Origin of the sequence: Streptomyces sp. CA-142005, from assembly GCF_050942335.1 — a bacterium.
Lineage (GTDB): Bacteria > Actinomycetota > Actinomycetes > Streptomycetales > Streptomycetaceae > Streptomyces.
Window position 1 is genome coordinate 3496141 of sequence record NZ_CP192078.1, and the last position, 55480, is coordinate 3551620.

The 55480-nt window shown below is 71.0% G+C and carries 56 protein-coding genes and 1 tRNA gene (1 of these 57 cut by a window edge); 32 read left to right on the plus strand and 25 right to left on the minus strand.

Annotated elements, in window-relative coordinates; genetic code table 11:
- The 3 genes from ACQPXS_RS16550 to ACQPXS_RS16560 form a co-directional block, all read left to right on the plus strand.
- On the plus strand, window positions 1-470 hold the 3' portion of the coding sequence (locus ACQPXS_RS16550; RefSeq protein WP_433450043.1) for a ketopantoate reductase family protein. Its footprint begins 430 nt before the window's first position; 470 of the gene's 900 nt are visible here — the last part of the coding sequence; its start codon lies off the left edge, out of view; its stop codon occupies window positions 468-470.
- Between the two features lie 82 nt (window positions 471-552).
- Window positions 553-903 (plus strand): hypothetical protein, encoded by a 351-nt coding sequence (locus ACQPXS_RS16555; RefSeq protein ID WP_433450044.1) that lies wholly within the window; start codon window positions 553-555, stop codon window positions 901-903.
- Between the two features lie 181 nt (window positions 904-1084).
- A complete protein-coding gene (locus ACQPXS_RS16560) occupies window positions 1085-1429 on the plus strand; it encodes a hypothetical protein (RefSeq protein ID WP_365325437.1) in 345 nt (114 codons plus the stop codon).
- 37 nt (window positions 1430-1466) lie between these two features.
- Here the strand turns inward: ACQPXS_RS16560 and ACQPXS_RS16565 are convergent.
- Window positions 1467-1538, minus strand: a tRNA-Val gene (locus ACQPXS_RS16565).
- A 187-nt stretch (window positions 1539-1725) separates the two neighbouring features.
- On the opposite strand from ACQPXS_RS16565, the gene ACQPXS_RS16570 reads away from it, so the two are divergent.
- The 4 genes from ACQPXS_RS16570 to ACQPXS_RS16585 all read left to right on the plus strand — a co-directional run bounded on the left by ACQPXS_RS16570 (window position 1726) and on the right by ACQPXS_RS16585 (window position 4878).
- Window positions 1726-2499 (plus strand): DUF4097 family beta strand repeat-containing protein, encoded by a 774-nt coding sequence (locus ACQPXS_RS16570; protein WP_433450045.1) that lies wholly within the window; start codon window positions 1726-1728, stop codon window positions 2497-2499.
- Between the two features lie 95 nt (window positions 2500-2594).
- Complete coding sequence (locus ACQPXS_RS16575) at window positions 2595-3986, plus strand: hypothetical protein (RefSeq protein WP_433450047.1); 1392 nt, start codon at window positions 2595-2597, stop codon at window positions 3984-3986.
- Between the two features lie 109 nt (window positions 3987-4095).
- On the plus strand, window positions 4096-4653 hold the full coding sequence (locus tag ACQPXS_RS16580; RefSeq protein WP_433450049.1) for a DUF4383 domain-containing protein: 558 nt from the start codon (window positions 4096-4098) through the stop codon (window positions 4651-4653).
- A gap of 9 nt (window positions 4654-4662) precedes the next feature.
- Window positions 4663-4878, plus strand: a complete 216-nt coding sequence (locus tag ACQPXS_RS16585; protein WP_351798146.1) for an FmdB family zinc ribbon protein — start codon at window positions 4663-4665, stop codon at window positions 4876-4878.
- Between the two features lie 82 nt (window positions 4879-4960).
- Here the strand turns inward: ACQPXS_RS16585 and ACQPXS_RS16590 are convergent, their stop codons facing one another.
- The 3 genes from ACQPXS_RS16590 to ACQPXS_RS16600 are packed head-to-tail and all read right to left on the minus strand — an operon-like array spanning window position 4961 to window position 9425.
- Window positions 4961-5776, minus strand: coding sequence for an HAD family hydrolase (locus ACQPXS_RS16590; RefSeq protein WP_365325445.1), 816 nt, complete (start codon window positions 5774-5776; stop codon window positions 4961-4963).
- A complete protein-coding gene (locus ACQPXS_RS16595; protein WP_433450051.1) occupies window positions 5776-8214 on the minus strand; it encodes a phosphoribosyltransferase in 2439 nt (812 codons plus the stop codon). The genes ACQPXS_RS16590 and ACQPXS_RS16595 overlap by 1 nt, the downstream gene beginning before the upstream one ends.
- Before the next feature lie 44 nt (window positions 8215-8258).
- Window positions 8259-9425 (minus strand): HpcH/HpaI aldolase/citrate lyase family protein, encoded by a 1167-nt coding sequence (locus ACQPXS_RS16600; RefSeq protein WP_433450053.1) that lies wholly within the window; start codon window positions 9423-9425, stop codon window positions 8259-8261.
- A gap of 188 nt (window positions 9426-9613) precedes the next feature.
- On the opposite strand from ACQPXS_RS16600, the gene ACQPXS_RS16605 reads away from it, so the two are divergent.
- Window positions 9614-10372, plus strand: a complete 759-nt coding sequence (locus ACQPXS_RS16605; protein ID WP_351798138.1) for a TerD family protein — start codon at window positions 9614-9616, stop codon at window positions 10370-10372.
- Window positions 10373-10385: 13 nt separating this feature from the next.
- Here ACQPXS_RS16605 and ACQPXS_RS16610 read toward each other — a convergent pair whose 3' ends face one another.
- The 6 genes from ACQPXS_RS16610 to ACQPXS_RS16635 form a co-directional block, all read right to left on the minus strand.
- A complete protein-coding gene (locus ACQPXS_RS16610; RefSeq protein WP_365325451.1) occupies window positions 10386-11123 on the minus strand; it encodes a TerD family protein in 738 nt (245 codons plus the stop codon).
- 144 nt (window positions 11124-11267) lie between these two features.
- A complete protein-coding gene (locus ACQPXS_RS16615; protein ID WP_433450056.1) occupies window positions 11268-12407 on the minus strand; it encodes a DUF475 domain-containing protein in 1140 nt (379 codons plus the stop codon).
- Window positions 12408-12588: 181 nt separating this feature from the next.
- A complete protein-coding gene (locus ACQPXS_RS16620; RefSeq protein ID WP_351798132.1) occupies window positions 12589-13167 on the minus strand; it encodes a TerD family protein in 579 nt (192 codons plus the stop codon).
- 106 nt (window positions 13168-13273) lie between these two features.
- Complete coding sequence (locus ACQPXS_RS16625; RefSeq protein ID WP_351203376.1) at window positions 13274-13849, minus strand: calcium homeostasis/redox stress adaptation protein; 576 nt, start codon at window positions 13847-13849, stop codon at window positions 13274-13276.
- Between the two features lie 138 nt (window positions 13850-13987).
- Complete coding sequence (locus ACQPXS_RS16630) at window positions 13988-14446, minus strand: peroxiredoxin (RefSeq protein WP_351798131.1); 459 nt, start codon at window positions 14444-14446, stop codon at window positions 13988-13990.
- Window positions 14447-14577: 131 nt separating this feature from the next.
- Window positions 14578-15015 carry a DUF3052 domain-containing protein gene (locus tag ACQPXS_RS16635; RefSeq protein WP_351798129.1) on the minus strand — a complete coding sequence of 146 codons (438 nt, stop codon included), beginning with the start codon at window positions 15013-15015 and terminating at the stop codon, window positions 14578-14580.
- A gap of 414 nt (window positions 15016-15429) precedes the next feature.
- Between ACQPXS_RS16635 and aceE the strand changes: the two genes are divergently transcribed.
- Window positions 15430-18177 carry a pyruvate dehydrogenase (acetyl-transferring), homodimeric type gene (aceE, locus tag ACQPXS_RS16640; RefSeq protein ID WP_433450057.1) on the plus strand — a complete coding sequence of 916 codons (2748 nt, stop codon included), beginning with the start codon at window positions 15430-15432 and terminating at the stop codon, window positions 18175-18177.
- Between the two features lie 127 nt (window positions 18178-18304).
- Window positions 18305-19048, plus strand: a complete 744-nt coding sequence (locus tag ACQPXS_RS16645) for a potassium channel family protein (protein ID WP_433450059.1) — start codon at window positions 18305-18307, stop codon at window positions 19046-19048.
- 80 nt (window positions 19049-19128) lie between these two features.
- Here the strand turns inward: ACQPXS_RS16645 and ACQPXS_RS16650 are convergent, their stop codons facing one another.
- Together ACQPXS_RS16650 and ACQPXS_RS16655 are read right to left on the minus strand one after the other, a co-directional pair.
- Window positions 19129-19434: a small hydrophobic protein gene (locus tag ACQPXS_RS16650; RefSeq protein WP_228620127.1), complete on the minus strand. Its 306-nt coding sequence runs from the start codon at window positions 19432-19434 to the stop codon at window positions 19129-19131.
- A gap of 248 nt (window positions 19435-19682) precedes the next feature.
- Window positions 19683-21302 (minus strand): MFS transporter, encoded by a 1620-nt coding sequence (locus tag ACQPXS_RS16655; RefSeq protein WP_433450060.1) that lies wholly within the window; start codon window positions 21300-21302, stop codon window positions 19683-19685.
- Between the two features lie 66 nt (window positions 21303-21368).
- On the opposite strand from ACQPXS_RS16655, the gene ACQPXS_RS16660 reads away from it, so the two are divergent.
- The 3 genes from ACQPXS_RS16660 to ACQPXS_RS16670 all read left to right on the plus strand — a co-directional run bounded on the left by ACQPXS_RS16660 (window position 21369) and on the right by ACQPXS_RS16670 (window position 24217).
- Entirely contained in the window at window positions 21369-22004 is a 636-nt protein-coding gene (locus ACQPXS_RS16660; RefSeq protein WP_351798121.1) for a TetR family transcriptional regulator, read from the plus strand.
- A gap of 83 nt (window positions 22005-22087) precedes the next feature.
- The gene (locus tag ACQPXS_RS16665; RefSeq protein ID WP_433450061.1) at window positions 22088-23305 is read left to right on the plus strand and encodes an alpha/beta hydrolase; all 1218 of its coding nucleotides are present in this window, start codon (window positions 22088-22090) and stop codon (window positions 23303-23305) included.
- Window positions 23306-23371: 66 nt separating this feature from the next.
- Window positions 23372-24217 (plus strand): DUF4429 domain-containing protein, encoded by an 846-nt coding sequence (locus ACQPXS_RS16670; protein ID WP_433450063.1) that lies wholly within the window; start codon window positions 23372-23374, stop codon window positions 24215-24217.
- A 1-nt stretch (window position 24218) separates the two neighbouring features.
- On the opposite strand, the gene ACQPXS_RS16675 is transcribed toward ACQPXS_RS16670, so the two are convergent.
- Both ACQPXS_RS16675 and ACQPXS_RS16680 read right to left on the minus strand, forming a co-directional pair.
- On the minus strand, window positions 24219-25235 hold the full coding sequence (locus ACQPXS_RS16675) for an aldo/keto reductase (protein WP_433450064.1): 1017 nt from the start codon (window positions 25233-25235) through the stop codon (window positions 24219-24221).
- A complete protein-coding gene (locus ACQPXS_RS16680; RefSeq protein WP_433450066.1) occupies window positions 25232-25696 on the minus strand; it encodes a MerR family transcriptional regulator in 465 nt (154 codons plus the stop codon). Before ACQPXS_RS16680 ends, ACQPXS_RS16675 begins: the two co-directional genes overlap by 4 nt.
- Before the next feature lie 97 nt (window positions 25697-25793).
- Between ACQPXS_RS16680 and ACQPXS_RS16685 the strand changes: the two genes are divergently transcribed.
- Entirely contained in the window at window positions 25794-26270 is a 477-nt protein-coding gene (locus ACQPXS_RS16685) for a GNAT family N-acetyltransferase (RefSeq protein ID WP_433450068.1), read from the plus strand.
- A gap of 19 nt (window positions 26271-26289) precedes the next feature.
- On the plus strand, window positions 26290-27120 hold the full coding sequence (locus ACQPXS_RS16690; protein WP_433450069.1) for a serine hydrolase domain-containing protein: 831 nt from the start codon (window positions 26290-26292) through the stop codon (window positions 27118-27120).
- An 18-nt stretch (window positions 27121-27138) separates the two neighbouring features.
- Here ACQPXS_RS16690 and ACQPXS_RS16695 read toward each other — a convergent pair whose 3' ends face one another.
- Window positions 27139-27792, minus strand: coding sequence for a pirin family protein (locus ACQPXS_RS16695; protein WP_365325677.1), 654 nt, complete (start codon window positions 27790-27792; stop codon window positions 27139-27141).
- 85 nt (window positions 27793-27877) lie between these two features.
- Here ACQPXS_RS16695 and ACQPXS_RS16700 point away from each other — a divergent pair, with 85 nt between their 5' ends.
- The 5 genes from ACQPXS_RS16700 (at window position 27878) to fabF (ending at window position 32823) form a co-directional block, all read left to right on the plus strand.
- Window positions 27878-29095 (plus strand): PucR family transcriptional regulator, encoded by a 1218-nt coding sequence (locus ACQPXS_RS16700; protein WP_351798107.1) that lies wholly within the window; start codon window positions 27878-27880, stop codon window positions 29093-29095.
- An 89-nt stretch (window positions 29096-29184) separates the two neighbouring features.
- On the plus strand, window positions 29185-30102 hold the full coding sequence (locus tag ACQPXS_RS16705) for an ACP S-malonyltransferase (RefSeq protein WP_433450070.1): 918 nt from the start codon (window positions 29185-29187) through the stop codon (window positions 30100-30102).
- A gap of 11 nt (window positions 30103-30113) precedes the next feature.
- On the plus strand, window positions 30114-31145 hold the full coding sequence (locus ACQPXS_RS16710) for a ketoacyl-ACP synthase III (RefSeq protein ID WP_433450072.1): 1032 nt from the start codon (window positions 30114-30116) through the stop codon (window positions 31143-31145).
- Between the two features lie 81 nt (window positions 31146-31226).
- Entirely contained in the window at window positions 31227-31475 is a 249-nt protein-coding gene (locus ACQPXS_RS16715) for an acyl carrier protein (protein WP_018545314.1), read from the plus strand.
- An 85-nt stretch (window positions 31476-31560) separates the two neighbouring features.
- Window positions 31561-32823: a beta-ketoacyl-ACP synthase II gene (gene fabF, locus ACQPXS_RS16720; protein WP_351798102.1), complete on the plus strand. Its 1263-nt coding sequence runs from the start codon at window positions 31561-31563 to the stop codon at window positions 32821-32823.
- A 77-nt stretch (window positions 32824-32900) separates the two neighbouring features.
- On the opposite strand, the gene ACQPXS_RS16725 is transcribed toward fabF, so the two are convergent.
- A complete protein-coding gene (locus tag ACQPXS_RS16725) occupies window positions 32901-33395 on the minus strand; it encodes a DUF3145 domain-containing protein (protein WP_323374923.1) in 495 nt (164 codons plus the stop codon).
- 276 nt (window positions 33396-33671) lie between these two features.
- Between ACQPXS_RS16725 and ACQPXS_RS16730 the strand changes: the two genes are divergently transcribed.
- The gene (locus ACQPXS_RS16730; protein WP_433450073.1) at window positions 33672-34565 is read left to right on the plus strand and encodes an SGNH/GDSL hydrolase family protein; all 894 of its coding nucleotides are present in this window, start codon (window positions 33672-33674) and stop codon (window positions 34563-34565) included.
- Window positions 34566-34591: 26 nt separating this feature from the next.
- Entirely contained in the window at window positions 34592-35563 is a 972-nt protein-coding gene (locus ACQPXS_RS16735) for an aldose epimerase family protein (RefSeq protein WP_433450074.1), read from the plus strand.
- A gap of 21 nt (window positions 35564-35584) precedes the next feature.
- Here ACQPXS_RS16735 and ACQPXS_RS16740 read toward each other — a convergent pair whose 3' ends face one another.
- Entirely contained in the window at window positions 35585-36541 is a 957-nt protein-coding gene (locus tag ACQPXS_RS16740) for a hypothetical protein (RefSeq protein ID WP_433450076.1), read from the minus strand.
- Between the two features lie 139 nt (window positions 36542-36680).
- The gene (locus ACQPXS_RS16745; RefSeq protein ID WP_433450078.1) at window positions 36681-39122 is read right to left on the minus strand and encodes a beta-glucosidase family protein; all 2442 of its coding nucleotides are present in this window, start codon (window positions 39120-39122) and stop codon (window positions 36681-36683) included.
- 104 nt (window positions 39123-39226) lie between these two features.
- On the opposite strand from ACQPXS_RS16745, the gene ACQPXS_RS16750 reads away from it, so the two are divergent.
- Window positions 39227-39808 (plus strand): TetR/AcrR family transcriptional regulator, encoded by a 582-nt coding sequence (locus ACQPXS_RS16750; RefSeq protein ID WP_433450079.1) that lies wholly within the window; start codon window positions 39227-39229, stop codon window positions 39806-39808.
- Between the two features lie 12 nt (window positions 39809-39820).
- Here ACQPXS_RS16750 and ACQPXS_RS16755 read toward each other — a convergent pair whose 3' ends face one another.
- Window positions 39821-40207 (minus strand): RidA family protein, encoded by a 387-nt coding sequence (locus ACQPXS_RS16755; protein ID WP_433450080.1) that lies wholly within the window; start codon window positions 40205-40207, stop codon window positions 39821-39823.
- A 10-nt stretch (window positions 40208-40217) separates the two neighbouring features.
- A complete protein-coding gene (locus tag ACQPXS_RS16760) occupies window positions 40218-41030 on the minus strand; it encodes an NAD(P)-dependent oxidoreductase (protein ID WP_433450081.1) in 813 nt (270 codons plus the stop codon).
- Window positions 41031-41088: 58 nt separating this feature from the next.
- On the opposite strand from ACQPXS_RS16760, the gene ACQPXS_RS16765 reads away from it, so the two are divergent.
- Window positions 41089-42024: a LysR family transcriptional regulator gene (locus tag ACQPXS_RS16765; RefSeq protein ID WP_433450082.1), complete on the plus strand. Its 936-nt coding sequence runs from the start codon at window positions 41089-41091 to the stop codon at window positions 42022-42024.
- A 21-nt stretch (window positions 42025-42045) separates the two neighbouring features.
- On the opposite strand, the gene ACQPXS_RS16770 is transcribed toward ACQPXS_RS16765, so the two are convergent.
- Genes ACQPXS_RS16770 through ACQPXS_RS16780 form a run of 3 tightly spaced genes read right to left on the minus strand, consistent with a single transcriptional unit; the run spans window position 42046 to window position 43965 of the window.
- Window positions 42046-42660, minus strand: coding sequence for a LysE family translocator (locus tag ACQPXS_RS16770; protein WP_433450083.1), 615 nt, complete (start codon window positions 42658-42660; stop codon window positions 42046-42048).
- A complete protein-coding gene (locus tag ACQPXS_RS16775; RefSeq protein ID WP_433450085.1) occupies window positions 42657-43484 on the minus strand; it encodes an EI24 domain-containing protein in 828 nt (275 codons plus the stop codon). The genes ACQPXS_RS16770 and ACQPXS_RS16775 overlap by 4 nt, the downstream gene beginning before the upstream one ends.
- A 43-nt stretch (window positions 43485-43527) precedes the next feature.
- Window positions 43528-43965, minus strand: coding sequence for a MarR family winged helix-turn-helix transcriptional regulator (locus tag ACQPXS_RS16780; protein WP_356302900.1), 438 nt, complete (start codon window positions 43963-43965; stop codon window positions 43528-43530).
- Window positions 43966-44054: 89 nt separating this feature from the next.
- Between ACQPXS_RS16780 and ACQPXS_RS16785 the strand changes: the two genes are divergently transcribed.
- Window positions 44055-45053, plus strand: a complete 999-nt coding sequence (locus tag ACQPXS_RS16785) for an NADP-dependent oxidoreductase (protein WP_433450086.1) — start codon at window positions 44055-44057, stop codon at window positions 45051-45053.
- Between the two features lie 109 nt (window positions 45054-45162).
- Window positions 45163-45582 (plus strand): organic hydroperoxide resistance protein, encoded by a 420-nt coding sequence (locus ACQPXS_RS16790; RefSeq protein ID WP_351798079.1) that lies wholly within the window; start codon window positions 45163-45165, stop codon window positions 45580-45582.
- Between the two features lie 88 nt (window positions 45583-45670).
- Here the strand turns inward: ACQPXS_RS16790 and ACQPXS_RS16795 are convergent, their stop codons facing one another.
- Window positions 45671-46825 carry a serine hydrolase domain-containing protein gene (locus ACQPXS_RS16795; RefSeq protein WP_433450087.1) on the minus strand — a complete coding sequence of 385 codons (1155 nt, stop codon included), beginning with the start codon at window positions 46823-46825 and terminating at the stop codon, window positions 45671-45673.
- A 187-nt stretch (window positions 46826-47012) separates the two neighbouring features.
- Entirely contained in the window at window positions 47013-47981 is a 969-nt protein-coding gene (locus ACQPXS_RS16800) for an SCO2400 family protein (RefSeq protein WP_433450088.1), read from the minus strand.
- A gap of 200 nt (window positions 47982-48181) precedes the next feature.
- Between ACQPXS_RS16800 and ACQPXS_RS16805 the strand changes: the two genes are divergently transcribed.
- From ACQPXS_RS16805 to mmsB, 6 genes are all read left to right on the plus strand, one after another.
- Complete coding sequence (locus ACQPXS_RS16805; RefSeq protein ID WP_351798074.1) at window positions 48182-49339, plus strand: mandelate racemase/muconate lactonizing enzyme family protein; 1158 nt, start codon at window positions 48182-48184, stop codon at window positions 49337-49339.
- Window positions 49336-50340, plus strand: coding sequence for a zinc-dependent alcohol dehydrogenase (locus ACQPXS_RS16810; RefSeq protein ID WP_433450090.1), 1005 nt, complete (start codon window positions 49336-49338; stop codon window positions 50338-50340). Before ACQPXS_RS16805 ends, ACQPXS_RS16810 begins: the two co-directional genes overlap by 4 nt.
- Before the next feature lie 141 nt (window positions 50341-50481).
- Window positions 50482-51453, plus strand: a complete 972-nt coding sequence (locus ACQPXS_RS16815; protein WP_433450091.1) for a hypothetical protein — start codon at window positions 50482-50484, stop codon at window positions 51451-51453.
- A gap of 37 nt (window positions 51454-51490) precedes the next feature.
- Entirely contained in the window at window positions 51491-52600 is a 1110-nt protein-coding gene (gene chvE / locus ACQPXS_RS16820; RefSeq protein ID WP_433450092.1) for a multiple monosaccharide ABC transporter substrate-binding protein, read from the plus strand.
- A 46-nt stretch (window positions 52601-52646) separates the two neighbouring features.
- Window positions 52647-54197: a multiple monosaccharide ABC transporter ATP-binding protein gene (gene mmsA / locus ACQPXS_RS16825; protein WP_433450094.1), complete on the plus strand. Its 1551-nt coding sequence runs from the start codon at window positions 52647-52649 to the stop codon at window positions 54195-54197.
- A complete protein-coding gene (mmsB, locus tag ACQPXS_RS16830) occupies window positions 54194-55438 on the plus strand; it encodes a multiple monosaccharide ABC transporter permease (protein ID WP_351798066.1) in 1245 nt (414 codons plus the stop codon). The genes mmsA and mmsB overlap by 4 nt, the downstream gene beginning before the upstream one ends.
- The last annotated feature ends 42 nt before the right edge of the window (window positions 55439-55480 follow it).

Sequence of the window (55480 nt, forward strand, 5' to 3'; positions counted from 1 at the left end):
CGTTCACGGAGATCGACCTGGCCGGGGACGCCGTGCCCCGCGCCCGTCTCGACGGCCTCGCGGCCACCCTCGTCTCCGCCGGCGTGACGGCCCGGGTGGTCGAGGACGAGACGGCGGCCCTGTGGGCGAAGATGGCGTTCCTCGCTCCGTTCGCCCTCCTCACCACGCGGTACGGCCTCCCACTCGGCGAGGCGCGCACCCGGCACCGCGAGGAGCTGGAGTCCCTGGTCGCCGAGACCGCCGCGGTCAGTCGCGCCTGCGGCGCCCCCGCCGACCCGGCCCAGGCACTGGCCCGGTACGACGCCTTCCCGCCCGGCGCCAAGTCGTCCATGCAGCGCGACGCCGAGGCGGGCCGCCCGCTCGAACTCGACGCCATCGGCGGGGCGCTGCTGCGCGCCGCGGACCGGCACGGCGTGCCGGTGCCGGTGGCGGCCCGCCTGGTGGACGAACTGCGGGCCGCCGGCCACTGAGGCCGCCCGTCGGCTCAGTGGATGAGCAGCCACTGGGCCGACACCAGATGCACCACGGCGAGTGCCGCCCGCGGTGATGAGCATGCCGGTGTTGCGGCGGGCGGCGCCGATCGCGGCGCCGCCCGGCTGTGCCACCCGACGGCTGCCGCCGCCCCGAGACGAGCGCGCTGAGAAGGCCGATCACCTCGGCACACCGGGCGCGACGATCAGCGATCGCTTCGCCGAGCGCATCGAGCGCCACCGGCTCGAGCCCAAGCACGTCGGCCCGCTCACGGCCCTCGGCCGGGGCTCGTTCGCCTGGCGGCAGGACCTGGCGGGCCAACTCGGCGTGGCCACAGCCTGGTGGTGTCGCTCGCCGACCACTGGAAGTCCCTCGGCGCGGTGCAGCGGGTGCGCGACCCCCGGCACCGCCGCCGCCAGGCGCTCACCCTGACCGCCGGGGCCGCGAACTCCTGGCCGCCTGCACGGCCGAGGTCAGGACCTTGGACGCCGAACTCACCGCCCACCCGGGCGAGTCCGAACGGCAGGCACCGCACACGGCCCCGGCCCACCCGTTCGCGTGAACCTCACAACCGAACTCGCCCCCCAAAATCGAACAGGCGTAGCATTGGCGTGTGGCTACGACCTATGAATTCCCCAGTGACCTCCTCGCCGGTCAGGAGGAGCTGCATCAGGTCCGGGCCGAGCTGTCGGCCCTGCTCAAGCGCCTGCCCTGGTCGGTCGAGCCGATGGACGGCTTCAGCGACGACACCGGCTGGCGGAAGGTGGAGCGGCCCGCGTCCCCGGGCTGGACGGCGGACGAACAGGCCGAGGTGGAGAAGCTGCGCCGCCGCGAGCACGAACTCGCGGTCTTCGTCACCACGCACCGCTTCTGGGCCGAGGTCACGGCAGCGGACCGCATGGACGCCCGCACCAGGCTGAAGCACGTACACAAGCAGCAGCCGTCAGGAGAGGAATGACAAGAGCCCCCGGCCGTACGGCCGGGGGCTCCATCGGTGGGCGCGGACGGTTTCGAACCGCCGACATCCTGCTTGTAAGGCAGGCGCTCTACCCCTGAGCTACGCACCCGGACACCCCGGGCTGCGCGCCCAGGACGAGTTGACAGCCTACCTTGCCGGAACCCGTGCACGGCAAACCCGTATCGCACGGTGTACGGGGGTTATCCCCACCTCCGGTCCGGGAGCCGTCCTCATCGCCCCGCCCGCCCCGGCCCCCTTACGGTCCTCTCAGGCCGAATCCCAGGGGGAGTTCCCGCATGACCCGTTCCGTTCCAGTCCGCGCCGCCGCCACGGCCGCCGTCGCCGGGGTGCTCGTCGCGACCGTCAGTGCCTGCGGCGCCGCCTCCGCCGGGGAGGACACGCACCCGGACCACCGGTCCTTCGCCCTGCACGGCCGCACCCTCACGATCGACTCCGACGACTCCGCGCTGGAGGTCGTCGCCACCGACTCCGTGCAGGCCGGCACGATCGAGGTGACCCGGTGGTTCCGGGGATCCGTCGTCATCGGCCACGATCCGACGCTGCGGTGGTCCTTCCAGAACGACCGTCTGGTGCTGCGGGTGCACTGCTCGGGCTTCGTCGCCCACTGCTCGGCCCGGCACCGGATCGAGGTGCCGCGCGGGATCGGCGTGAAGGTCGGCAACGCGGACGGCGGCGTGCGGGCCCACGGGTTCCGGGATCCGCTCACTGTCGACACCGCCGACGGCTCGGTCCGCGTCACCGACTCCAGCGGGCCGCTCGACCTGACCTCGACCGACGGTTCGGTGCGCGCCGACGTCTCCTCGCGCCGGGTGAGCGCCCGCTCCACCGAGGGCTCCGTACAGGTCCTGCTGTCCGGGGTGCCCGACCTGGTGGACGCCTCCAGCACCGACGGCTCGGTCACGGTCGCCGTGCCCCAGGGCGCCTACCGGGTCTCGGCCGGTTCCGACGACGGCGCGGTGTCGGTGTCCGTGCCCCGCGACGACCGCAGCCCGCACCGGGTGTCGGCCCACTCCACGGACGGGAAGGTCACGGTCCGCACGGGAAAGTAAGAGTGCCGAGCGCGAACTGAACGGCCCGTGTGTTTCGTCTACAACGGGTGGGAGAATGACACCACCCACGGCGAACCACAGCACGGGAGAGGGATGTGACGGCGACACCGGGCACGCCAGCGACGCGGTCGTACCCGCCGTCGACCGTACGGGCCCGGTCCGGGTCCACGGCCCTGCGCGACACTCTCACCCTGCTCGGCCTGCCGCTGCTGGCCGCGCTCGCCCTGCCCGCCGCGTTCGCCGGCGGCGGCACCCGGCGCTGGTTCGGCGGCCGGGCCGAGAGCCAGCGGGCGGAGGCGCAGGCCGCGAAGGACGCCGCGGCGGCCGCGTTCTACGAACTCGACACCGCCCAGCGCGACCTGCGGATCTCCATCGAGACCATCACGGCCGTGGACGACTCCCCTGACGCCCGCCGTGCCGTCACCGACTTCGCGGCGCTCGGGCAGCGCATCGACGAGGCCAGTCAGCGCTATATCCAGGCCGTCGACGCCCATGACCTGGACCGGGACGACCTGGAGGCCGCCGCGGCCTCCCGGGCGCGCTCGGAGCTGACGTCCGCCAAGGACGAACTGGTCCGCGTCAAGCAGGAGCTGGACCGTTTCGGCAGCTCGCTCGGGCCGCTGCTCGGCAAGGCCGAGACCCAGCTGGCCCGGGTGGCGCCCGCCGTGGAGCGGGCCCGGCAGGCACTGCTCGGCGCGAGCAACGCCCTGGACGCCGTACGGGGACAGGGACTGCGGGCCGACGACCTCGCCGGGCGGCTCGCGGCCCTCTCCCCCGAGCTGACCAAGCTGAACCAGGGCGCCGGGCAGCACGGCGTGGCACAGACCGTGGAGCGGGCCGAGCGCGTGCAGCGGGAGGCCGGGGCGATCCGGGCCGAGGCCGAACGGCTGCCGGAGAAGGCCGCCGAGCTCGACCACCGGCTGGTCAGCCTGCGCACCCGGGCCCAGGCGCTCACCACCCGGGCCGGGCAGGTGGACCCGGTGCTGAGCGAGCTGCGGCGCCGGTTCGCGGCCGCGTGCTGGCAGGACCTGCAGCACGTGCCCGAGCAGGCCGCGGAGAACGTACGGCAGGCCGAGCTCAAGCTCCGCGAGGCCCAGGCGGCGCGCGACGACCAGCGCTGGCCGGACGCCACATCGCTCTTGTCGACGGTCCGGGCCCTGCTGAACACCACCGACGAGTCCGTGTCCGCCGCGGGTGACCGGCTGCGGCGGCTGAACGAGGTGCAGAAGGATCCGCAGGCGGAGATCGAGCGGACCCGGTTCGCCATCCGCGACGCCCAGCGGCTGGCCATGACCGGCCGTACGACCCCCGATCCCCGGCATGCCCGGCCGCTGGACGACGCGGTGGCGCGGCTGGAGCGGGCGATCGGTTCGCTGGAGACCGGCCGGCACCCCGACTACTGGCACTTCCTGACCGAGACGGAGGCCGTCCGGCAGACGGCGGCGCGGGTGGTGGCGCGGATCCGGGAAGAGCGCGGGGGGCACTGAGCGGGGTCCCGCCGCGGGAGTGCGGGCTGTGTGCCGGTTGCAGGGCGCCCTCGGGTCGGCGGATATTGGATGGACGGATGGCCTCCGCTAGCGCCCGAGGGAGGCGGATATGGCCACACACGCAGTGCACGCGAAGGAGCGACGGCGGATCCGGTTCGACGAGCACCTGCCCGTCGACCACCGGCTGAACACGGTCTACCGGATCGGCGCGGGCCTGATCGGCGCGTTCCTCGTCGCCTTCGGCATCCTGGGTCTGATCAACCACATCGGCTTCTTCGACACCGGCGGTGACACGGTCGCCGGGCTGAACACCAACGGAACGCTGAGCGTGCTGTCGATCGTCGTCGGGGCGATCCTGCTCGCCGGCATGGTGATCGGCGGAAACGTGGCGTCCACGCTGAACATGGTCTTCGGGGTGCTGTTCCTGCTGAACGGCTTCCTGAACCTCGCCCTGCTGGACACCCCGAACAACTTCCTGGCGTTCAAGATCCAGAACGTGTTCTTCAGCTTCATCGTGGGCCTGCTGCTGATGACCTTCGGCATGTACGGCCGGGTCGGCTCGACCCTGCCGCACGACAATCCGTACTGGCGGGCCCGCCATCCCGACGCGATGGACAGCGAGCAGCGTGAGCTCGGAGCCGGCCCGTCCACCGGGGGCGCCGGTTAATCTGTGCGCATGCCTCGCTATGAGTACCGCTGCCGTACCTGCGGCGACACGTTCGAACTGAGCCGTCCCATGGCCGAGTCGGCTGCCCCCGCGCCGTGCCCTGCGGGGCACGGCGACACCGTCAAGTTGCTGTCGACCGTGGCCGTGGGCGGTGTCGCACAGAACGCCTCCGCGCCTGCGCCGCAGGCCGGGGGCGGCTGCTGCGGCGGGGGCTGCTGCGGGTAGTCGCCCACCGGGCGCCACGCGACGCCGTCCCACCCCGCGGGTGCGGCGTCGTCGCGGCTTGTCATGCCGTTCCCCGCGCCCCTCAGGGGGTCGCCCGGCGCGTTGCCTTCAGGAATTCCCTCAGGATCCGCTCACCCGCGAGTACCCCCCGCTCCGGAAGTGCCGCGATCTCCGGCGCGGCCCACCCCGTGTCGGCCAGTTCTCCGTGCCCCGGGCGCCAGCCCCGGTCGGCGGCGAGGAGGAGGTCGGCGTCCAGGAGGGAGTCGCCCGCAGCCAGGGTCAGGTCCGCGCCGGTGCGGCGGGCGAGCTCATGGACGGCCGCGCTCTTGGTGAGCGGCTTCGGGACGGCGTAGATCTTGCGGCCCTGGAGCGAGACGGTCCAGCCGCGGTTCTCCGCCCACACCGCCAGCTCCTTCACCCACTCCTCGGGCAGCAGCTCGCGCTCGACGACGAGGTAGGTGAACAGGTCCTCGGCGATGCGGTGCTTGCGCACCCACACCGGGTCCGCCGAGCGCATCAGATGGTCGTGGACCTCGGCCAGCGGCGCGCACTCGTCCGCGAGACGGGCGAGCACACTGGCATGCCAGTCGGCGTCCGTCACGCCGTCGACCAGCAGATGGCCGCCGTTGGCGCAGATCGCGTACTTCGGGGGCGGCCCGGGCAGGTTGATCCGCTGGTACTGCTTGCGCGTCCGGGTCGTCGTCGGCACGAAGACGGCCGTGTCGCCGAGGTCGGTGAGCAGCTGGGCCGCCGTCTCCGTCATGTAGGAGAGCGGCTTGGCCTCGTGCACCTCCACACACAGCAGCCGGGGCGCCCGCGCGTCCGGCATGGTCAGCGCGAGGGCCGCCGAGGAGTAGATCAGCGTACGGTCGAGGTCGCTCGCCACCAGCACCGGCATCAGACGTTCACCGCCTTGCCGTCGGCGCCCGTGGCACCGCGCGTGTACTTGGGGTGGATCAGCCCGACGCAGGTGTACGGCAGTTCACCGACCTCCTCGACGGGGACACCCCGTTGTGCGGCGAGCAGGCGGACGTGGTCGAGGTCGGCGCCGGCCCCCGCGCGCGCGAGGATCTTCCACGGCACCCGGCGCAGCAGCACCCGGGTGGTCTCGCCGACGCCGGGCTTGACGAGGTTCACGTCGTGGATGCCGTACTCCTCGCTGATCCGCTCCACGGCGCGCCAGCCGGCCCAGGTCGGGGCGCGGTCCTCGGCCATCAGCTCCTTGACCGCGGTGTCGACGGTGTCGGCGACCTCGGGGAAGCGGGCGGAGACGGCGTCGAGGAAAGCCACGGAGACGTCGGCGCCGGCGAGTTCGCGGTAGAACTTCGCGCCGTGGAAGTCGTTCGGGCCGACCAGGTCCGCGCGCAGCACGGTCCGCGATATCAGCCCGGAGACGGTCGAGTTGAGGCACGCGGAGGGTATGAGGAAGTCCTCGCGGGTGCCGTAGGTGCGCACACAGGAGCCCGGGTCGGCGAGTACGGCGATCTCCGGGTCGAAGCCGCTGATTCCCTCCGCCGCCTCGAACGCCTCGACGGCCTGGGCGAGTTCGCGGGTGATGGCGCCCTTGCCGGTCCAGCCGTCGACGAACACGACGTCCCGCGGGTCGTGGTGGGCGGCGAGCCAGCGCAGCGCGTTGGCGTCGATGCCCCGGCCGCGCACGATCGACACCGCGTAGTGCGGCAGGTCGAGGCCGTACCGGAACCGGGCCCAGCGGCGCATGAGGACGCCGACCGGCGTGCCCGCGCGGGCGAGCGAGACCAGCACCGGGCGCGGCGACCGCTCGGCGATCACGGCCTCGGTCACCACGCCGACCGCCTGCGCGATCCTCACGGCCGAGGCGTCGAGGGCCGCGTGGAACAGCTCCTGGTACTGCTCGCTCGGCTGGTACTCCACCGGCAGCGACTCGGCGTAGTGCGCGCCGCCGCTCTGGATGGCCTCCTCCCGCTCCTCGGTCGGCGCCTCCAGCGTGACGTCGGAGAGGTCCTGGAGCAGCCAGCCGACCTCCTCGGGCGCGTAACTGGAGAATGCGGGGCCGCGGAGGGGCTCGGGCAGCATGGCCGGCCTTTCGAAAGCGTGCGGTGCGTACGAGGGGACGACCGCGAGCAGGACGTGCGGGGTGTGGGCGGCGAGCCGGGCCAGCAGGCCGTCGGGCGCGTGCAGGGCGGGGGTGTCGGCGACGGAGTCGACCACGGCGACGACGGCGTCGAAGCCGCCGCCCGCGACGTTGTAGGCGTACCTCTCGCCGGGCCCGTCGGCCGGGTCGTCGTGGGCGGGGAAGACCAGGCGGGTACGGATCGCGTACCCCGGCTCGTCCAGCGCCAGGACGGGCGAGCGGGTGGTGGTGGAGAACCGCACCTCGGCCGATACGACCTGCTCCAGCTCCCGGGCCAGGCGCAGGGGGGCGTACATCAGCTCCTCGAAGCCGAGCACGAGGACGCGCCGGGCGTCGGCGGGCAGGGCCTCGGCCGTCCGGGCGGCCATGGCGGGCAGCGCGGACTCCAGCCGGGCCCGGTGGGCAGGCGTGAAACCGTGGCGCCCGCCGTCGGGGAGGCCGGGGGGCCAGTGAAGTTCCACCCGGGTGACACGGCCGTACGACGGCTCGGGCGAGCCGTGCCGCCGGTCGTGCTCGGCGACCAGCCGCTGCCCCTTGTCCAGCACATCCTCCGGCAGCCGTACGGTCCCGGTGGCAGCGGCGACCAGGTCCACCCGGGCGCCGATCTCGGCGGCGAATCGATCCATCCGGTCGGCGTCCCCGGGCGAGCGCATGTCGACCAGGGCGACCACGACGTAACGCTTGCGCGGATAGCGTGCGTGCAGCTCACGGATGGTGTTCAGGACCGTGTTCCCGGTGGAGAACTCGTCGTCGACCAGGACCAGCGGACCGTCTGCCGTCAGCAGGCCGGGGTCCTCGGGGAGCAGCAGATGAGAGGTGGCGTGCGAGTGGCTCTCCTCGAAGCCGCCAGCACGGGCGACCCCGGCCACCGGCCGGCGCGTGGAGTGCAGATACGGCGCCGTACCGAGCCCGTCGGCCACGGCGTGGCCCAGTCCCGTCGCGGTCTCCGCATACCCCAGGACCACGGCACCGGCGGCCTCGGCCTCGCCGAGCAGCTCATGGACGCGCCGGCCCAGGCGGTAGCCGTGCCCGTACACCACCGTCGGCGACTGCGGAACGTGCTTGCCGAGCACGTTCGACACCAGCAGATGGGCCCGCTTGGGATTGCGCCGCAGGGCGAGCCCGAGCAGGGCGCGCAGGCCGTCGTCCCCCACGAGTTCGACCCCGAGCCGCTCGGCGACCCAGCTGCCGGACCAGACCCCGTCGTTCACTGCGTTCTTCATGCGTTCCTTGGACGATGTGGGAAGGACCAGCCGGAGATCCCGGCTCATCCGGTTATCCCGGCGGCGAGCAGCTCCACGAAGCCGACCTCCTCGTGGGCCACGCCGAAGGCCTCGGCGCGCAGCAGGGTCCGCTCGGCCCAGGCGCGGTGCGGCTTCACCTCGTTCATCTTGTTCGTGTAGGCCGAGCGAAGTACACCCCCGCCGCCGCGTTCCGGCCGCAGGATGTCCTGGGCGTCGCTGTACTCCTCGTGACTGACCACGGACAGCGCGTGGACGGGAAGCACGTGGGAGGGGTGGATGCAGGTCTTGCCGAGCAGGCCGTTGGCCTGGTCGAGGGAGATCTCCCGCAGCAGTCCGTCCATGGCGTGCTCGATCAGCCTCTCGCGCAGCTCGACGGCCTGCACCTCCAGGAAGGGGCTCTGCCTCAGCTGCGGCTTGAACATGCGCTCGGAGACCCGGAAGTACTCCCACACGGGCCCGGTCACGGTGAATCCGGTGCCGTCGGCGCGGCCCAGCATGTTCACGACGTCGGCGATCACCGAGGCGACGATCTGCACGTCGTAGGCGGTCATGTCGGGGGCGCGGCGCAGGCCGTAGGAGGAGCAGAAGTCGGTCACGCCGAGGCGCAGCGCCAGCACCCGGTCGCGGTACTTGTCGACCGCGCGGGCGATGCCCTCCAGGGTGTCCACGCGGGACTCCCGGTAGAGCAGCTCCGGGGACTCCAGGACGGGCATCGCGAACAGCCGGCGCCCGCTGAGCGCCTCCGCGGCCGTCAGGGCCTCCAGGAAGGGGATGCCGCGCTCCTCGGTGAACTTCGGCAGCACGAAGCCGGACAGCAGCCGCACGGACGGGCCGAGGCGCCCTACGAGGTCGGGGATCTGCCCGGGGGTGCGCACCCGGATGAAGAGCAGCGGCGGCTCGACGCCGGGCCGGGCGGCCAGGTCGGCGAACTGCCGGACGAGGTTCTCCTCGCCGGCCACGACGTCCGCGTCGTCGATCGAGTCCTCCAGGCACAGCACCATCGAGACCACGCCGTTCCCGGCCTGCTTGACGATGTCGTCGGCGAGCCGCGGCCGGGTGGCCGGGCTGTACAGGGTGGCGCCGAGGGCGGCGGCGAGCAGCCGGGCCGGAGAGTCGGCGCTGAACGCGCACGGCTCCCGGTGGAAGAGGCGCTGCCGCACCTCGGGGGCGATGTGCCCGAAATGACGCATAGAACTCCCCCAGGGCGATGAGCCCGAGTCTCAGTGTTCGGTAAAGGGTGGCCGGTAATAGTACGTAGGGATCTGTGTCAGAGGTTCCCGGCGGGCATGAATTTCCGGTAACTCGCCCATGTCGGCAGCGCGCTGGGTCACCACCCCCCGCATTGTCGTGGCCAGGACCGAGAAGGCAGGATGACCGCATGACGCACGCGATGCTGAAGGGGTCGAACGTCCCGCTGGAAGCCGACACGGTGCGCGCCGTGCTGCGCTGGACGCCCGGGCAGGGGGTCCCCGACGTGGACGCCTCGGCGCTGCTGCTGGGCCCCGACGGCCGTGTGCGCTCCGACGAGGACTTCGTCTTCTACAACCAGCCCCGGCACCCCTCGGGAAAGGTGTGGCGGCTGGGCAAGAAGCGCATCGCCGAGGGGCTGACCGACACGATCCAGACGGACCTGCCCGGCGTCGAGCCGGACGTCGGCCGGATCCTGCTGGTCGCGTCCGCGGACGGGATCACCTTCGACCGGGTGCCCGCGCTGTGCATCCTGCTGTACGACGCCGCGGTCGCCGACGCCGAGCCGCTGGCCCGGTTCGAGATCAAGCCGGAGACGGGTGCGGAGACGGCGCTGATCTGCGGTGAGCTGTACCGGCGCGGGGAGGGCTGGAAGTTCCGCGCGCTGGGCGAGGGCTACTCGAACGGGCTGAAGGGGCTCGCCACGGACTTCGGTATCTCGGTGGACGAGTCCGAGGCGGCGGAGGAGCCGAGTGCCGCCCAGCCGCTGCCTCCGGAGCAGCCGTTGCCTCCGGAGCCGCCGACGTCCTCGGTGCCGGCACAGCCCGCGTACGGCTATCCGCAGCCGGCGTACGGATACCCCCAGCCCGCGGCGGTGCCGGTGGCCGTGGGGCCGGTGGATCCGAACTTCCGGCTGCCTCCGCAGGGGCCGCAGTTCATCGGGCGGTAGTGCGCCTGCCGGCTCAGCGTTCCGCCTTGGTCTTGTAGCCCCGCCCCCACTGCAGTCCCCACCCGTACAACCGGTCGAGCTCCCCCTGGAAGCCGTACACGAACTTCACCTCGCGGCGGACGAGCAGCTCGCCCTTCACGTTCTCGATCATGACGACCGCGCAGGAGCGGGCCTGGGGATGGCGTTCGTCGAGGCCTATCTCGATGCGGGGGCCGTTGCTGGGGTAGAGGGTGACGATGGCGTGGGTGCGGTCGAAGGCGGGGGTCTGGTCGTAGATGTAGACGAAGACCAGCAGGCGCTTGATGGCGTCGCGGTGGTCGAGGTTGACGTACATCGTCTCGCCGGACGCCGAGCCGAACCGGTCGTCGCCGCTGAGCTTGATGTACGGCGGTGCGTTGACGTCACCGAGGTAGTTGCCCAGCGGCTGGACGACGCCCTTGGTGCCGTCGGCCAGTTCGTACAGGCAGCCCAGGTCGAGGTCGACGTTGACCATGCTCTGGCCGTGCCCGAGGACCTCCGGTGGCTTGAGGGCCTTGAAGGGGTGCCGGAAGAGGCTGGTGCGCTGGTTGCCGTCGAAGTCGGAGGTGCGCATCCGCCAGGCGAGGTTGATGCGCAGATGGCCGGTGGCCGCGTCCTGCTTGGTGAGGGACACCGTCTGGTGCCGCCTGGTCAGTTCGATGGAGTTCGTCGAGGCGTTGCCCGCGTCGAAGTCGGCGACGCTGGCGCCCCGCAGCCCGTCGAAGAAACCCATTCCCGCCCCCAGGTGCTCACGTACTGGTTCAACGAACGCCGTCGGGGCGGCCGACCACGTCGGCCGCCCCGATTCAGAGCGTTCCTCGCCGGGCGGGGTGTCACACCCCGTCACGGCCCGGATCTGACCCGTAGGGGATCCGGCTCACACCCCTGAGGAGACCTCGGCCTTATCGTCGGTGCCCTCGCCCTCGGCCGCGAGGGCTCGGTTGCGGCGGACGGAGGACCAGAAGGACCAGGCGATCAGGACGACGCCGACGAGACCGGTGACGACCTCGTTGATCTCGTACTGGATGGTGACCATGAGGATCACGGCCAGGGCGCCGATGGCGTAGTGGGCGCCGTGCTCCAGGTAGACGTAGTCGTCGAGGGTGCCCTGGCGGACCAGGTAGACCGTGAGGGACCGGACGTACATCGCGCCGATGCCGAGGCCGAGGGCCATCATCACGATGTCGTTGGTGATGGCGAAGGCGCCGATCACGCCGTCGAAGGAGAAGGACGCGTCCAGGACCTCCAGGTAGAGGAACATGAAGAACGCGGCCTGGCCGGCCAGCACCACGGCCGGCTTCTTCTTGCCGGTGCGGGCGGCCTCTTCCTCCTCCTCGTGCTCGCGCTCCTCCTCGTCCTCCAGCCGGTCCTCGAAGTAGCCCGAGAGACCGCCGACGATCATGTACGTGATCAGGCCGGCGATGCCGGCGATCAGGACCGTCTGCGCCTTGTCGACGTGGGCGCCGCCGTGCTGGTGGGCGTGGACGGCGAAGGTGAAGGAGGTGATCAGCAGGACGATCAGGGCGATGCAGACCGCCAGCATGTCGACCTTGCCGAGCTTGGCCAGCGGGCGCTCGATCCAGCGCAGCCACTGGATGTCCCGGTCCTCGAAGATGAAGTCCAGGAAGATCATCAGCAGGAACATTCCGCCGAACGCGGCGATCGCCGGGTGGGCGTCGGTGACCAGCTGCTGGTAGCGGTCCTTGTCGGTGAGGGCCAGGTGGACCGCGTCGTAGGGGTTGAGCTTGGCGGTCAGGGCGACGATCACGACGGGGAAGACCAGCCGCATGCCGAACACCGCGATGAGAACGCCGACCGTGAGGAAGATCTTCTGCCAGAAGGCGTTCATCTTCTTCAGGATGCCGGCGTTGACCACCGCGTTGTCGAACGACAGCGAGATCTCGAGGATGGCCAGGATCGCCACGACGCCGAAGGCCTCCCACCCCCCGTAGAAGACCGCGGCGACCAGGCCGAGCGCGGTGACCGCGAACGACCAGCCGAAGGTTTTCAGAAGCACTGGCTACCCAATCGTGTCTGGGGGCCCTCCCAGACGAAAGTCTGAGGAAGGTGTTCCCCCGCGCCGTACCCGGCTTTGCTAAACGTTGACCCCGAGTCTAGAGGTGCACCCTACCGGCGGTACCGTCCAGGGCAACCCTCACCGAAAAGCCACAGCGCAGGCCGCCTGGGAGGGTGCTCGGCTAGGAGACGTTCACCCCGAAGTCCAGGGCGATGCCGCGCAGGCCCGAGGCATAGCCCTGCCCGACGGCGCGGAACTTCCATTCTCCCTGGTAGCGGTACAGCTCGCCGAAGATCATGGCCGTCTCGGTGGAGGCGTCCTCGCTGAGGTCGTAGCGGGCCAGTTCCTGGCCGTCGGCCTGGTTCACGACCCGGATGAAGGCGTTGGAGACCTGGCCGAAAGTCTGGCCGCGCTCATCCGCCATGTGGATGGAGACCGGGAAGACGATCTTCTCGCAGTGCGCGGGCACCTTGGCGAGGTCCACCAGGATCGACTCGTCGTCGCCCTCGCCCTCACCGGTGAGGTTGTCACCGGTGTGCTCCACCGAGCCGTCGGGGCTCTTGAGCTGGTTGTAGAAGACGAACCACTCGTCGCCCAGGACGCGGTTGCCGGCGCCGCACAGCAGCGCGCTGGCGTCCAGGTCGAAGGGGGCGCCGGTGGTGGAGCGCGCGTCCCAGCCGAGCCCGATCATGACGTTGGTGAGGTTCGGTGCGGCTTTGGAGAGGGAGACGTTGCCTCCCTTGGCGAGCGTGACGCCCATGATGCTGGTCCTCCCCTAGTGGTGCTTCCCTGGTTGTCCTGCGCGTCCGGCGCCGACCGTAAACGGTGCGGCGCCGGACGGTGCAGGTGTCGTAACCCTGCCGGGATCAGACGTTGACGCCGAAGTCCTGCGCGATGCCGCGCAGGCCCGAGGCGTAGCCCTGGCCGATGGCGCGGAACTTCCACTCCGCCCCGTGCCGGTAGAGCTCGCCGAAGACCATGGCGGTCTCGGTGGAGGCGTCCTCGCTCAGGTCGTAGCGGGCGATCTCCTGCTCGCCCGCCTGGTTCACGACGCGGATGAACGCGTTGCGGACCTGGCCGAAGGACTGCTGGCGGTTCTCGGCGTCGTAGATCGACACCGGGAAGACGATCTTCTCGATGTCGGCCGGGACGCCGGCCAGGTTGATCTTGATCTGCTCGTCGTCGCCCTCGCCCTCACCGGTGATGTTGTCACCGGTGTGCTCGACCGAGCCGTCGGGGCTCTTGAGGTTGTTGAAGAAGACGAAGTGCTGGTCGCTGGCGACCTTGCCGGTGTTGTTCAGCAGCAGTGCGCTCGCGTCGAGGTCGAAGTCCGTGCCGGTCGTGGTCCGCACGTCCCACCCCAGACCGACGATGACGGCGGTCAGGCCCGGGGCCTCCTTCGTCAGCGATACGTTGCCGCCCTTGCTGAGGCTGACTCCCACGGGTCCTCCATGTGGTGTCCAGGGGCGGGGAGCCCCGTCGTGCTTCGGATATGGGATCAACGAGCCGATCCTAGTGACGGGTTCCCGGCCCCCGCAGACCCTGGACCCGGAGCATCACAGGTGTCGGCCACGGTCGGCCTACAGGGTGTCGAGCGCCTTCACGTAGTCGTTCAGGTCGCGCGCGTCCGGCAGGCCGTTGATCACGGTCCACCGCACGACGCCCTCCTTGTCGACGATGAAGGTGCCCCGGACGGCGCATCCCTTGTCCTCGTCGAAGACGCCGTACGCGCGCGAGACGTTGCCGTGCGGCCAGAAGTCGCTGAGCAGCGGGTACTCCAGGCCCTCCTGCTCGGCGAAGACGCGCAGGGTGTGGATGGAGTCGTTGGAGACGGCGAGCAGCTGGGTGTCGCGGCCTTCGAACTTCGGCAGGTTGTCGCGCAGCTCGCACAGCTCGCCGGTGCACACGCCGGTGAAGGCGAAGGGGTAGAAGAGGAGTACCACGTTCTTCTCGCCGCGGAAGTCCGAGAGCTTCACGGTCCGGCCGTGGTTGTCCTTGAGCTCGAAGTCGGGCGCCTTGTCGCCGACCTGGATCGCCATCGTCGTGCATCCCTTCGGTGGGCCGTTCGGGTGAGCGCACAGCACACGCTCGGGTCCACCCTACGCAGCGATCACCAGGGCTTCCGGACGGGCCGGGGCGAAACCGGCCCGTCCGGTGCTGCAGCGGAGATCTACTTCTTGGACTTGGCCGCCTTCGGCGTGGCAAGCCGCGAGCCACTCCAGTCCTTGCCCACGCTGACGCTCTTCGACGCCGTCAGGCCGGCCGTCGTGGCGGCGTCCTGGATGTCGCTCGGCTCCACGTACCCCGAACGGCCGGTCTTCGGCGTCAGGAGCAGGATCGCGCCGCCCTCTTCGATGTACGTGGTGGCGTCCACCAGCGCATCCGTCAGGTCGCCGTCGTCGTCACGGAACCACAGCACAACGGCGTCGGCCACGTCGTCGTAGTCCTCGTCCATCAGGTCGCCCTCGACGATTTCCTCGATGGCCTCGCGAAGCTCCTGATCGACGTCGTCGTCGTAGCCGATCTCCTGGACCACCTGCCCGGGCTGGAACCCCAGCCTGGCGGCAGGGTTCGTCCGCTCCTCCGCGTGGTCCGCGGTCGCGCTCACGGGTTGCCTCCTGATCATGTCTTGTTGAGTATCTCAGCCACGCGCGTGCGCGAAGCATTGGCCGTAGTCCACACGGGCGGGGCGGATCGCGCAAGTACCCGGCCGTCCGGACCGCCGAAACGGTGACGATCCCGGCCGTGTCGCCGCAACTCCTGGCACCGTACCCCGTTTCCGCGCGACCCACATCACACCGATGTGCCCGGTTTGCGCCGTTCGGAATCATCTCGAAATCATCCGGTGATACGCCACTCGAACACCTTTGCCAAGCACGTCACACCCCGGGCGTATCGTTGCGTTTTGCCCGCGCGGACACGGTGCGGACACGAAGGAGATGACGTACGCCGTCCCGAGGTACACGATGGGGAGCGGTGTAGGCAGGTGCAAAAACTGGCCCTCTGACAGGTAAGGAACAGCGTGGCTTCCGGATCCGATCGCAACCCGATCATCATTGGCGGCCTTCCGAGTCAGGTTCCTGACTTCGATCCCGAAGAAACCCAGGAGTGGCTCGACTCCCTCGACGCCGCCGTGGACGAGCGCGGCCGGGAGAGGGCCCGCTACCTCATGCTCCGGCTGATCGAGCGGGCCCGCGAGCGGCGCGTGGCCGTGCCCGAGATGCGCAGCACGGACTACGTCAACACGATCCCCACCAAGAGCGAGCCGTTCTTCCCGGGCAACGAGGAGATCGAGCGCAGGATCCTCAACGCGACCCGCTGGAACGCGGCCGTGATGGTCTCGCGCGCCCAGCGCCCCGGCATCGGCGTCGGCGGCCACATCGCCACCTTCGCCTCCTCGGCCTCGCTGTACGACGTCGGCTTCAACCACTTCTTCCGTGGCAAGGACGAGGGCGACGGCGGTGACCAGGTCTTCTTCCAGGGCCACGCCTCCCCCGGCATCTACGCCCGCGCGTACCTGCTCGACCGGCTCAGCGCGGACCAGCTCGACGGCTTCCGCCAGGAGAAGTCGAAGTACCCCGACGGCCTGTCCAGCTATCCGCACCCGCGCTCGATGCCGGACTTCTGGGAGTTCCCGACGGTCTCCATGGGCCTCGGCCCGCTGGCCGCGATCTTCCAGGCGCGGATGAACCGCTACATGGAGGCGCGCGGAATCGCCGACACCTCCAGGTCGCACGTGTGGGCGTTCCTCGGCGACGGCGAGATGGACGAGCCGGAGTCGCTCGGCCAGCTGTCCATCGCGGCCCGGGAGGGCCTGGACAACCTGACCTTCGTCGTCAACTGCAACCTGCAGCGGCTCGACGGCCCGGTGCGCGGCAACGGCAAGATCATCCAGGAGCTGGAGTCGATCTTCCGGGGCGCCGGCTGGAACGTGATCAAGCTGATCTGGGACCGCACCTGGGACCCGCTGCTCGCGCAGGACCGGGACGGCATCCTCGTCAACAAGATGAACACGACCCCGGACGGCCAGTTCCAGACGTACGCCACGGAGTCGGGCGCGTACATCCGCGAGCACTTCTTCGGCGACGACCACCGGCTGCGGGCGATGGTCGAGAACATGACCGACGACCAGATCCTGCACCTGGGCCGCGGCGGTCACGACCACCGCAAGATCTACGCGGCGTTCAAGGCGGCCAAGGAGCACAAGGGCCAGCCAACGGTCATCCTGGCCAAGACGGTCAAGGGCTGGACGCTGGGCCCCAACTTCGAGGGCCGCAACGCCACGCACCAGATGAAGAAGCTGACGGTCGACGACCTCAAGCGCTTCCGGGACCGGCTGCACCTGCCGATCTCCGACAAGGAGCTGGAGTCCGGCCCGCCGCCGTACTACCACCCCGGCCGGGACACCGACGAGATCCAGTACATGCACGACATGCGCAAGCAGTGCGGCGGGTACGTCCCGACGCGCGTCGTGCGCTCCAAGCCGCTCCCGCTGCCGGACGACAAGGCGTACGCGACCGTGAAGAAGGGCACGGGCCAGCAGTCCATCGCCACGACCATGGCCTTTGTCCGGCTCCTCAAGGACCTCATGCGGGACAAGGAGATCGGCAAGCGGTTCGTGCTGATCGCGCCGGACGAGTACCGCACGTTCGGCATGGATTCCTTCTTCCCGAGCGCGAAGATCTACAACCCGCTGGGCCAGCAGTACGAGTCGGTCGACCGGGAGCTGCTGCTCGCCTACAAGGAGTCGCCGACCGGCCAGATGCTGCACGACGGCATCTCCGAGGCGGGCTGTACGGCCTCCCTGATCGCGGCGGGCTCGGCCTACGCCACGCACGGCGAGCCGCTGATCCCGGTCTACGTCTTCTACTCGATGTTCGGTTTCCAGCGCACCGGCGACCAGTTCTGGCAGATGGCCGACCAGCTGGCGCGCGGCTTCGTGCTGGGCGCGACCGCCGGCCGTACGACACTGACCGGTGAGGGCCTGCAGCACGCGGACGGCCACTCGCAGCTGCTCGCCTCGACCAACCCGGCGTGCGTGGCCTACGACCCGGCGTACGCCTACGAGATCGCGCACATCGTCCAGGACGGCCTGCGCCGGATGTACGGCGGCGACGCCGAGCACCCGCACGGCGAGGACGTCTTCTACTACCTGACCGTCTACAACGAGCCCATCCAGCACCCGGCCGAGCCGGCGAACGTGGACGTGGAGGGCATCCTCAAGGGCGTCCACAAACTCAGTGAGGGCACGGGCGGCTCGATCCCGGCGCAGATCATGGCGTCCGGCGTGGCGGTCCCGTGGGCGCTGGAGGCGCAGCGGATCCTCGCCGCGGACTGGAACGTACGCGCCGACGTCTGGTCGGCCACCTCCTGGAACGAGCTGCGCCGCGAGGCGGTGGAGTGCGAGGAGCACAATCTGCTGCACCCGGAGGAGGAGCAGCGGGTGCCGTACGTGACGCGCAAGCTCAGCGGCTCCGAGGGTCCGTTCGTGGCCGTGTCCGACTGGATGCGATCGGTGCCGGACCAGATCGCGCGGTGGGTGCCGGGCACCTACCAGTCGCTCGGCGCGGACGGCTTCGGCTTCGCCGACACCCGGGGTGCGGCGCGGCGCTTCTTCCACATCGACGCGCAGTCGATCGTCGTGACGGTGCTGACCGAGCTGGCCCGCGAGGGCAAGGTGGACCGCTCGGTGCTGAAGCAGGCCATCGACCGGTACCAGCTGCTGGACGTCTCGGCGGCGCATCCGGGGGCGGCGGGGGGCGACGCGTAGCCGCTGCGCCCGGCTTTGACCGGGCGGCAACCGGGAAGGGTCAGCTGGTTCGTCGCCGGGTGCGGGGGACTGCGCGGCTGGTCGCGCAGTCCCCCGCACCCCTTTGGGGTGCGTTTACGATGCGGGCATGAACCATCAGTCGGCGCAGGCGCGTTGGGAACGGCATACCCAGCGGCCGCTGCTGGCGCTGGCGGTGGCGTTCACCGTCGCCTACGCCGTGCCGATCGTGGACCACTCCGCGGGTCATTCGCTGACGTACGCGTGCACGGTGGTCGAGTGGGTGGTCTGGGCCGCGTTCGCCGTGGACTACCTGATGCGGCTCGCCCTCGCCCCGCGCCGCGGGGAGTTCGTCCGGACCCACTGGGTGGACCTGTGCGCGGTGGTGCTGCCGCTGCTGCAGCCGCTGCGGTTGCTGCGGATGGTGTCGACGCTGCTGCTGGTGGGGCGGCGGGCGCGGATGGCCTCGCAGATCCGGCTCACGACGTATGTCGCCGGGGCGGTGATCGGGCTGCTGATGTTCGGGTCGCTGGCGGTGCTGTCCGTGGAACGGGACTCGCCGAACGGGAACATCCGGACGCTGGGTGACGCGGTGTGGTGGTCGTTCACGACGATGACGACCGTGGGGTACGGCGATCACGCGCCGACGACCGGCCTGGGGCGGATGATCGCCGTCGGGCTGATGCTGTCCGGGATCGCGTTGCTCGGTGTGGTGACCGCGAACATCGCGGCGTGGTTCATCGCGCGGTTCGAGAAGGACGATGTGGAGGAGCGGCGGCAGACGGAGGCCATCGCCGCGTTGGCCGAGGAGGTCCGCCTGCTGCGGGCGGAGGTGGCCCGGTTGGCCGACGAGCGGGAGCAGCAACGGAGTTGACGCGCTGCCCGGGGCCGTGGCCGACCGGGGTGGGGCCCGCGCCCGGCGGACGGCCCCGGGCCCCACGACCCAACCGTCGGCTAAAGGAGCCCGTGGCCCCATGTGGCCGCGCCCGCCAGGGCGACGACGGCGAGCACCGTGTCTATCGCGCCGAGGACCAACGCCACCAGCGCTGGGATGTCTCGGTCGTTGGACCACTTGCGGCCCATGGACTGCCAGCCGCAGACCATCGCCACCGGGCCCAGGACGATGCCCAGTGCGAAGAAGCCGGCCACGGCACAGATCGCGCCGATGATGCCGAGTGTCGCGCGGTCCGGCCCGGTCCGTTGCCACGTCCGGCCACGTGACCGGGGGTACCCGCGCGTTCCGTGCCCGAAGCCTGTCATCATCAACTCCCTGGGGTTCATGGACAGTTCGGCTTCGCGGTGCGAGTACCCCGATTCCGGCCCGGCAGACCTGCGCGCGCTGCCCCCCTCCGGCAGCGCGAGCCGCGGCCCGGCCGTCCCCCATGTCTGCGGAGGACTTGACCCACTGTGACCTGCGGCGCGCGCCCGGTGCGAGCGATCTTTAGCCGAGTCACCCTGATAGGGGAACTCCGCCCGGAAGACGCCCGGGCGGAGTCCGGGACGAGGCCTCAGATGTGGCCCACGCCCGCGCCCGCCTCCGCGTTCGCGCCCCGCTTGGTGAGCAGCGCGACGAGGACGGCGACGGCCGCCACGCCCGCGGCGACCAGGGAGGCGAGGCTCATGCCGGAGATGAACGTGTGGTGGGCGACCTCGGTGATCTTCGCGGCGATCTGGTCCGGCACACCTTTCGGCACCGGGGCGACGCCGACCTGGACCGCCTCCGAGGCCTTGTCCAGCTGACCCGGGGTCAGCTGCGGCAGCCCCGCGCCGGTCCAGTTGCCCGGCAGGTCGCTGTCGACCTTGGAGGCCATCACGGCGCCCAGCACGGCCGTGCCGAGGCTGCCGCCGATCTGCATGGCCGCCTGCTGGAGACCGCCCGCCACACCGGAGAGTTCCATCGGGGCGTTGCCGACGATGACCTCGGTGGCGCCGACCATGACCGGCGCGAGGCCGAGGCCGAGCAGCGCGAACCAGACCGACATCACGCCGCTGCCGGTGTCGGCCTCGAGCGTCGACATGCCGTACATGGCGATCGCGGTCGCGGCCATGCCGCCGGCCAGCGGGATGCGCGGGCCGAGCTTGGTGATCGCGGCGCCGGCCAGCGGCGAGCCGACGATCATCATGCCGGTGAGCGGCAGCAGGTGCAGGCCGGCGTCGATGGGGCTCATGCCGTGCACGTTCTGGAGGTAGAACGTCACGAAGAACAGGCCGCCCATGAACGCGATGGCCATCAGGACCATCAGGACCACGCCCGCCGAGAGCGGGACCGAGCGGAAGAGGCCCAGCGGGATCAGGGGCTCCTTGACCCTGGTCTCCCAGACGGAGAACAGGGCGAAGAGGACCACGGACGCGGCGATGAAGATCCAGGTCTTGCCGTCGCCCCAGCCCCACGTCGGAGCCTTGATCAGGGCCCAGACCAGGCAGAACATCGCGCCGGAGAGCAGGGCGATACCGAGGATGTCGAAGGAGCGCGGGGCGTTCTCGGCGCGGTGGTCGCGCAGGATCAGCACGCCCAGGATCAGGGCGAGCGCTCCCACCGGCACGTTGATGAAGAACACCGACTGCCAGTTGACGTGCTCGACGAGCACGCCGCCGAGGATCGGGCCGCCCGCGGTGGACGCGCCGATCACCATGCCCCAGATGCCGATGGCCATGTTGAGCTTCTCGGCCGGGAAGGTGGCCCGCAGCAGGCCGAGCGCGGCCGGCATCAGCAGCGCGCCGAACAGGCCCTGGAAGACGCGGAAGGTGACGACCGCGGCGATGCTGTGGGACAGGCCGATGGCGCCGGAGGCGGCGGCGAAGCCGGTCACCCCGATGAGGAAGGTCTGCCGGTGGCCGAAGCGGTCACCGAGCTTGCCCGCCGTGATCAGGGAGACCGCGAGGGCCAGGAAGTAGCCGTTGGTGATCCACTGCACCTGGGCGAAGGTGGCCCCCAGGTCCTTCTGGATCGCCGGGTTGGCGATGGCCACGATGGTGCCGTCGAGGGCCACCATCATGACGCCCACGGCGACGGTGATCAGGGTGAGCCAGGGATGGCCGCGCAGCCCCGCGGCCGGCGGCGACTCGAGCGGGGACCGCGGCGCCGCGCCCCCCGGCCCCGTCGCGTCGATGGTGGTCTGACTAGTCATGCGTTCGAGGCTAGTGACAGCCTCTGACAATTGACAAATCATTTCATCCGTCAGTAACTGACACGTATGGAAACACTGCGCGAGCGCAAGAAACAGCGCACCCGGGAGGCGCTGCTGCGGGCCGCTCTGGAGCTCTTCACGACCCAGGGGTACGAGCACACGACGGTCGACGAGATCGCCGAGGCCGTCGACGTCTCGCAGCGCACCTTCTTCCGCTACTTCGCCGGCAAGGAGGACGTGGCCTTCGCCGTGCAGGAGATGACGGAGGCGCGTTTCGTCGAGGCCGTACGCGCGCGTCCGCCGCACGAGGCGCCGCTGGAGGCCCTGCGGCAGGCGGTCCTGGAGGGCTGGGACGGGATCCGGGAGACCGTCGAGTCGGCCGTACCGGTCGAGCTGTATCTGCGCATGTACCGGACGATCGAGTCGACGCCGGCACTGCTCGCCGCCCATCTGCGCCGCTCGGCGGCCACGGAGGAGACGATCGCCCGCCTGCTGGCCGAGCGCGAGGGCGTGGACGTGGACGTGGATCCTCGACCGCGGCTGGCCGTGGCCGTGTTCGGCGGCGTGATAAGGGTCACCGAACGGCAGTGGTGCACGGGCGACGACTTCAGCCTGGTGGCGATCCGTCAACTCACCGCTTCCTACCTCGATCAGGTGGGTTCGGCACTTACCGGGAACTGGCGCTCAAACCGAGATCGTTGACAACGCGTTCGACGCTTCGCGAAACGTGATACCTGTCACTCGGTTACCCCGAGACCCTCCCGTTCTCCTAGTGTGTCCTCCCAGTGACTTCCTTCGACACCTCCCCGCAACTGAACGTCTGGCGCGCACTGCTGGCGCTGGCCGTGGTGTTCGTGATGCTCGCGACCACCGGCTGGACCGCCCTGCACAGCCACAGGGAGTCGACCGCACTGCAGGCCTCGCTCGCCAAGTGGGAGCACGGCAGCATCCACGGCCTCCATCTGCCGGACCCCAAGGCCGCACCGTCCCTGCTCAGCCGTTTCTTCGCGTCCCTCTCCCCCGAGGACCAGAGCCGTCTCGCCCGCCGCTACCCGCTCACGGTCGGCAACATGAACGGCGCCCCCGTCACCTTGCGCTACCGCGCCAACCACATCGCGCTGGAGCAGCAACGCAAGGTCGAGAGGAAACGCGTGCACGACAGCCGGCTCAGCGCGGCCGGACAGCAGGACGCGGGCCGTCGAATGCACCGCTACGAGGACCTGATGGGCCCCGGCCGGAAGATCCTGGCCTTCGACCCCGAGGGCTCGGGCCGGGTCGCGGAGGTGTTCGGGAACCTGGACAAGGCGCAGCGGATCTCGGTCGTCGTCCCCGGCGTCGACACCGATCTGCTCACCTTCCAGAAGACCAACCGCCAGTACACCGCCCCGGTCGGCATGGCCAAGGCTCTGTACGCGGCGGAGCGCGCACAGAGCCCCGCGACCCGTACGGCCGTGATCGCCTGGGCCGACTACACCTCCCCCGACGGCCTCGGCATGGACGCGGCCACCGGACTGCGCGCCGCGGAGGGCGCCATACGGCTGAACGCGCTGCTGGACGGCCTGCCCGGCCGTGCCCCGGTGACGACGGTCTGCCACAGCTACGGCTCCGTGGTCTGCGGGGTGGCCGCGCACGGCATGCCGCGCCGGGTGACCGACATAGCGGTGGCCGCGAGCCCCGGCATGCGGGTCTCCAGCGCCTCCCACCTGGGCACCACGGCCCGGGTGTGGGCCATGCGGGACGCCAGCGACTGGATCCAGGACGTGCCGTACCTGGAACTGGGCGGGATCGGGCACGGCGCGGATCCCGTGTCCTCGGCGTTCGGCGCGCGGGTGCTGTCCGCCCGGGACGCGCAGGGCCACGCCGGCTACTTCCAGCCGGGCACGGACAGCCTGCGCAACCTCGCCGACGTGGCGGTCGGGGCCTACGACGCGGTGACGTGCGCACGCGAGAACGACCTGTGCCAGGCCGGTGTGCCCGGCACCACCACGGCCGGACGCGCGTAGAAACAGCAGGAAGTGCGGTCTGCGCGGGTGGCGACGGAGGAGCACGTGCCGCATACGATGAGCCGCATGGGTGACGTACTGGCGGGATTTCATGCCGTCTGGGAGTTCGAGTCCGACTCCGTGCTCATCCGTTACGAACGGGGGATTCGAACACCGAAGCTGTTCCAGGCACTCGGGGAACGGCGGATCCCGCTGTCCGCGGTCAAGGGCGTGACGCTCTCCCCGGGCAGGCGCGGCACCGTCGTGCTGCGGCTGCTGCCGCGCGCCGGAGCGGATCCGCTGATGGAGGCGGCGGCCGGGCAGCTGAAGGAGGGCTCCGACCCGTACCGGCTGGTGCTGCCGGCCGAGCGGGAGACGCTCGCGGAGTACTACGCCGACGAACTGAAGGGCCTGTTGACCGAGTCCGGGCCCGCCGACCGCCATCTGGTGACCGCGCCCGAGGCGCCGCTGTCGTTCAAGGCGTACGACGGGAAGGCGAGTTTCGACGGTACGGCCGTGCAGTTCCGCTGGTCCTGGACGGGCGCGTCCTCGGCGAAGTGGAAGGCCGGCGACCAGAGCTTTCCGGTCACCCAGCTGAGCGGGGTGGAGTGGCGGTCGCCCGAGGTGTTCGAGGGACATCTGCGACTGGTCCGGCGCTCGGCCGAGTCGGCCGCCGTGCAGCCCGATCAGGATCCGGCGACCGTCGTCTTCGGGCTGGGGTACGGCCCGGTGCACGAGTCGCTGCCGTTCGCCGCGGCGGTCCTTGCGGCCGTACGCACGCGGGGGCCGGTACCCGCGGTACCGGCCCCGTCACGGCGCGACCCCGCGGACATCGCCGAACGGATCCGGCACCTCGGGGAGTTGCATCAGGCCGGGTTGGTCACCGACGAGGAGTTCTCCTCGAAGAAGGCCGAACTCCTGGCGGAACTCTGAGCTACTCGCGGCCCGCGGAGGTGAACGTCATGTCCGCGTAGCGCCCGCCCGCCACCTTGCCCGCGATCGGCTCCAGTCGGGACAGTTCCTCGTCGCCGAGCACGATCGCCGTCGCCGCCACGTTCTCCTCCACCCGGTTCGGCTTGCGGGTGCCCGGGATGGGGACCACCGGGAGGGCGTCGATCGTCGCCCGCTGCTGCACCCAGGCCAGGGCGATCTGGCCGAGAGTGGCGCCGTGGGCCTCGGCGATCGCCCGGATCGGCTCCAGGAGGGCGGCGTTGGCCGCCGCGTTGGCGCCGGTGAAGCGGGGCTGTTGACGGCGGAAGTCGTCGGCCGTGAGCTCCTGTTCGGCGTCGGTGAAGGAGCCGGTGAGGAAGCCGCGGCCGAGCGGCGAGTACGGCACCAGGGTCACTCCCAGGTCCCGCGCGGCCGGCACGACCTTCGCCTCGATGTCCCGGCTGAACAGGGACCACTCCGACTGCACGGCCGCGATCGGGTGCACGGCGTGCGCGGCGCGCAGCTCGTCGGCGGTGACCTCGCTCAGCCCGAGGTGCTTGACCTTGCCCTCGCGCACCAGCTCCGCCATCGTGCCGACGGTCTCCTCGATGGGGACGTTCACATCGCGGCGGTGCATGTAGTAGAGGTCGATCACGTCGACGTCGAGCCGCTTCAGGCTGGCCTCGACGGCCTCGCGGATGTACGGCGCGTCGTTGCGGATGATCCGCCTGGTCGGGTCGTCCTCGGGGATCGACAGGGCGAACTTGGTGGCGATGACCACCTCGTCGCGGTGCGCCTTGAAGAAGGGGGAGAGGAACCGCTCGTTCTCGCCCGCGCCGTAGGCGTCCGCCGTGTCGTACAGCGTCACGCCCAGCTCCAGCGCCCGCTCCAGCGCGGCGCGCGCCTGGCCGGCGTCCGTGGGGCCGTACGCGAAGCTCATGCCCATGCAGCCGAGGCCCTGTACGCCGACCTCCGGGCCGTCCTGGCCGAGCCGTGCCGTCGGGATCCTGGCGTCGGTCATCGGGTGGTCCCCTCCATCCCGTAGAAGCTGATCTTGCGGTCGAGAACGGCGAGCGTGTCCTGCAGTTCGGCGATCCGGTTCAGGACGTCCCGGCGGGTCGACTCCAGCAGCTCCCGCCGTTCCCCGTAGGTGCTCTCGCCCTCCCGGACCAGTTCCGCGTACCGGACCATGTCCGCCACCGGCATGCCGGTCAGCCGCAGCTTGGTCACGAAGTCCAGCCAGTCCAGGTCGCGGTTGCTGTAGCGCCGCTGACCGGTGTGCGAGCGGTCGACGTGCGGCATCAGGCCGATCCGCTCGTACCAGCGCAGGGTGTGCGCGGTGAGGCCGGTGAAGGCGACGACCTCGCTGATCGTGTAGCGGTCCTGGCCGTCGGGGCGTGGATGGCGTCGGGGCGGGGCGGCGCAGATGTCTGCGGGGGCCGTGCGCGCGGTGTCGGCTGGCGTGGTCTGCATCACCGTCATGGCCTCCACGCTATGGGGTTGGAGTGCACTCCAAGCAAGCGGATCCGGTAAGAAATCCGCGGGACGCGGGCCGGGGCGCCTGACTAACGTGCGGCGCATGAGTCTTGCACGCCGGGCCCTGCCCGAGGACGCCGAAGAACTGCTGCGTCTGCGGCAGGTGATGATCGACTCTCTGTGGACCGCGGGAGGCGGCGGGCCGACGGACTGGCATGCCGAGTCGCTGCCGACGCTGCGCAAGCGGCTGGCCGAGCCGGACGGTGACTTCGTCGCCTTCGTCGTGGACCATCCAGACCGGCCCGGGGCGCTGGCCGCGCTGGTGGCCGGAACGCTGGAGTACCGCATCGGGAAGTCGGGGAATCCGCACGGGCGGGTCGGGCACGTCTTCAGCGTCGCGACCGACCCGGACGCCCGGCGGCGCGGGTACGCGCGCGCGGCCATGGAGGAGCTGCTCGCCTGGTTCCGGGAGCGTGGCGCGGGCCACGTCCTGCTGAACGCCTCCCCGGAGGCCGAGCCGCTGTACGCCTCCCTCGGCTTCACCCGTGACCCGGACCCGTCGATGCGGTTGCTGCTGTGAGCCGCATAGGCTCGGTGGCATGTCGTTGAACAGCCTGACCAGCCTGGCGTCGATCGAGAACTGGCCCGTCCCCACCGCGGCGGCGGGTGTCGTACGAGCCGACGGGACCGTCCTCGGCACGCACGGACCCGTCGGGCACCGCTTTCCGCTCGCCTCGGTCACCAAGCCGCTGGCCGCGTATGCGGCGCTGGTCGCGTACGAGGAGGGCGCGATCGAGCTGGACGAGCCGGCCGGGCCGCCCGGCTCGACCGTCCGCCACCTCCTCGCGCACACCTCCGGGCTGGCCTTCGACGAGCACAGGGCGATGGCGCCTGCCGGCGAGCGCCGTCTCTACTCCAACGCCGGGTTCGAGCAGCTCGGGGACCACATCGCCAAGGCGACGGACATTCCGTTCGCCGAGTATCTGCGGCAGGCCGTGCTGGATCCGCTGGGCATGACGTCGACGACGCTGGAGGGCTCGCCCGCGAAGGACGCGGTGTCCACGGTCTCGGACCTGCTGCGGTTCGCGGCGGAGGTGCAGGCGCCGCGGCTGCTGGATCCGCGGACGGTCGCGGAGGCGATGAGCGTGCAGTACCCGGGGACGAAGGGCGTGCTTCCGGGATACGGCCACCAGAACCCGAACGACTGGGGCCTGGGCTTCGAGATCCGCGACTCCAAGTCACCCCATTGGACGGGGAGTTCCTCCTCCCCGCGTACCTTCGGGCACTTCGGGCAGTCGGGTACGTTCCTGTGGATCGACCCGGACGCGGGAGTCGCCGGTGCCGCCCTGACGGACAGGGCGTTCGGGCCCTGGGCGATCGAGGCGTGGCCGGTGTTCACGGACGCGGTGCTGGCGGAACTGCGCGGCTGAGGACCGCGGGAGCGTCCCCTACTCCCCCATCTCCCACAGCAGCACTTCCGCCGGCGTGGCCGCCACCGCCTCCCAGCCCTCCGCCCCGGTGATCCGTGCCGAGTCGCCCGCGGCCAGTCGTTCCGCGCCCAGCCGGACGGCACCCCGCACCACGTGCACATAGACGAACGCGGCGTCCGGGACCGCCGTGCGCTCCCCCGCCGTCAGACGCCGTACGTGCAGCATCGCTCCCGCCCCCGGTACCGCGTACGGCGTGGAGTCTGCTATCCCCGGGATGATCTGGTACGACGGCTCCCCGCCCGGCTCCCGTGGGGCCAGCCACATCTGGAGGAAGGTGAGCGGCGACGACCCGTCGTTGCGCTCCACGTGGCGGACGCCCGCCGCGGCGCTGAGGTGCTGGACGTCACCGGCCCGGACCTTCGTCTCGTGGCCGGTGGAGTCGCGGTGGGTCAGTTCCCCCTCGACGACCCAGGTGACGATCTCGGTGTGGCTGTGGGGGTGTTCGTCGAAGCCGGCACCGGGCGCGAGCCGCTCCTCGTTGCAGGCGATGACCGCGCCGAAGCGGAGGTTGCCGGGGTCGTAGTGGGGGCCGAAGGAAAAGGCGTGCCACGACTCGATCCCGGCCTCCGGCTCGCCCCCTGGGTAGCGCTCGTCCGCGCGCCGTACGTCCATCACGCGCACCACGGTAGACCCCGCCTCGAGGGCCGAGCCCGACCCGGCGGCACGCACCGGCGTCCCGATAAGGCAGTCTTGTCCCGTGCCCGAACCCGAATCCCGCAGCAACGAGCCCCACGCCGGTCACCACGCACTCGACGTCCACCCGCACGCCGCGACCCTCCGGCGGCTGGAGAAGTCCTCCGGTTCTCTCGCCGCACAGGCCATCGCGCGGATGGACGAGACCCTGCCGTGGTACCGGGCCATGCCCCCGGAGAACCGTTCCTGGATCGGGCTCGTGGCCCAGGCGGGCATCGCGGCCTTCACCGAGTGGTTCCGGCACCCGGACGCTCCCCAGGCGATCTCCACGGACGTGTTCGGCACCGCGCCGCGCGAGCTGACCCGGGCCATCACGCTGCGGCAGACCGTGGAGATGGTGCGGACCACCATCGAGGTCATGGAGTCGGCGATCGACGAGGTGGCCGCGCCCGGTGACGAGAGCGTGCTGCGGGAGGCGCTGCTCGTGTACGCCCGGGAGATCGCCTTCGCCACCGCGCAGGTCTACGCGCAGGCCGCCGAGGCACGCGGTGCCTGGGACGCGCGGCTGGAGTCGCTGGTGGTCAACGCCGTGCTGAGCGGGGAGGCGGACGAAGGGGCCGTCAGCCGGGCCGCCGCGCTCGGCTGGAACTCGCCGGAGCACGTGTGTGTCGTGCTCGGGACCGCGCCCGACGGGGACAGCGAGCTGACCGTCGAGGCCATCCGGCGGGCCGCCCGGCATGCCAAGCTCCAGGTGCTCACCGGGGTGCTCGGGGACCGGCTCGTCGTCATCGCGGGCGGCAGTTCCAATCCGCTCGCCGTCGCCAGGTCACTGATCGGGCCCTTTGCCGCGGGGCCGGTGGTCGCGGGGCCCGTCGTACCCGATCTGCTGGCCGCCACGCGGTCCGCGCAGGCCGCCGCCGCGGGCCTGAAGGCGTGTTCCGCCTGGCAGGACGCGCCCCGGCCGGTGCTGGCGGACGATCTCCTGCCGGAGCGCGCGATCGCGGGCGATCCGAGCGCCCGCGAGCAGTTGGTGGAGGAGATCTACAGACCTCTCGAAGAGGCCGGTTCGGCACTGCTGGAAACCCTGAGTGTCTATCTGGAACAGGCGAGCAGCCTGGAAGGCGCGGCCCGGATGCTCTTCGTTCACCCGAACACCGTGCGCTACCGGCTCCGACGTGTGACAGACGTCACCGGTTGGTCCCCTTCGGATGTACGATCCGCCTTCACGCTGCGAATCGCGCTCATCCTGGGGCGTCTGGTCGACGGCGAACCCTCGGCATAGGGTTTTGTCGGGGGCCCACAAAAGCCCTTCGTGTTCTTCGTCCCTGTCCTCACGGGCGGCTGTGCCCGTCCCCAAGAGAGAGTGTGAGAGTGCTCGTACTCGTCGCTCCCGGCCAGGGCGCCCAGACGCCCGGCTTCCTGACTCCCTGGCTCGAACTGCCCGGCGCCGCCGACCGCGTCGCCGCCTGGTCGGACGCCATCGGCCTTGACCTGGTCCACCACGGCACCCAGGCCGACGCCGACGCCATCCGTGACACCGCGGTGGCCCAGCCGCTGCTGGTCGCCGCCGGGATCCTGTCCGCCGCGGCACTGGGTGACATTTCCCCGGACGCCGTGGCCGGCCACAGCGTAGGCGAGATCACGGCCGCCGCCTTCGCGGGCGTTCTGGACGACACCTCCGCCCTGGGCCTGGTCCGCAAGCGGGGTCTGGCGATGGCCGACGCCGCCGCGGTCACCGCGACCGGCATGTCGGCACTGCTCGGCGGCGACCCCGAGACCTCCGTGGCGCACCTGGAGAAGCTGGGCCTGACCCCGGCGAACATCAACGGCGCGGGCCAGATCGTCGCCGCGGGCACGCTGGAACAGCTGGCCGCGCTGGAGGAGGACAAGCCCGAGGGCGTCCGCAAGGTCGTCGCGCTGAAGGTCGCCGGCGCCTTCCACACCCACCACATGGCGCCCGCCGTCGAGACGCTGGCCAAGGCCGCCGCGGACCTGGACCCGGCCGACCCGAAGGTCCGTTATGTCTCCAACAAGGACGGCCGGGCCGTCGCCACGGGCGCCGAGGTGCTGGACCGGCTGGTCGGCCAGGTCGCCAACCCCGTGCGCTGGGACCTGTGCATGGAGACCTTCAAGGAGCTGGGCGTCACCGCGCTCATCGAGGTGTGCCCGGGCGGTACGCTCACCGGCCTGGCCAAGCGGGCGCTGCCCGGCGTCGCGACGCTGGCCCTGAAGACCCCCGACGATCTCGAAGCGGCCCGCGCGCTCATCACCGAGCACGCCGGCGCCTGAAGGAGCCGTACATGGCGAAGATCAAGCCCAGCAAGGGCGCCCCGTATGCGCGCATCCTCGGCGTCGGCGGCTACCGGCCGACGCGGGTGGTGCCCAACGAGGTGATCCTCGAGAAGATCGACTCCTCCGACGAGTGGATCCGCTCGCGCTCCGGCATCGAGACCCGGCACTGGGCCGGCCCCGAGGAGACCGTGGCCGCGATGGCGATCGAGGCCTCCGGCAAGGCGATCGCGGCCGCCGGCATCGGCGCCGAGCAGATCGGTGCCGTGGTCGTCTCGACGGTCTCGCACTTCAGCCAGACCCCGGCCATCGCCACCGAGATCGCCGACAAGCTGGGCACCGACAAGGCCGCGGCCTTCGACATCTCGGCCGGCTGCGCGGGCTTCGGCTACGGCCTGACCCTCGCCAAGGGCATGGTGGTGGAAGGTTCCGCCGACTACGTGCTCGTGATCGGCGTGGAGCGGCTCAGCGACCTGACCGACCTGGAGGACCGGGCCACGGCCTTCCTGTTCGGCGACGGCGCCGGCGCGGTCGTCGTCGGTCCCTCGCAGGAGCCGGCGATCGGCCCGACCGTGTGGGGCTCCGAGGGCGACAAGGCCGAGACGATCAAGCAGACCGTCCCCTGGGACCGGTTCCGGCTCGGCGACCTGTCCGAGCTGCCGCTCGACAGCGACGGCAACATCAAGTTCCCCGCCATCACGCAGGAGGGCCAGGCGGTGTTCCGCTGGGCCGTGTTCGAGATGGCGAAGGTCGCCCAGCAGGCGCTGGACGCGGCCGGGATCAGCCCGGAAGAGCTGGACGTCTTCATCCCGCACCAGGCCAACGTGCGGATCATCGACTCGATGGTGAAGACCCTCAAACTGCCGGAGCACGTCACGGTCGCCCGTGACATCCGCACCACCGGCAACACCTCGGCCGCCTCGATTCCGCTCGCGATGGAGCGGCTCCTGGCGACCGGGGAGGCGAAGAGCGGCGACACCGCGCTCGTCATCGGATTCGGGGCGGGTCTCGTCTACGCCGCAACGGTCGTTACCCTCCCCTAGGCACTCCGTGCCGGATCTCGGGATCGGGCACGGCAACAATTGCCACAAACCGTCTGGAACATCGAAGAAGGAGCGCCTGACATGGCCGCCACTCAGGAAGAGATCGTCGCCGGTCTCGCCGAGATCGTGAACGAGATCGCCGGGATCCCCACCGAGGACGTCCAGCTGGACAAGTCCTTCACCGACGACCTGGACGTCGACTCGCTGTCCATGGTCGAGGTCGTCGTCGCCGCCGAGGAGCGCTTCGACGTGAAGATCCCGGACGAGGACGTCAAGAACCTCAAGACCGTCGGCGACGCGACCGACTACATCCTTAAGCACCAGGCCTGAGCCACCCCTTAGGCCCTTGGCTGCAAGGCCCCGCCACCCGGCGGTGGCGCCGTAGAATCCCGCATCCGTTGGAGAAAGAATTCCCGTGAGCCCGACCAATCGCACCGTGGTCGTCACCGGTATCGGCGCAACCACACCGCTGGGTGGCGACGCAGCTTCGTTCTGGGAGGCCCTGGTCGCCGGCAAGTCCGGCGTCGGCCTTCTGGAGCAGGAGTGGGCGGCCGACCTGCCGGTCCGCATCGCAGCGCAGATCGCCGTCGAGCCGGGCGAGATCATCCCCCGGCCGCAGGCCCGCAAGCTGGACCGCTCGGCGCAGTTCGCGCTGATCGCCGCTCAGGAGGCCTGGAAGGACGCCGGCTTCACCGCCAGGGCCGGTGAGGACGCGTCCGTGAACCCCGACCGTCTCGGTGCGGTCATCGCCTCCGGCATCGGCGGCGTGACGACGCTCCTGGACCAGTACGACATCCTCCGGGAGAAGGGCGTACGCCGCGTCTCCCCGCACACCGTGCCGATGCTCATGCCCAACTCCCCGGCGGCCAACGTCGGCATCGAGCTGGGTGCCCGCGCCGGTGTGCACACCCCGGTCTCGGCCTGCGCCTCGGGCGCGGAGGCCATCGGGTACGCGATCGAGATGATCCGCACCGGGCGTGCGGACGTGGTCGTGGCCGGTGGTACCGAGGCCGCCATCCACCCGCTGCCGATCGCCGCGTTCGGCAACATGATGGCGATGTCCAAGAACAACGACGACCCGCAGGGCGCCTCCCGTCCCTACGACTCCGGCCGTGACGGTTTCGTGCTCGGTGAGGGCGCCGGTGTGATCGTCCTGGAGTCCGAGGAGCACGCCAAGGCCCGCGGCGCCCGGATCTACGTCGAGGCCGTCGGCCAGGGCATCTCCGCCGACAGCCACCACATCACGCAGCCGGAGCCGTCCGGCAACGGGATCGCGCACGCGCTGCAGAACCTGCTGGACAACACGGACCTGAAGCCGGCCGAGATCGTGCATGTGAACGCGCACGCCACGTCGACGCCGCAGGGCGACGTGGCCGAGATCAAGGCGCTGCGCAAGGTGTTCGGCGACGACGTCGACCACATGGCGATCTCCGCGACGAAGTCGATGACCGGTCACCTGCTGGGTGGTGCCGGTGGCATCGAGACCGTGGCGTCGATCCTGGCGCTGGTCAACCGTACGGCTCCGCCGACCATCAACATCGGCGAGCTCGACCCCGAGGTCAACGCGGACGTCGTGCGCGACGAGGCGCGGGTCCTCCCCGAGGGGCGTGTCGCCGTGCTGAACGACTCGTTCGGCTTCGGCGGGCACAACGTGGTCCTGGCGTTCCGGACGATCTGAGAACGTGGGAAAGGGCCCCTGCCGAGCGGCAGGGGCCCTTTCTCGTGCCCGGATACGGAGAATCCCGGTGGGAGAACTCACACCACCTGGTGCAGCCAACGCACCGGTGCGCCCTCGCCGGCGTACCGGAACGGCTCCAGTTCGTCGTCCCACGGCTTGCCCAGGAGCTTGGCGATCTCCGCCTCCAGGTCGGTCTCGCCGCGCTGGGAGCGGATCAGGGCCGCGCGCAGGCGGTCCTCGGGGATGAGGATGTCGCCGTGGATGCCGGTGACGGCGTGGAAGATGCCGAGGTCGGGCGTGCAGCTGTAGCGCTCGCCCTCGGCGGTCGGGCAGGGCTCGGCCGTGACCTCGAAGCGGAGCAGGTGCCAGCCGCGCAGGGCCGAGGCCAGCTTGGAGGCCGTACCGGCCTCACCCTGCCAGGAGAACTCCGAGCGCCAGGTGCCGGGGGCCGCGGGCTGCCGGATCCAGTCGAGGTTGACGCGCGTGCCGAGCACCCCGGCGACGGCCCACTCGACGTGCGGGCACAGCGCGCGCGGCGCGGAGTGCACGTACAGAACTCCACGTGTCGTCACCGGAACCTCCGGGCAGAGCGGGACATCTTGCGGACTGACTGGCGGCAGCGGCACGAGGGCCGCGTTGATGGCGAGGCTACCCTGCGGCGGTGCAAGGAGTGTGACGTACCGTCGGTCCCGGCGTCAGGAAACCTCCGCCATTCACCCAGGGGGACGCTTGTACGGGGGTGCTCCGTTCCAGGGCGCCCGTCCGGGAACCCTCGCGCGTTGTTATGGGAGGGAGCACAGACCACGACCCGGTGGCGCCGGGTTCGACGACGAGGGGATCAGCAGGGGATGCGGAAGCCGAGCAGCCGTACGCGTGCCGCTCTCAGCCTCGTGGCGGCCGCTTTGCTGGGGGTCGCCGGGTGCGACACCGGCGCCGGGAGTGCGCCCGCCCCGGAGGGCACCAAGGCGCGAGCGGCCAGACCCGCGCCGGTGTGGAACCGCAGCCCCGACTCCATCGCCGCGGTCGGCGACTCCATCACCCGCGGCTTCGACGCGTGCACGGTGCTGTCGGACTGCCCCGAGGTGTCCTGGGCGACCGGCAGCGACTCCGCGGTGGACAGCCTGGCGGTGCGGCTGCTCGGGGTCACGGGCGCGGCGGAGCGCAGCTGGAACTACGCGGTGACCGGCGCCCGTATGGCGGACCTGCCCGAGCAGATGGCGCAGGCGGCGGCGCGCGACCCGCAGTTGGTGACGGTGATGGTGGGCGCGAACGACGCCTGCCGCTCCTCGGCGCGAGCCATGACCTCGGTGGCCGGCTTCCGCGCGGACTTCGAGGAGGCGCTGCGCACCCTGCGCGCGGCGTCGCCGAGGACGCAGGTGTACGTGGCGAGCGTGCCGAACCTGAAGCGGCTGTGGTCCGAAGGGCGGACCAATCCGCTGGGCAAGGAGGTGTGGAAGCTCGGCATCTGCCCGTCGATGCTGTCCGACGCGGACGATCTGACCAGCGCGGCCATGCTGCGCCGGGACCGGGTGCAGCAGCGGGTGGTGGAGTACAACGAGGTGCTGAAGGAGGTCTGCGCCAAGGACAGCCGCTGCCGCTTCGACGGGGGCGCGGTCTACGACTACCGCTTCGGCACCGACCAGCTCAGCCGCTGGGACTGGTTCCATCCCAGCAAGGACGGTCAGGCGCGGCTCGCGGCGATCGCGTACCGGACGATCACCGCGGCCAATCCGGTGGGCTAGGACAGGCGTCGCCTACTGTTTTCCACATGAGCGAACTTTTCGGCACACTTTCCGACGGCACCGAGGTCCACCGCTGGACGCTGGAGCGTGCCGGGACACGCGTGGAGGTCCTGACGTACGGCGGGATCGTGCGGTCGGTCCAGGTGCCGGACCGGGAGGGCCGGACGGCGAACGTGGTGCTGGGCTTCCCGGACCTGGAGGGCTATGTCACGCACCCGGAGCCGTACCTCGGCGCGCTGATCGGCCGGTACGCCAACCGGATCGCGCACGCCCGCTTCCCGCTGGACGGCACGGTCTACGCCCTGGAGCCGAACAACGGCCCGAACTCCCTGCACGGCGGCAGGGCCGGCTTCGACAAGCGGGTGTGGGCCGCGGAGCCCGTCGAGCACGGGGTACGGCTGAGCCGGGTGAGCCCGCACGGCGAGGAGGGCTTCCCGGGCCGCCTGGACGTGACGGCGACCTACGCCCTGGACGCATCCGGCGCGCTGCGGATCGCCTACGAGGCGGTCACGGACGCGCCGACCGTGATCAACCTCACCAACCACAGCTACTTCAGCCTGGCCGGAGCGGGCCATGCGGGCGGATACGAACTGCGGCTCGCCGCCTCCCGTTACATCCCGGTCGACGCGGACCTGATCCCGACGGGCGCCCTGGAGGACGTCACCGGCTCCCGCTTCGACTTCCGCACCTCCCGCAAGGTCGGCTCGGGCTACGACCACAACTTCGCCTTGGACAAGGGCGTGACGGCCACCCCGGAGGAGGTCGCCGAGCTCCACGACCCGGCCTCCGGCCGCACCCTGACCGTGGCGACCACCGAGCCGGGCCTCCAGCTGTACACCGCCGACCACCTCGGCGAACCGTTCGCCCCGGGCGACGGCATCGCCCTGGAGACCCAGCACTTCCCGGACTCCCCGAACCGCCCGGAGTTTCCGAGCACGGTGCTCAGGCCGGGCGAGGTGTTCCGCTCGGAGACGGTGTACGGGTTCGGGGTCCGCTAGCGGCGGACGGCCGACGGCGCCTCACGCCTCCCCCCGCATCCGCTTGGCCGCCCTGCCCAGCAGGGACATCGCACCGCCGCAGACCAGCAGCGTCAGGCCCCCGCCCACGACCGGCCCGATCGAGGCTCCCTTGATCCCTTCCCCCGTAACCGTCATGGCCAGCAGGAAGATGATCGAGTACAGGCTCCGCCCCACCTTCGCCCCGGCCGGAATCACCTGGAGCAGCTGAGGAATGGTCGTCACGGCGGCCACAGCCATCCCGAAGGGCAGGGCCGCGCCCAGCATCAGCGCGCCGAAGCCCAGCGAGTTGCCGTAGGCGCCCCAGCCCGCGCCCTTGTAGAGCAGGTAGCCGGTCGCGGCGAGGGACAGCAGGACCAGCAGGCCGTTGAGATAGGCGGCCTGCGTGGCGGCCTTGCGGGCGCCCGGCAGATGCGCGGCCGGGGAACGCCAGGCGTCCGCCGTGATGAGCCGCAGCTGCCGCTTGAGGGCCTGCATCTGCATCAGCGAGAAGACACCGAAGGCCAGCAGGGCCAGTCCGGCGAGCGCCGCGACGAATCCGAGGGGCTTTTGGGTGATGCCGTAGTGGACCCCGCCGAAGGTGAGCGGAATGCCGAGCACCATGCCGTAGGCCATGGGCTTGGACTTCGCCTGGATCCTCAGCGCCAGGTCACGCTGGGCGGGGGTGAGGTTCGGGTCCAGCCGCATCCGGCCCTCGCCGATGTGCTGGGCGGGCGGCTGCGGGGACTGCTGCGGCGGGTACGGCTGCTGCGGCGGGTAGGGCTGGTGGGGCGGGTACGGCTGCTGCGGCGGGTAGGGCTGGTGGGGCGGGTACGGCTGCTGCGGGTACCCCTGTGGCGGGTACGGCTGCTGTGGCGGGTACGGCTGCTGCGGATACGGCTGTTGGTGCTGCGGCGGCTGCCCGTACGGCCCCGTCGGCTGCTGCCGGCCGTACGGCCCCGGCTGCTGGCCTGGATACACGATGTCTCTCCCCCGTGCCGTGCCCGGTGTCTTCCGGTGTTCGCGGGCCGGGAGTCTGCCATACGGGCCCCGACGCGACGAGCCCCGGTCCGGGTGTCAGGTACCGGACCGGGGCTGTCCGTGGGGGACTTGTCCCGGATCAGACGTTAATCGGCGCGGTGAGCCTGCGGTCCGCGATCGAGCGTCCGGCGGCGATCTCGTACGAACCCTTCACACACGCCCACGTGTTCGCCGTCTCGTCCCAGATCTCGAAGGCGCGGCGCGGCAGGGCGACGGCCACCTCGACGCTCTCGCCGGGGCCGGCCTCGGCGGAGGCGAAGCCGGCGAGCCGGCGGGCCGGGCGTGCGGGGTCGGGCTCGGCCGGGGAGACGTAGATCTGGACGACCTCGCGGCCGGGCCGCTCGCCGGTGTTGCGGAGGCGGACGCGCGCGGTGGTGCCGTCGACGTCCAGGGACTCGTAGGTCCAGTCGGTGTAGCCGAGGCCGTGGCCGAAGGGGTAGGCCGGGGTGCGGCCGGCCCGCTCCCAGGCGCGGTAGCCGATGAACAGGTCCTCCGTGTAGGCCAGTTCGCCGTCGGTCGGGACGACCTGGGTGACCGGGGCGTCGGCGAGGGAGCCCCAGGTGGTGGGGAGCCGGCCGCCGGGCTCCCGGGCGCCGGTGAGGACGTCGGCCAGGGCGGCGCCGCCCTCCTGGCCGGGGAACCAGCTGAGCAGGACGGCGGCGACGTCCTCGCGCCAGGGCAGCTCCACCGGGGAGCCGGAGTTGACCACGACCACGGTGTCGGGGTTGGCGGCGGCGACCGCGCGGACCAGGTCGTCCTGGCGGCCGGGGAGCCTGAGGTCCGTCCGGTCGAAGCCCTCGGACTCGACGCGGTCGGTGGTGGCGACCATGACGACGGCCGTGTCGGCGTTCCGCGCCGCCTCGACGGCCTCGGCGATCAGCTCGTCGGCGTCGCGCTGCGGCTCGGCGTGGGCGAGCGCGAAGGTGACGACCTTCATGGGGATGTCGTCGGGGAGCTGGACGACGTAGGTGAGGCAGACGTCGACCGCCTCGCCGGCGGTGAGTTCGGCCTGGGCGCGGGGTACGGGGGCGCCGAAGAAGGCCTCGAAGGGGTCGTCCTTGTCGGGGCGCTGGACGTCGTCGTAGTACGTCGTCCCGTCGATGGTGAGCGTGAAGGCGCCCATGCCCTTGACGCCGAAGGTGTGCGGGCCGGTCGCGCGGGGGGTGAAGGTGCCGGTCAGCTCGACGGTGTGCAGGGTGTCGTGGGTGACGCCATCCGGGAGGTCCGAACCCATCCACTGGATCAGGCCGTTCGGGGCCGAGCGGGTGCCGATGACCTCGCCGTCGGCGTCGCGGCAGACGGCCGTCAGGCGGAATCCCCGGCCGGCTACGGCGAGTTCGGTGGCCGGGTCGGCGCCGACCGCGTAGGTGAGGGTGCCCTCGGGCAGGGCGGCGGTGAGGCCGTCCAGCGGGGAGACGATCCGGGCCGGGAACACGGTGGCCGAGCCGCCGCCGAGGATGCGGGCGTCGCGGGCGGCGGCGCCGATCAGGGCCACCGTGCCGTTCGGCTTCAGGGGCAGGGCGTCGTGCTCGTTGCGGACCAGGACGAAGGAGCGGCCGGCGATCTCGCGGGCCAGTGCGATGCCGTCGACGGTCTCCGGGGGCTCGGTGACGACGGGCTCGGCGCCCTCCAGGATGCCCACGCGGGCGGCGAGGCGCAGCACGCGCCGTACCGCCGCGTCGACGGTGGCCTCGGCGACCTCGCCGTCCCGGACGGCCTGCGCGAGGGCCTCGCCGTAGACGGTGCGCGGTCCGGGCATGGCGACGTCCAGACCGCCGTTGACGGCGCCGACCGTGTTCCGGGCGGCCGTCCAGTCGGAGACGTTGAACCCGTCGAAGCCCCATTCGCCGCGCAGGACTTCGTTGACCAGGTAGTGGTGCTCGGTCATCGTCGTGCCGTTGACCGTGTTGTAGGCGGTCATGATGCCCCAGGGGTGGGCGTTTTCGACGATGGCCTCGAACGGGGCGAGGTACAGCTCGCGCAGGGCGCGTTCGGAGACCAGGTTGTCGACGGTGAGGCGGTCGGTCTCGGCGTCGTTGGCGACGAAGTGCTTGACGGTGGTGCCGACCCCGCCGGACTGGACGCCGGTGACATAGCCGGAGCCGATGACACCGGTCAGGTACGGGTCCTCGCTGTAGCACTCGAAGTGCCGGCCGCCGAGCGGGGAGCGGTGCAGATTGACGGTGGGCGCGAGCAGGACGTGGACGCCCTTGCGGCGGGCCTCCTGAGCGAGCAGCACCCCTGCCCGGCGGGCGAGTTCGGGGTCCCAGGTGGCGGCGAGCGCGGTCGGTGAGGGCAGGGCGACGGAGGGGTCGTCGGCGGTCCAGCGCACGCCCCGGACGCCGATCGGGCCGTCGGACATGACGAGGGACCTCAGGCCGATCTCCGGCAGCGCGGGCAGGGTCCACATGTCCTGGCCGGCCAGCAGCCGCGTCTTGGCGTCCAGGTCGAGCTTGCCGAGAGCGGCCTCGACGACCGCCTCGCGGGCCGTGTCGGCCGGGGTGGGCTGGGGTCCCGCCATCGCGGTGCCTCCTCGTTGACGTCCGGGCAGGTGCCTCCCATCGTGCATCCGGTACCTGTAGAGTGGTAGGTTTCGTTATCTTGCCGTTACTTTGGGGTGGCGGGATGCCGTACGGTGACGTCATGAACGCGAGGGTCAGGAGCGAGGAGCGGCGCGCGGAGATCGTCGGGGCGGCCCTGGAGGTGATCGCCGAGCGCGGTTACCGGGGGGCGAGCCTCGCCGCCGTCGCCGAGCGTGTCGGTCTCACCCAGCAGGGCCTGCTGCACTACTTCCCCACCAAGGACGCCCTGCTGGTGGCCGTGCTCCAGGACCGGGACCGGTGGGACGCGGTGCCGGACACGCGGTGGCGGGTGGATCTGCTGGCCTCGCTGGTGGAGTACAACGCGATGCGGCCGGCGATCATCCAGACGTTCTCGGCGCTGCTGGGCGAGAGCGTGACGGAGGGGCATCCGGCGCGTTCGTACTTCACCGAGCGGTACGCGCGGGTGCGGGAGTCCATGGCGGCGGTGCTCCGCACCGAGTACGGCGACCGCCTGCCGAACGGCCTCACCCCCGAGCGCACCGCCCCACTGCTCGTCGCGGTGATGGACGGCTTGCAGTACCAGTGGCTGCTGGACCCGGAGTCGGTGGACATGCCGGGGGCGTTCCGCGACTTCCTGCGACTGCTGGGCGAGCCGGCGGACTGAGGGCGGTTCCTCTCACGAGGGTCGTACGGCCGCCACGACCTCCACCTCCACCTGCGCCTCCGGGCGGAACAGCCGTGGCACTTCGAAGGTCATGCTCGTCGGCGGGGTGCCGGTGAGGAACTGGCGCCGTACGGTGCCGTATTCGTCGAGCTTGCCGATGTCGGTCAGGTACGTGCGGATGTTGACGACGTCCGCGAGGCTCGCGCCGTGGGCCTTGAGCAGGGCGTCGATCGTCTCGAAGACGCCCCGGGTCTGCTCGGCCAGGGTGGCGCCCTCGGCGATCTGGCCCGAGAGGAACAACAGGGCGCTGCCGTCGGCGTGTTCGATCCGGGCCACCTGGGAGTAGTAGGGGCTCAGGGGCTGCGGTGCGGAGGCGGGGTTGCCCAGGGTGATCTGCACGGGGAGTCCTTCACACGGTACGGATGAGGTGGGCGGCGGCTCGGGCGATGTCGGCGCGGGCCAGTGCGGGGTCCGCAGCGACCTGCCGGAACTGCTCCGACACCGCTGCGGCCACGGGCAGTTCGACGGCAGCCATGGCGATCCGCAGGTCCTTTACGGCGAGGTCGGTCGCGAAGAGCGCCCCGTCGGCGAAGGCGCGGTCGACCGCGCCGCCGAGCGGCCCCGCCTCCAGCGCCGCCCGGGCGGTGCCGCCGTCCAGGCCCAGCGCGGCGGCGAGCCGCAGCGCCTCGGCGACGAGGCCGACACCGCCGATCACCGCCGTGTTGACGACGAGCTTGAGGGACGCCCCAGAGCCGAGCGGGCCGGTGCGGGTGACCGTGCCGAGGTGCGCGAGGACGTGCTCGACCGCGGCCGTGTCCCCGCCCGCGAGGATGCCGAGCGTGCCCTCGGCGGCCCGGTCGGTGCTGCCCATGACCGGCGCGTCGACGAGGGTGACCCCGTCCCCCAGCCGGCCGGCCAGTTCCCGTACGGCGTCCGGTCCGACGGTGGACATCTCCACCCAGACCGTACCCGGCCGCAGCTCCGGCGCGACGGCGCCGGCGACGGCGGTGAGCGCGTCCGGTCCGGCGAGCATGGTGATCACGACGTCGGCGTCCCGCACCGCCTCGGACGGCGACCCGGCGCGCCCGGCCCCGTCGGCGACGAGCGGCTCGGCGCGGGCCGATGTGCGGTTCCAGACGCTGAGCGGATGACCGGCCGCGAGCAGCCGGCGGGCCATCGGGGCGCCCATGTGGCCCAGCCCCAGAAAGGCGATCTTCTCCATGCCGTCGACGCTAGGACCGGCCGTGCGGTGCGACAAGCGAATGTCTAGCATCCCTGTCATGCCAACTTCGCATGTCGAGCCGGAGCTTCCCGACCTGTCCACCGTCTGGCTGCGGGTGTTCCTGGAGGTCGCCCGGCACGGCTCGTTCACCGTGGCCGCGCGGACGCTGGGCTGGACCCAGTCCGCGGTGTCCCGGCAGATCTCCTCGCTGGAGTCGGCCCTCGGCGGCGGCCCGCTCTTCGACCGGCTGCCGCGGGGCGTGCGGCTCACCGAGGCCGGCCGGACCCTGGTGCCGTACGCCGAGGCCGTGTCCGAGTCGCTGCGCGGCGCGGCGCGCGACCTGGCCGAGCTGCGGGCGGCGGCGGGCGGGCGGCTGCGGTTCGGCGCGTTCGCCACCGCCGACGCGGCGCTCGTCCCGCACGCGCTGGCCGCCTTCCACGCCCGTCACCCCCGCGTCCGCGTCGCGCGCGAGGAGGGCCTCTCCCCCGCCCTGCTGGACCGGCTGACGGCGGGCCGTCTGGACCTCGCCGTGGTCTCGACGACGGGCCGCGCCCCGCTGGAGGCGTACGAGCTGCACCATCTCCTCGACGAGACCCTGTACGTCGCCGTGCCCGCCGGACATCCGCTCGCCCGGGCCGAGGGGCCGGTACGGCTGGCCCGGCTCGCCGACGCCGACTGGATCGCCGGCAGTCCCCGGCCCGAGGGCACCCTCCTCGACGCGGCCGTGCGGCTGGGTTTCCGGCCGCGCGTCGCGCACGTCGTCGCCGAGTGGACCGCCAAGCAGGGGTACGTCGCCGCCGGTCTCGGGGTGACCCTGGTCCCGGCGCTGGCCGCCGCGTCCGTGCGGCCGGACGTCACCCTGCTGCCGGTGCACGCCGAGGACGCCCCGCCGCGCGCGGTGTACGCGGCGACGGTCCGCGGACACTCGCTGACGACGGCGGCGCGGGCCTTCGTCACGGCGCTGCGGGAGGCGGCGGAGCGGATCCCGTGCTGAGCCGGACCCCGGCCGCGACGCTCAGTGCGACGGCGCGAGCGCCAGGCTGACGCCGAGGCCGGCCAGGACCGAGCCGATGACCTTGTTGAGGACCTTCTGGCCGCGCAGCATCAGGGCCCGCATCCTGGCCTCCGAGAAGAACGTGGCGACCACGCCGAACCACAGCAGGTGGGCGAGCGACATGAACAGGCCGTAGCCGACCTGCTGGTACAGCGGGGTGTCGGGGCTGACGACCTGGGCGAAGGTGGAGACGACGAAGAGGGTCGTCTTCGGGTTGAGGACGTTGGTGAGGAAGCCGGTGCGCAGCGCGGCGAACGGGGTCAGCTCGCGGCGGTCCTCCAGGTCGATCTTCAGCTCGCCGCGGGTGCGGTAGGTGCGGATGCCGACGTAGACGAGGTAGGCCGCGCCGATCAGCTTGATCACCGTGAACAGGGCGGTGGAGGAGGCGATCAGCAGGCCGACGCCGAGCAGGGTGTAGGTGACGTGGACCAGGACGCCGGCGGCCACGCCCGCGGCGGCGAGGAGACCGGTGCGGCGGCCGTACAGATAGCTGTTGCGGACGATCATGGCGAAGTCGGCACCGGGGGCGATCACGGCGAGGACCGTGATGACGGCGACGGCGAGTATCTGGGTCACGGGCTGACGTCCTCCGTATCGGGCCGCCCGCCGGCGGCACCGGGGGCGTCGGGAGCATCGGGAGCGGAGTCGTCGGCGGTCTCCTCGCCCAGCAGGTCGCGGGCGAGGAGCGTGGCGCCCGCGACCGCGCCCGGCATCAGGAACACCGCGACGAACGGGACCAGGAAGGCCAGGCCGAGGGGCGTGCCGAAGCCCCAGACCAGGGTCTTGCGGGAGCGGAGCAGGGCGAGCCGGGCGCGCAGTTCGACGCCCCGGCGCTGGAGGGCGACGGCGGCGAGTTCCTCGGTGAGGAAGAAGCCGGTGACGAAGAAGCCGAGCACGGGGACCGCGGTCTGGCCGACGAACGGCAGGAAGCCGAGGGCGAAGAGCAGCACGCCCCACAGTGCGGCCCGCACCAGGACGCGCAGGCTGTCCCGGGCCGAGATCCACAGCTCGCGCCACAGCGGCAGGTCCGACCGCGGGGCGGTGCCGTCGGGCGAGGCTTCGGCGTCGACCCTCTCCGACAGGTTCTCGTAGAAGGGCTGGCCGATCAGCAGGGTGACGGCCGTGAACGTCAGCACGGCGAGCAGCAGCCCGAGGGCGAACAGCACGGCCGTCAGAAACCCCCGGAACAGACCCTGCCAAGGGCTGGACCAGTGGTCCGCGAACGGCGTCGCCCAGGTCACCGCGTCCTCGCCCCACACCGCGAGCGCGACCAGCGCCGCCGCGTAGAGCACCAGGGTGATCAGCCCGGGCAGCAGCCCGAAGCCGTAGCTCCGGCCGTGCCGGGTCATCCAGCGCTGGCCCTTCAGCAGATAACCGAACCCCACCCCAAGATCGCGCATGGCGGAGACTTTACCGACTCTCCGGCGGCCGGCATCCGCCTTCTCAGGCGTCCAGCATCCGGCGCAGCAGGTCGCGCAGGGAGCGGCGTTCCTCCTCCGACAGTCCGGCGAGGGGCTCGCGGGCGAAGCGGAGGCCCTCGCGCAGGTCCTTGGCCGTGCGCACGCCCTCGTCCGTGGCGGCGGCCAGCTTCACGCGCCGGTCGGCGGGGTCCGGGCGGCGCTCGACCAGCCCCCGGGACTCCAGGCGGTCCACTATCCCGGTCACGTTGGACGGCTCGCACTTGAGCTTGTGCGCCAGCTTGCGCATGGGCAGCGGCTCCAGCGCGAGCAGGCTGAGCAGCCGGGCCTGCGGTCCGGTCAGCGTGTGCTCGCCCGCCGCCTTCTCGTAGTCCGCGTAGAAGCGGGCGACGACGTCACCGATCAGTTCGACGACCTCCATGGTCAGGGCGTCGGGGCGGCGGGGCTTCGATGGGGTGGACATGGTCTCCAGGATACCCGGTTACTTGACATCCTGAAATATTCAGGAGCATCGTTGTTTCAGGTTCTGAAGTATTTGAGAAAGGCCCTGTCATGACCAACCGTGAGTGGCACCTGATCAGCCGTCCCGTCGGCTGGCCGAAGCCCGAGGACTTCGCCCTCGTCGAGACCCCCGTCCCGACCCCCGGCGAGGGCCAGGTACTGGTGCGGAACAAGTACCTCTCCGTGGACCCGTACATGCGCGGCCGGATGAGTGCCGCGAAGTCGTACGCCGCCCCCTACGAGCTGGGCAAGGTCATGCAGGGCGGCGCGGTCGGCGAGGTGATCGCCTCCAACGCCGAGGGGATCGCGACCGGCGACCACGTCCTGCACTTCTTCGGCTGGCGCGAGTACGCGGTCATGGACGCGAAGAACGCCGTCAAGGTCGACCCCGCGGCCGCGCCCCTGTCGACGTACCTCGGCGTCCTCGGCATGACCGGCCTGACCGCCTATGCCGGCCTGCTGCGCACCGCCTCCTTCAAGGAGGGCGACATCGTCTTCGTGTCCGGCGCGGCGGGCGCCGTCGGCAGCCAGGTCGGCCAGCTCGCCAGGCTCCTGGGCGCCTCGCGGGTCATCGGCTCGGCCGGTTCCGACGACAAGGTCAAGCTGCTGGTCGAGGAGTACGGCTTCGACGCGGCGTTCAACTACAAGAAGGGGCCGGTCGCCGAGCAGCTGCGCGAGGCCGCGCCGGACGGCATCGACGTCTACTTCGACAACGTCGGCGGAGAGCACTTGGAGGCCGCGATCGGCTCGCTCCGCGAGGGCGGCCGGATCGCCGTCTGCGGCATGATCTCGGTCTACAACAACACCGAGCCCGCGCCCGGCCCGCGCAACCTCGCCCGGCTGATCCAGACCCGGGGCCGCATCCAGGGCTTCCTGGTCGGCGACCACTACGACCTGCAGCCGGAGTTCGTCCGGAAGGTCGGGCCGTGGGTCGCCTCGGGCGAGCTGAAGTACCGCGAGACGGTCGTCGAGGGCGTCGAGAACACCCTGGAGGCGTTCCTCGGGGTGCTGCGCGGCGACAACATCGGCAAGATGATCGTCAAGCTCTGAGGCCCAGGGTAGACCTTCCCCGCTGTTTCCGTAATGCGGTAACTTCTTTCCGAATTCCGCCGTCGATCGTGGGCGCGAGTCGTGGCGGACCGAGGAGGAGGACAACCGCATGCCCATCACCCAGTCCGACGTCCTGTACACCGCCGTCGCCACCGCCGAGAACGGGCGGGACGGCCGGGTCGCCACGGACGACGGCCGACTCGACGTCGTCGTCAACCCGCCCAAGGAGATGGGCGGCAGCGGCGCCGGCACGAACCCGGAGCAGCTGTTCGCCGCGGGGTACTCCGCCTGCTTCCAGGGCGCGCTGGGGGTCGTCGCCCGGCAGGAGGGCGCCGACGTCTCCGGGTCGACCGTCACCGCGAAGGTCGGCATCGGCAAGAACGAGGACGGGTTCGGGATCATCGTGGAGATCTCGGCGAGCATTCCCCGTGTGTCCGCCGAGGTGGCCCGGGAGCTGGTCGAGAAGGCTCACCAGGTGTGCCCGTACTCGAAGGCGACGCGGGGGAACATCACCGTGACGCTGGTCTGACGCCCGTCGTTGCGCACTGCGGGGACCGCACCCTTGGACGTGGGGTGCGGTCTCCTGTCGGACCGTGCCCCTTTCCGGGCGGCGGCCGTCAGACGCTCTTCAGCGCCGCCCGGTGCACCGCCGCGACCAACCCGTCGTTCTCCGGTGCCGCTCCGCCCGGAAACGCCATCCGGCGGCGGGTGTAGCCGTACGCCAGGCCACTGCGCGGGTCGGCGAAGGCCTGGGAGCCGCCCGCGCCGCTGTGGCCGAAGGCGCCGGCGCCCAGGACCGGGTGCCACATGTCGGCGGTGGCCTGGAAGCCGAGGCCGAACGATCTGTGGACGCGGGCCACCAGGTCGTAGCCCACGGAGTGGATCTGGCCCACCTCGGCGACCGTGTCCGGCTTCAGCAGCGGGGGCCGGTCGTCCAGCTCGCTGATCGCCGCCGCGTACATCGTGGCGAGCCCGCGCGCGGAGGCCACGCCGCCCGCCGACGCCGGTCCCTTGGCCCGTACCAGGCGGGAGTTGGCGTACTCGGCCAGGGTGCCCGGCTCCGGGACGTGCGCGTTGAAGGCGATCGAGGTCAGGGTGTGCGGACCGGCCGGCCGGGCCTCCAGCAGGGCCTGCTGCTCGGGCGTGGGGAGCATCGGCTGCACCGGGCGGAAGCGGGGCTCCTGGGACTCGGGCAGGCCGAGGAAGAAGTCCGTCGCGTACGGCGCGCGCACCCGCTCCTCGTAGACCTCCTGGAGCGTGCGGCCCGTGGCCCGGCGGACCACCTCTCCGGTGAGCGCGCCGATCACCAGCGCGTGGTAGCCGAACGCCGTCCCCGGGCGCCAGAACGGCTTCTGGTCCGCGAGCCGCTCGGCCATCGCCCGGTCGTCGGCCAGCTCCTCGGCGGAGAACCCGGCGTCGATCCCGACCAGGCCCGCCCGGTGCGCCAGCAGGTCTCTCAGGGTGACGGAGCCCTTGCCCTCGGCGCCGAACTCGGGCCAGTAGTAGGTCACTTTGCGGTCCAGCTCCAGCGTGCCGTCCTGCACCAGGAGCGCGACCACCAGATGGGCGGCGCCCTTGGTGGACGAGAACACGCCGTACAGCGAGTCCGCCTCCGCGCCCGCCCACAGGTCGACGACCCGCCTTCCGTGCAGATACGCGCACAACTGGCCCTCGTAGTCGGCCCGTTCCCCGGCGACGAACGCGGCGAACTCCTCACGCACCGCCTCGAACCCCTCGGCGACCGTGCCCTGGACGGTGATCTGCTGCGTCATCCGCTCTCCTCAACCGAGCCGCTGCTCGCCGCTCCCTCTCAGCACAACGCCCGTTCCCGTTCGGGGCGTTCCCGAGACCGGTACGGCGCGATGTACCCGTTCGACTCAACCGCCGCGAGCGCCCGGGGGTGTGGCCACTGCCCCGGATGGCGGATGGCGCGGGGTGGCGCGCGGTGCGGGGCGCGGCTCAGGCGCACCACCACAGGAAACGGGTGCAGGTCTTGGTGGGCGAGGGGGCCGGGGGCGGAGCCGACGTCGTCGGGGCACTGGTGGGGCTGGAGGCGGGCTGGGAGCTGGCGGTGGGCGCCGGGGCCCGGGGGGTGGTGCCGGCGCCCGGCGCGGCGGTCTGCGACGCCTTGCCGGTGTCCTTGGCGTCGGGCGACTTGGAGGCCTTGTCCTTCGGGGACTTGGAGGCGGACGCGGAGGCGTCCGGGGAGGCGGAGCCGGCCGCGCCGGGGGCCGCGCCGGAGGTGTCGGAGGCCGGGTCGGCCGAGGCGCCGGGGGACGCGGAGGAGGTGCCGCCGTCGGCCGCGGCGTCCCGGGCGGTGTCCGGCTGTCCGCTGGAGAAGGGCGAGAAGGGCGCGTCCGTGCCGAGTTCGGCGAGCCCGAGGCTGCCCGCGGCCAGCATGAAGCCCGCGGTGATCAGCACGGTACGCCGGCGCCGACGCCGGTGCGCGGCGGCCTTGCGGTCGCGGCGGCTGGCGTCGGCCTCGGCGGGGCCGGCCGTGGTGCCACGCGCCCGGCGCCGGGCGGCCCGGCCGCCGGGCTCGGAGCCGGCCTCGGCCGGGGAATCGGGCTCGGGGTCACTGTCGGCTGCGGCCTCGGTGTCGGACTCGGCCTCGGGATCCCAGTCCCGGCCCGGCTCCCGCTGCTCCGTCCACGCCACCTGCTCCGGACCGGCCGGCTGGTACTGCTGGGGGATGCGGTACTCCGGCGCCCTGTACTGCTGGGATCCGTGCTCCTGAGACCCGTGGTGCTGGGACCCGTACTCCTGGGACCCGTGCTGCTGGGGGACGCCGTACCCCGGTGCCCCACCCGTGCCCGCGCGCGCGTACGCGGCCGGCGCCTCCGCCGCGGTGGCGCGTGCCGGAGTTCCGCACCCGGGGCAGGCCAGGGCGCCGTTGAGGTGCCGTTGGCACGGGTGGCAGTAGTCCATGACGCCGGAAGACTAGATTCCCCGTCGGTCACGTTCCTAGGCGCCCTTGTGAAGGTTTCGTAGAAAGCGAAAGAATTCTCGAAAGGCTTGTCGAAACCGTTACCTGTTCGACCCATTGACACCCCCACCGCCCCGTCCTTACTGTCACGCCAGCATTTCGAACGTGTGACGAAATCTCGAACAGCTGAGGGGCAACCGCCGTGCGCATCACCGGAATCAGCACACACGTGGTCGGTACGCCGTGGCGCAACCTGACCTACGTCCAGGTGCACACCGACGAGGGGATCACGGGAGTCGGCGAGACCCGGATGCTCGGTCACACGGACGCGCTGATCGGCTATTTGCGGGAGGCCCAGGCCAATCACATTCTCGGCTCGGATCCGTTCGCGGTCGAGGACCTCGTCCGCCGGATGAAGTACGGCGACTACGGCCGTGCGGGTGAGATCGTCATGTCCGGCATCGCGGTCGTCGAGATGGCCTGCTGGGACATCAAGGGCAAGGCGCTGGGCGTGCCGGTGTGGCAGCTGCTCGGCGGCAAGGTGACGGACAGGGTCAAGGCGTACGCCAACGGGTGGTACACGACCGAGCGAACGCCCGAGGCGTACCACAAGGCCGCCCAGGGGGTGATGGAGCGCGGCTACAAGGCGCTGAAGATCGACCCGTTCGGCACCGGGCACTTCGAGCTGGACCACCAGGAGACCCTGTACGCCGTCTCCCTGATCGAGGCCGTGCGGGACGCGATCGGCCCGGAGGCCGAGCTGATGCTGGAGATGCACGGCCGCTTCTCCCCCGCCACCGCCGTCCGGCTGGCCAGGGAGCTGGCGCCCTTCAACCCGGCCTGGCTGGAGGAGCCGGTCCCGCCGGAGAACCTGAAGGCGCTGGAGAAGGTCGCGGCCAAGGTGGACGTCCCGGTCGCCACCGGTGAGCGGATCCACGACCGGATCGAGTTCCGCGAGCTGTTCGACAGCCAGGCCGTGGACATCATCCAGCCCGACGTCGGCCACATCGGCGGCATCTGGGAGACCCGCAAGCTCGCCGCCACCGCCGAGACGCACTACATGCTGGTCGCCCCGCACAACGTGGGCGGGTCCGTGCTCACCGCCGCCTCCCTCCAGGTCGGCTTCACCTCGCCGAACTTCAAGATCCTCGAGCACTTCAACGACTTCGCGGACGCGGAGATCAAGAAGGTGGTCAAGGGGGCCCCGCAGGTCGTGGACGGGTACTTCCACCTGTCCGACGCACCCGGTCTGGGCGTGGAGCTCGACGTCGACGCCGCCGCCGAATTCCCGCAGCAGCAGGCCCGGTTCGACCTGTGGGCCGAGGGCTGGGAGCAGCGCAAGCCGAAGGGGACGAAGTGAGCTCGCAGGTCGTCGTCGAGGCACCGGGCACGCACCGGGTCGAGGAGCACGCGCCGCGCGAACCCGGTCCCGGCGAGGCACTGGTGGCCGTGCACGCGGTCGGCATCTGCGGCAGCGACCGCGAGGTGTACCAGGGCAACAGGCCCGAGGGATACGTCCGTTACCCGCTCACCCCGGGGCACGAGTGGTCGGGGACGGTCTCCGCGGTGGGTGCCGGGGTGCCTGCGGGTCTCGTCGGGCGCAAGGTGGTCGGCGAGGGCTTCCGCAACTGCCAGGTCTGCGACCGCTGCCACGCCGGCGAGACCACCCTGTGCACCCACGGCTACGAGGAGACCGGGTTCACCCAGCCGGGCGCCATGGCCGGCACGCTGACCCTCCCGGCCCGGCTGCTGCACGTCCTGCCGGACGACGCCGACCTCACCGCCGCCGCCCTGCTGGAGCCGGCCGCCTGTATCGCGGCCGCCGCGATCAAGGCGAACGCACTGCCGGGCGAGCGGGTCGCGGTGGTCGGCACGGGCACGCTCGGGATGTTCGCCGTGCAGTTCCTGAAAGCGGTCTCGCCGGCGGAGCTGCTCGTCGTGGGGACCAGGAACGACCGGGAGGCGCTGTCGCGGCAGTTCGGCGCGACCGGCTTCCGGCTGAAGGACCAGGAGCTCCCGGCCGGCTTCGACGTGGTGATCGAGACCGCCGGGTCCGCGTCGGCCGCGCGCACCGCCGCCTCGCTGCTCCGGCGCGGCGGACGGCTGGTCCTGACCGGGATCCCGGCGCCGGGTGCGGACGGGCTCGACCCGACCGATCTCGTCGTACGTCAGCTGGAGGTGCACACCGTCTTCGGGGCGCCGCCGGACGCCTGGGCGCACACCGTGCGGGTGTTCGGCGCCGGGCTGCTCGACCCGCTGCCGCTGGTCACGCACGAGCTGCCGCTGACCGAGTTCGCCCAGGCCATCGAGCTGGTGGGGGCCGGCGATCCCAAGGTGGGCAAGGTGCTGCTCCGCCCCTGATGACGTACGCCGGTCAGGGCGTGACCTGACGGCGCCCTGACCGGCGTACCACCACGGCCGTTTTTTTCGCAGCACCACCCGGGCCGTGGTCCGCTCCGAGCCGCGAACCTCGTCCGAAATACCGAACAAGAAGGACAGCTTGTGACGACCGACGCTTCCGCCACGGCGGCCCGCCGACCCGGTGAGCAGGCACTCACCGCCCTCGGCCTGGGCGCGCCCGCCCTCGATCCCGCCGACGCCTCCGCGCACAGCTTCCCGGGCGGCGGCCGCTGGCGCACCGAGATCCCCTCGTGCGAGGGTCCCGAAGCGCTGGCGGTCGTCCTGAAGGAGTCCTCGCGCCTGGATGTGCCGATCCACCGGATCAGCCAGGGCAGCGGCGTGTGGATGCTCACCGACGCCGAGATCACCGAGATGGTCGAGGCCACCGCCGCACGCGACATCGAACTCTGCCTGTTCACCGGCCCGCGCGGCACCTGGGACATCGGTGGCTCGGTGCGCTCCGACTCGCGGGGGGCCGGACTGCGCGCGCGGGGCCACGACGCCGTCGCCGGCTGCGTCGAGGACGCCGTACGGGCCACCGAGCTGGGCGTCAAGTGCCTGCTGGTCGCCGACGAGGGCGTGCTGTGGACCCTGCACCGGGCGCGGGAGAACGGCATCATTCCGGCCGACACCACGCTGAAGGTCTCCGCGCTCGTCGGCCCCGTCAACCCGGCCTCGTACGCGGTCTTCGAGCGGCTCGGCGCCGACTCCGTCAACGTGCCCAGCGATCTGACGCTGGACCACCTCACCGAGATCCGCCGGGTCTCCGCCGCCCCGATGGACATGTACATCGAGGCGCCCGACGACCTGGGCGGCTATGTGCGGATGTACGAGGTCGCCGAGCTGATCCGGCGCGGCGCCCCGCTCTATCTGAAGTTCGGTCTGTCCAAGGCGCCCGGCATCTACCCGTGGGGCACCCACCTCAGGGACGTGACCCTGGACACCGCCCGGGAGCGGGTGCGGCGCGGCCGGCTCGCCCTGGACCTGCTCGCCCGGCACGGCGCGGACGGCGACATGGCGCCGCTCGGCTCGCGGCTGCCCGGCCCGCTGAACCGCTTCCCCAGCAACGCGTGACCCCACTCAACGACGAGACGAACAAGGACGGATCACCATGCGCAACCGCAGAGCCGCACTCACCGCCATAGCCGGAGCCGCCTCGCTCGCCCTGACCCTGACCGCCTGCGGGCAGAGCGGCTCGGGCGGCAGCAAGGAGAAGACGGGCGACGTCAAGGGCGCCACCATCGGCATCGCCATGCCGACCAAGTCCTCCGAGCGCTGGATCGCCGACGGCAACAACGTCGTCAAGAACCTCCAGGCCAAGGGCTACAAGACCAAGCTGGTCTACGGCGAGGACGACCCCGACACCCAGGTCTCGCAGATCGAGAACCTCATCACGCAGGGCGTGAAGGGCCTGATCATCGCGGCGATCGACAACAAGTCGCTGAACAACGTGCTCCAGGAGGCCAAGGACGCGAACATCCCGGTCATCGCCTACGACCGGCTGATCCTCGGCACGCCCAACGTCGACTACTACGCCTCCTTCGACAACGAGAAGGTCGGCGTCCTGCAGGGCACCTACATCGTGCACAAGCTCGGCCTGGACAGTGGCAAGAAGGGCCCGTTCAACATAGAGCTGTTCGCCGGCTCCAACGACGACAACAACACCAAGTACTTCTTCGGCGGCGCGATGAAGGTGCTGCAGCCGTACATCGACAAGAAGCAGCTGGTCGTCAAGTCCGGGCAGACCAAGCTCAACCAGGTCACCACCCTGCGCTGGGACGGCACCACCGCGCAGAAGCGCATGGAGGACATCCTCACCTCCGCCTACAAGAGCGGCCGGGTCGACGCGGTGCTCTCGCCGTACGACGGCATCTCCATCGGCATCCTGTCCGCGCTGAAGTCCGACGGCTACGGCTCGGGCAGCAACCCGCTGCCGGTGATCACCGGCCAGGACGCCGAGCTGGCCTCGGTGAAGTCGATCATCGCCGGTCAGCAGACGCAGACCGTCTACAAGGACACCCGGCAGCTCGCCAAGGTCGCCTCCACCATGGTCGACGACGCCCTGAAGGGCAAGAAGCCGCAGGTCAACGACACCAAGACGTACAACAACGGCAGCAAGGTCGTCCCGGCCTACCTGCTGCAGCCGGTCAGCGTCGACAAGACCAACTACCAGCAGGTCCTGGTCGACGGCGGCTACTACACCGCGTCCGAGCTGAAGTAACCCGCCCCGAATCCCTCCTGATTCCTACGGATTGGAAGGCACGACCATGGCGGGACCCGTCCTGGAAATGCGCTCGATCGTCAAGACCTTTCCCGGTGTCAAGGCGCTCTCGGACGTCACCCTGACCGTCCGGCAGGGCGAGGTCCACGCCATCTGCGGGGAGAACGGCGCCGGAAAGTCCACCCTGATGAAGGTGCTCTCCGGCGTCCACCCCCACGGCAGCTACGAGGGGGACATCCTCTTCGAGGGGGAGATCTGCCAGTTCCGCGACATCCGCGCGAGCGAGCAGCGCGGCATCGTCATCATCCACCAGGAACTGGCCCTGGTGCCGCACCTGTCCATCGCGGAGAACCTCTTCCTCGGCAACGAGCACGCCACGCGCGGGCTCATCAACTGGCGCGAGACCCTGCGCCATGCCACCGAGTTGCTGCGCCGGGTGGGACTGCACGAGCACCCGGAGACCCGCGTCGCCGACATCGGCGTGGGCAAGCAGCAGCTCGTGGAGATCGCCAAGGCGCTGTCCAAGCAGGTGAAACTGCTCATCCTGGACGAGCCGACGGCGGCCCTGAACGACGAGGACAGCGGCAAACTCCTCGACCTCATCCTGGAGTTGAAGAACCAGGGCATCACCTCGATCATCATCTCCCACAAGCTCAACGAGATCCGCAAGGTCGCCGACTCGGTGACGATCATCCGGGACGGCCGGTCCATCGAGACCCTCGATGTGAAGGCGCCGGAGACCACCGAGGAGCGGATCATCGCCGGCATGGTCGGCCGCGACCTCGACCACCGCTTCCCCGAGCGGACCCCGCACCAGCCGGAGGAGGGCGCGGCACCCGCTCTGGAGATCCGCAACTGGACCGTGCACCACCCCATCGACCAGCAGCGCAAGGTGGTCGACGACGTGTCGATCGAGGTGCGCCGCGGGGAGATCGTCGGCATCGCGGGCCTGATGGGCGCCGGCCGCACCGAACTCGCGATGAGCGTCTTCGGCCGGACGTACGGCCGGTACGCGGGCGGCACGGTCCTCAAGGACGGCAGGGAGATCCGTACCAAGACCGTCTCCGAGGCGGTCGGGCACGGCATCGCCTACGTCACCGAGGACCGCAAGCACTACGGCCTGAACCTCATCGACACCATCAACCGCAACATCTCGCTGACCGCGCTCGACAAGGTGACCCGACGCGGTGTGGTGGACGAGCACGAGGAGCGACAGGTCGCCGAGGGCTTCCGGAAGTCCATGAACATCAAGGCGCCCACGGTCTTCGAGCCGGTGGGCAAGCTGTCCGGCGGCAACCAGCAGAAGGTCGTCCTCAGCAAGTGGATCTTCGCCGGGCCCGATGTGCTGATCCTGGACGAGCCGACCCGCGGCATCGACGTGGGCGCCAAGTACGAGATCTACACGGTCATCGACCAGCTCGCCGCCCAGGGCAAGGCGGTCGTCTTCATCTCCTCCGAGCTGCCCGAACTGCTCGGCATGTGCGACCGCATCTACACGATGGCCGCAGGACGGCTGACCGGTGAGGTGCCGCGGGCCGAGGCCACGCAGGAAGTGCTGATGCGCCATATGACGAAGGACAAAGAGGTAACGCGATGAGCACGGACGTCACCGACAAGAGCCCGGCCGCGGCACCGCCGGGCAAGGGCGGATCGACCGCCGGCGAGGGCCTGCTGCAGCTGGTGCTCGGCGGTCTGCGCCGCAACATGCGGCAGTACGGCATGCTGATCGCACTCGGCCTGATCGTCGTCCTCTTCCAGATCTGGACCGGCGGCGACCTGCTGCTGCCGCGCAACGTCTCCAACCTGGTGCTGCAGAACAGCTACATCCTGATCCTCGCGATCGGCATGATGCTGGTGATCATCGCCGGGCACATCGATCTGTCGGTCGGGTCACTGACCGCGTTCGTCGGCGCCTTCGCGGCCGTGCTGACCGTCCAGCACGGCGTCTCCTGGCCGGTCGCGCTGGTGCTGTGCCTGCTGGTGGGCGCGGCGGCCGGCTCGATCCAGGGCTTCCTGATCGCCTATCTCGGCATACCGTCCTTCATCGTCACCCTCGCCGGGATGCTCCTCTTCCGCGGCCTGACGGAGATCCTCCTCAAGGGCCAGACCCTCGGCCCCTTCCCCAACGGCCTGCAGAAGATCGGCAACGGCTTCCTGCCCGAGGTCGGCCCGAACACCAACTACCACAACCTCACCCTCCTGCTCGGCCTCGTGCTGATCGCGGCCGTGGTCTGGCAGGAGTTCCGCGACCGCCGCCGCCAGCAGGAGTTCTCCCTGGACGTCGTGCCGACCCGGCTGTTCCTGCTCAAGCTGACGGCCCTGGTGGCGGCGATCCTCGTCCTCACCCTGCTGCTCGCCAGCTACAAGGGCGCCCCGATCGTGCTGATCATCCTGGGCGTGCTGGTCGTCGGATACGGCTACGTCATGCGCAACGCGGTCTTCGGCCGCCACATCTACGCCATCGGCGGCAACCTGCCGGCCGCCAAGCTGTCCGGCGTGAAGGACAAGAAGGTCACCTTCTACGTCTTCCTGAACATGGGCGTGCTCGCGGCCCTGGCCGGTCTGGTGGTCGCAGCCCGGCTGAACGCGGCCTCGCCGAAGGCGGGCGTCAACTTCGAACTCGAGGCGATCGCCTCGTCGTTCATCGGCGGCGCCTCCATGAGCGGCGGTGTCGGCACCGTCCTCGGCGCCATCATCGGCGGTCTCGTCCTCGGCGTGCTGAACAACGGCATGAACCTCCTCAGCGTCGGCACCGACTGGCAGCAGGTCATCAAGGGCCTCGCCCTGCTGGTGGCGGTCGGGTTCGACGTGTGGAACAAGCGCAAGTCCGGTTCGTAAATCAGATCGGGCCCCGCCGCTCGCGGCGGGGCCCCTCCTCTT

Coding starts and splice junctions, on each gene's coding strand:
- ACQPXS_RS16555 (WP_433450044.1), top strand. CDS start 553: ATGCCGGTGTTGCGGCGGGCGGCGCCGATCGCGGCGCCGCCCGGCTGT.
- ACQPXS_RS16570 (WP_433450045.1), top strand. CDS start 1,726: ATGACCCGTTCCGTTCCAGTCCGCGCCGCCGCCACGGCCGCCGTCGCC.
- ACQPXS_RS16580 (WP_433450049.1), top strand. CDS start 4,096: ATGGCCACACACGCAGTGCACGCGAAGGAGCGACGGCGGATCCGGTTC.
- ACQPXS_RS16585 (WP_351798146.1), top strand. CDS start 4,663: ATGCCTCGCTATGAGTACCGCTGCCGTACCTGCGGCGACACGTTCGAA.
- ACQPXS_RS16590 (WP_365325445.1), bottom strand. CDS start 5,776: ATGCCGGTGCTGGTGGCGAGCGACCTCGACCGTACGCTGATCTACTCC.
- ACQPXS_RS16595 (WP_433450051.1), bottom strand. CDS start 8,214: ATGAAGAACGCAGTGAACGACGGGGTCTGGTCCGGCAGCTGGGTCGCC.
- ACQPXS_RS16600 (WP_433450053.1), bottom strand. CDS start 9,425: ATGCGTCATTTCGGGCACATCGCCCCCGAGGTGCGGCAGCGCCTCTTC.
- ACQPXS_RS16605 (WP_351798138.1), top strand. CDS start 9,614: ATGACGCACGCGATGCTGAAGGGGTCGAACGTCCCGCTGGAAGCCGAC.
- ACQPXS_RS16610 (WP_365325451.1), bottom strand. CDS start 11,123: ATGGGTTTCTTCGACGGGCTGCGGGGCGCCAGCGTCGCCGACTTCGAC.
- ACQPXS_RS16620 (WP_351798132.1), bottom strand. CDS start 13,167: ATGGGCGTCACGCTCGCCAAGGGAGGCAACGTCTCCCTCTCCAAAGCC.
- ACQPXS_RS16630 (WP_351798131.1), bottom strand. CDS start 14,446: ATGGCGATCCAGGTCGGCGACAAGGCGCCCGACTTCGAGCTCAAGGAC.
- ACQPXS_RS16645 (WP_433450059.1), top strand. CDS start 18,305: ATGAACCATCAGTCGGCGCAGGCGCGTTGGGAACGGCATACCCAGCGG.
- ACQPXS_RS16650 (WP_228620127.1), bottom strand. CDS start 19,434: ATGACAGGCTTCGGGCACGGAACGCGCGGGTACCCCCGGTCACGTGGC.
- ACQPXS_RS16655 (WP_433450060.1), bottom strand. CDS start 21,302: ATGACTAGTCAGACCACCATCGACGCGACGGGGCCGGGGGGCGCGGCG.
- ACQPXS_RS16660 (WP_351798121.1), top strand. CDS start 21,369: ATGGAAACACTGCGCGAGCGCAAGAAACAGCGCACCCGGGAGGCGCTG.
- ACQPXS_RS16670 (WP_433450063.1), top strand. CDS start 23,372: ATGGGTGACGTACTGGCGGGATTTCATGCCGTCTGGGAGTTCGAGTCC.
- ACQPXS_RS16675 (WP_433450064.1), bottom strand. CDS start 25,235: ATGACCGACGCCAGGATCCCGACGGCACGGCTCGGCCAGGACGGCCCG.
- ACQPXS_RS16680 (WP_433450066.1), bottom strand. CDS start 25,696: ATGACGGTGATGCAGACCACGCCAGCCGACACCGCGCGCACGGCCCCC.
- ACQPXS_RS16685 (WP_433450068.1), top strand. CDS start 25,794: ATGAGTCTTGCACGCCGGGCCCTGCCCGAGGACGCCGAAGAACTGCTG.
- ACQPXS_RS16690 (WP_433450069.1), top strand. CDS start 26,290: ATGTCGTTGAACAGCCTGACCAGCCTGGCGTCGATCGAGAACTGGCCC.
- ACQPXS_RS16695 (WP_365325677.1), bottom strand. CDS start 27,792: ATGGACGTACGGCGCGCGGACGAGCGCTACCCAGGGGGCGAGCCGGAG.
- ACQPXS_RS16710 (WP_433450072.1), top strand. CDS start 30,114: ATGGCGAAGATCAAGCCCAGCAAGGGCGCCCCGTATGCGCGCATCCTC.
- ACQPXS_RS16715 (WP_018545314.1), top strand. CDS start 31,227: ATGGCCGCCACTCAGGAAGAGATCGTCGCCGGTCTCGCCGAGATCGTG.
- ACQPXS_RS16730 (WP_433450073.1), top strand. CDS start 33,672: ATGCGGAAGCCGAGCAGCCGTACGCGTGCCGCTCTCAGCCTCGTGGCG.
- ACQPXS_RS16735 (WP_433450074.1), top strand. CDS start 34,592: ATGAGCGAACTTTTCGGCACACTTTCCGACGGCACCGAGGTCCACCGC.
- ACQPXS_RS16745 (WP_433450078.1), bottom strand. CDS start 39,122: ATGGCGGGACCCCAGCCCACCCCGGCCGACACGGCCCGCGAGGCGGTC.
- ACQPXS_RS16750 (WP_433450079.1), top strand. CDS start 39,227: ATGCCGTACGGTGACGTCATGAACGCGAGGGTCAGGAGCGAGGAGCGG.
- ACQPXS_RS16760 (WP_433450081.1), bottom strand. CDS start 41,030: ATGGAGAAGATCGCCTTTCTGGGGCTGGGCCACATGGGCGCCCCGATG.
- ACQPXS_RS16765 (WP_433450082.1), top strand. CDS start 41,089: ATGCCAACTTCGCATGTCGAGCCGGAGCTTCCCGACCTGTCCACCGTC.
- ACQPXS_RS16775 (WP_433450085.1), bottom strand. CDS start 43,484: ATGCGCGATCTTGGGGTGGGGTTCGGTTATCTGCTGAAGGGCCAGCGC.
- ACQPXS_RS16780 (WP_356302900.1), bottom strand. CDS start 43,965: ATGTCCACCCCATCGAAGCCCCGCCGCCCCGACGCCCTGACCATGGAG.
- ACQPXS_RS16785 (WP_433450086.1), top strand. CDS start 44,055: ATGACCAACCGTGAGTGGCACCTGATCAGCCGTCCCGTCGGCTGGCCG.
- ACQPXS_RS16790 (WP_351798079.1), top strand. CDS start 45,163: ATGCCCATCACCCAGTCCGACGTCCTGTACACCGCCGTCGCCACCGCC.
- ACQPXS_RS16795 (WP_433450087.1), bottom strand. CDS start 46,825: ATGACGCAGCAGATCACCGTCCAGGGCACGGTCGCCGAGGGGTTCGAG.
- ACQPXS_RS16800 (WP_433450088.1), bottom strand. CDS start 47,981: ATGGACTACTGCCACCCGTGCCAACGGCACCTCAACGGCGCCCTGGCC.
- chvE (WP_433450092.1), top strand. CDS start 51,491: ATGCGCAACCGCAGAGCCGCACTCACCGCCATAGCCGGAGCCGCCTCG.
- mmsA (WP_433450094.1), top strand. CDS start 52,647: ATGGCGGGACCCGTCCTGGAAATGCGCTCGATCGTCAAGACCTTTCCC.
- mmsB (WP_351798066.1), top strand. CDS start 54,194: ATGAGCACGGACGTCACCGACAAGAGCCCGGCCGCGGCACCGCCGGGC.